A 51,005-nucleotide genomic window follows, 5' to 3' on the forward strand; every position below is an offset into this window, starting at 1 on the left:
GGCGCCCACGGCGGCGGGCGCCCGCCGCGCGGGCCCGGCCGCGGCCTCCGCCGGCTGCCCGGCCTCCTCGGCCGGCTCGGGCACCGCCCATGCCACGGCGGGCAGTTGGACGCCCCCGCCCGACGGCTGACTCTCACGTCCGTTGCGCACCTTGCCCACCCGGGCCTCCTGGCTCTCGACAACGACACCCGACAGGGACGGCCCGTCCCGGCCTCAGTGGCCGCCCGACACAGCCGTCCCCTAGGAACTCACGGACGGCGGGGCACGCGGGGTTCAGTCGGTGTCCAGGCGCCAGGCCGGCTCAGCCGGCTGCGGCGGGTGGAGGACGAAGTCGGCCGCCCGCTCCAGGGTCGCCGCGTCCGGCTGGGGCCGTGCGTCGCCCCGCTCGCGCAGGTGCGCCAGCAGCCCGGGTTCGGGAGCGATGTCGTACTCCTCCAGGTAGTAGGTGACGGTGTCGGTCCAGATCCACTCGCCGTCGGTGCGGTAGTTCAGCGGGACGGCGCCCTGCCGGGAGGTGTCGAAGATGTCGTCCATCAGCATCGGCGTCATCAGCACCTCCGCGCCGGCCCGCAGGTACCCGGCCAGCGCGGCCCGTTCCGTCGCGTCCTCGACCACCGCGCGGTCCGAGAACCCCGGCCCGGTCACCGGGTCGACCATGTCGAACACCGCCGCCAGCCGGAACTCCCCGACGTCCTCATGCTCCTGCTGCTGATCCATGTCCTGCTCCCTCGCTTGTCGGCCCCGCCCCCCGGGTGCCCCCACCCGGGGCAACGGCGCCCGGAGCGGGCGGTGTTCACCGGGTGGGGCGCGGAGCCGGTCAGCTGCTGCCCTTGATGGCCGGCCGCGGGTTGCGCTTGAACCAGAGCGGGAGGGCGGCTCGCAGTTCGGGGGTGAGCTTCCACGCCAGAAAGCCGCTCTTCATGTGCTTGTCGAGTTGCGTGACGAAGTCGTCCTCCGGACCGGTGTAGTCCTCGACGAACTTCATCACCCTCTCCGCCGATTTCGGCCTGACCGCTCCGTCGATCACGTTCAGGGCCGCGGCCTCCGCCGCCCGCCGTGCCGCGGCCGCCTCCTCGGCCGCCCTGTCCGCGAGCCTCTCGTTCCAGGCGGCCTCGCCGTCCTTCGAGGGGAAGTACTTGAAGGCGATGTCCTTCCCCTTGGGCAGGTACGCGCTGGTGGAGTTGAGCCTGGACGTCTGCTTCCAGCCGTACTCGATGGTGCCCGGTACCTCCTTACCGTCCCTCGTGTACGTGCGCTCCTGGTCCGAGGACGTCGACTTCTGCTTGGCGGCGATCGTGTACCCCACGTAGGTGCTGACCTTCGGGAACGCCTCCCGGAAGTCCTTGACGACCTCCTTGCAGCTCGCGCACGTGCCTCGGGAGGAGAGCACGGTGAGCACGCCCTCGGGCTGGGAAAGCGCTGCGGCGCCGGGCTGCCGGGCCGCCTTCTCCGGAGGCTTGCCGCGGTTCTCCGAGGGATGGGGCACCGGCGTGAAACCCCAGCCCGCCATCTGCTGGAAGGCCTTCGCCAGCCCCTTCACCTCGGCGTCGTAGCGCTGCGTCCGCAGGCCGTTCTCCTGCGCCCAGCGGTCGGCGGCCTGGAGCGACCGGCTGCCGTTGACGGACTCGTCCCTGCCGTTGGTGACGGCCTCCGTGGTCTGCCAGCTCTTGTCGCCCTTCAACTCCAGGCCGATGACGGCGTAGGTCTTGGTCACGTCGGTGCCGGCGAAGAGCGGGGCGAGGAGGGAGTCGTCCAGCACCGCCCTCGCCGCCTCCACGGTGTCGGGGTCCGGCTTCACCACGGTGTCCTCGGCGGTGTCCTCCGCCTTGTCCTTGCCCTTCCCCTCCGTCGCCTCCTCCGGCTTCCCCTCCCCCTCCGCGTCGGTCACCGTCCGCTTGCCCGACAGCGCCATTTCGACCAGGTCGGACGTGAGGGCGTCGGTGCTCCTGGATTCGCTGCTCTTGGACTCGCTGCTCTTGGTGTCGGTGCTCTTGGACTCGGTGCTCTTGGCGTCGGTGCTCTTGGCTTCGGGGTCCCCGAAGACGTGCGCGCCGTCCACCGAGGTCGGGCCCTGGCGCTTCCACCCGTCGATCTGCTGCCTGGTCGCCCCGTCGATCAGAGCAGCGGACTCGGTGTCCAGCCGGCCTTCGCGGTCCGGGGCGCCGAAGAACTCCCACGGCGCCCGGTGCGTCAGCGGCGCGCCCTGCCCGGGCATGGCGAGCACCGCCTGCCAGTCCGCCAACCGGACCGCACGGTCGGGGAAGAGCAGCGGATCGATCACCCGGCTCTCTCCCGCTGTCTCGACCAGCACCGCGACGTGGTGGTTCCACTCGTGGTCCGGGTGGAGCCGCCCGTGCTCGCTAGCGGGATAGGCCCAGACCTTGGCGAGGTGCTGGCGGCCGATCCCCGGGTCTGCCGCGGCGATGAGCTCGGACAGGGCGTGGGCCCGGAACTCGCAGTTCTGGGCGAGGTTGCCGCCCTCGGGGTCGTAGCGGCCCATCACCTCGGTGTGGAGCGCCTGGAACCGGTCGGCGGAGGGCAGTGGGACGGCGTGCTCGGCCAGGGCGTCGCGGCGGTCGGTCAGGTCTTGGCGCCGGTTCTCCGTTTCGTGATTCAGCAGCCCCAGCAGCGCGTCGGCCGCCCGCACCGAGTGCACCAGGCCGACGTTCTGGATGGCCGTCAGCACATCGCGTTCGGCCCTGATCCTGGTGAAGACCGCTTCCGAGGCATTGCCCACCTCGGCCCTCCCCCACAGGGCCGCGAGCTGGTCGGAACGCCTGTCCACGACCCGCAGGAGGTCGCGATAGTCCTCCGCCGAATCGGCGAGCTCACTGCCGGTGTCGTCGTCCGACACCATCTCCTCGTCCGAATCGGAGGCATCGTTCGGACGGATGCGCTTGCCCGCACTCGGGCCCCCGCCCTGGTCCGAGCCCGAGTCCGAACTCGAGTCCGAGTCCGCGATCCCGCCCTTGCGCCGGCGTCCGGAGAACGCCACCGCGTCGCTGTGCGACGCCAACCGGTCGCCGTTCGGCGCGGACCGGTCCGCAATCACGGTGTAGCCCTCGGGCGCCGGCTCCGAACGCGGCGGGAGGGTCCCGTTCACCGGCAGGTGGGCGCCGACGGTGCGCACCACGGGCGGGGCGTCGGGGGACGCGTCCCGCGGGCTCGTCAGGCTCACCCAGCCGCCGCCCTCCACCAGAACGGGACGGCCGGCACTGTCGAAGGCGACCTGCCGGGCGACCACCAGCGCCCCAGGACCGTGCGGGTCGCTGCGGAACGGCCCCGAGACCGGGGGCGCGAACCAGGCCAGGCCGCTGGGGGCGTAGACCTCCAGGTCCAGGCCGGGCAGACGCAGGCGCAGCTCCCGCAGCACGCCGGCGGCGAACGACGTCTCGCCCTCGCGGGCCGAGGAGCAGGCCACCAGCTGCACCGGCTTGTTCCCGTCCCAGGCCCGCTGTTCGTACAACGAGGCGAGCAGGTCGGCGACTTCGCCCTCGGTGACCCGGGTGTTCTGCCAGCGCGGCACGCCGTCGGGGCCGGTGTGCATCGCCACGGTGAGGAAGCGTTCGTCGGCCGGGAAGCGGTCCAGCGTCCCGGCCATCCGCCGGCGGGCCTGCTCGCCGACCGCCGGGTCGTCCAGCCGGTAGGCGCCCGAGGCCTCGTGGTGGACCAGCGCCTCGCGCAGCTCGCCGCGGCGGCCGGTGACCGGCGGGACCGCGGCCGGCGTGTGCTCGGGGCCCGGACCGAAGTGCCCGGCGTCGGGCACCGTCGTCAGCGCGGCCTCCGGGTGCGCGGACTCCTGCGACGCCACCTGGTCGGGTGCCGGGCGCTCGCTCCAGGGGCCGGGTCCGAACTCGGCGGGGCCCACGTAGAGGTCCGGCGCGCTGAGCTCGATCACCCGGTTGACCTCGGCCGGGTCGTCCGTGGGGCTGACGCCGAAGCTCAGCAGGCGCGGCGCGCCGTGCTCGTCCGTGCGGCCGGTGGCGACGGCGACGTGGTCGCCCCGACCGAAGACGACGATGTCGCCCGCACGCGGGAGCGGCGTGTGCGGATCGTTCGCGTCGTAGGTGGTCCTGGTGTGCGGCAGCAGGCCGGCGATCAGGTTGGCCGTCCACTGGGGGCCCGTCAGGTCGGCCGCGTAGAGGTCGTGGATCCGGTCCCAGTTGATCAGCCCGGCCGTGTGGGCGGTGAGCAGGACGGACTCCCAGCAGTTGAGCGTGGTGTCCTGCGCGAACGGCGGCGGCTGGTCCGCCGGGCCTTCCAGCGCCCAGTCCGCGAAGGCGGTGCGCTCCAGGTCCAGGGCGCCCGAGGCACGCCAGTCCAGGACGACCCCGCGCTCGGACAGGCCGTGCATGGCCTGCGCCAGCTGCCGGCCGCCCGCCGCGGCGGGCAGGTCGAAGCACCCGGCCAGGTGGTCGGCGCGCAGCGTCAGGAGGGCGTCCAGGACGGGCGGTGGCAGTGCGCCGCCGTCGGCCGGGTGGTCGAGGGCGCCGCGGTCGCTGTCGGCGAGCAGGTCCAGGTCGTGCAGCCTGCGGCCCACTGCGGTCACGTCCGCGCGGTGGTTGGCACCACCGGGGCCGACACTGGCGGAGAGCGTCAGGCCGAGCGCGCCGGCGTGCTCGGGTACCAGCGGCGAGGCGAGGTGTTCGGCCGTGGCCCGGACGAGCGGCTCGACGGTCGCCGGGGGCACCGGCAGCCTGAGCGGTGGGGCGTTGCGGTTCCTGGCCCGGGCCTCGATACGGCGCTGCAACGGCTCCGTGTCCTGCCGGACCTGTTCGGCCCGGTCCGGTGCCACGGCGCCGAGGTCCTCCAGTCGGCGGTTCAGTGCCAGGACGTCGGCCGGGCGGTTGTTGTTCCGTCCTTCGTCCCCGACGAACGCGCCGGAGGCCATCCGCAGGCCCGTCCGGGTGGCGGGGACGTCCCGGTTCGCGGCGGGGGGCAGGACGGCGGGCGGCAGGACGGCAGGCGGCAGGACGGCAGGGGGCTGGACGGCGGGGGGCTGGACGGCAGGGGGCTGGACGGCAGGTGGCAGCGGGGCGCTCTGCGGCGGAGCCTGCTCTGAGACCTGCGGCGTCTGCTCGGGAACCGGCGGAGCCTGAGCGGGCCGGCGCACCGCCGTCGTCGCGCCGGTGTTCCCCCCGGCCGGGGGTTCGGGCTGGCCGACGAGCTGCTCGGCCGTGCTGTGGACCTGGTCGTTGCTGCTGCTGGTCAGGCCGGCGCCGGCACCCGGGTGCGGCTGCGGGGCCGGGGCGGGCGCGGCGGTGGGGACCAGGACGTCCTGCGGGCGGTTGCGCTCCGGCATGGTGCCGGCCGGGCGCAGTTCCACCGTGAAGGTGTGGCCCTTCTTGGCCGCGAACGCGCGGAGCTTGTCGGCGATCTCCTCGGCCCGCTCCCTGGTCGGCAGCTGCTGGTCGCGCCGGGGGACGGGGGTGTCGCTCGGCCGCTGGTGGCTGATGACGACGTGGCGCAGGTCGCGCCAGGACAGCGGGCCGTGGATCTGCGTCTCGAAGTAGCTGTTGGTGTCCATGCCTTCGGTGAGCATCCGCGCCCCGAAGTCCGGGTCGTGCCGGAAGCCGGTCGCCTCGCCGAAGACCCGTTCGACCATCGCCGGTTCGCCCCACAGCAGCAGCGGCAGCAGGTGGGAGTCGGAGGTCACCGACAGGGCGCCCTTCTCGCGCGCCGTCCAGGAGTCGTTGGGGGTGTGGGTGACGCGGCCCCGGATGTCGTCGGACCAGTGCAGCGCGAACGCGCCGTAGCGGCGTGCCACGCCGAACGGCTGCAGGTCGGAGACCAGCGCCCCGTACTTGGGCAGCAGGCCGCGGTCGTCCTTCGCGGGCTTGAACCGGCTGTCGTCGCTGCCGGTGTCCTGGTAGAGGTGACGGGTGTCGTGGCTGCGGCGCAGAGCGGGCGCGTAGCCGAAGTGCTCCTCGACGCCGCCGCGGCGCGAGGGGACGACCGCGGCCTGCGAGGCGCCGGTCTCCCAGGCGTTGCGGAACAGCCCCTGCTTGTCGGCCATCAGCTTGTCCAGCAGGGTCTTCGACTTCGATCCCCACCCGCCCAAGCCGCGGCCGGACGCGCCGAAGGTGGTCTGGCGGTTGGCGTTGAGCGGTTGGTCGAAGTGGAAGTTGGTGGCGATGTACATCGTGTCGCGCATGTGGTTCTCGACATCGGTGATCAGCCGGTCGACCGCCTCGGGTGTGTCCCGGGGGTACTTCGCCGCCCACGCCCACTCGCCGGTTGGCGCGGTCAGCCGCTCGGTGAGCAGGGCGCGGTCGCGCTGCTCGAAGGCCATCGCCTTGCGTTCGACCATGACCAGGGCGGCCGCCTGGACCGGGTGCAGGGAGGTCCAGTCGACTCGGGCGCGGGTGAGGCGGTCCAGGAGCGCCGGCGGGTGTGCCGCTCCTTCCTCCAGCGGGTGCTTCAGCGGCTCCCGCAGGTGCGCCACCAGGGCGAGGTCCTGCGCGCTGGGGACCATCCGCTGCTTGGACTCGGCGTCCAGGACGTGGCGGTCGAGTTCGGCCTGGAGTTCGCGGACCTCCAGCTCCAGCGTGTCCAGCTGCCGGCGCCGGTGGTCCTCCTGCCAGGTCCCCGGGGTCGGCGTCTGCTTCCGCAGCCCTGCGATCTCCTCCTCGCGTCCCCGCGCGGCGGCGGCGAGGTCGCTCCCGTCGTGGTCGAGGAAGGTCGTGAAGGCGGACCGGCGCCTCTCCTGCGCCCGATCGATCTCCCGTTGCAGCTGCCGGTGTTCGGGGCTGCCCTCGGGCAGGTCGGCGAGCCGCCGGCGCAGGTCGCCCAGCTGCTCCCGCTCGGTACCGGCCCGGAACGGGTCCACGGCGTCCGGGCCGGGCATCCGCATCGGGACGTCGGACGGGTGGTCCGTCAGGCGCATCGGCCCGCCGTCGAGCGGCGGCCGGGCGTTCCCGTCCTGGGCGGCCGGGACGGTGCTCCCGCTGTGCTCCCCCAGGACGGTGATCTCGTCGTTGCTGTCGATGACGGTGCGGACGGTGGCGGTGTTCTCGTCGGTCCCGTGCGCGGCGGTGGTCTCGGTGACGGTGCGGTGAGCGGCCGTGCCCGGGTCGCCGCCGGTGTCCTTGCCGGTGGGGTGGACGGTGACGAACTCGGGGCGGTCCTGGCCGGGCCGGCGCAGCTGGACCAGCCTGGTGCTGCCGTCGGCCTCCTTGGCGACGTAGGTCTTGCCGGTCGTCGCGTGCACGGTGCGCCCGGTGGCGTCGGCGATCAGCCCCAGGTTCACGCGGGACAGGCCCGCCTCGCAGGCCAGCAGCACGACCGGCGACTCCTCCGGCCGGGCGGACAGGCTCGCCCGGCGGTTCAGCCTGCCGCCGAAGTCCCCGTACGAGACGGACTTGTAGCCCTCCTTGCCGTCCGGCGTGCGCACCGCGACCTTCAACCAGTTCTCGGCGCCGTGCAGGTTGGCGAAGTACGGCTTGCTCTTCGGATCCCACGGCACCTGGACGTCCGCGTCGTCGCCGTCGCGCTCGCCGGGCTTGTTCTCGCCCCGATGGACGGCCGCCCAGTCGAAGCCGCCGTCGGGGCGGACGTTCTGCTCCGGTGCGAAGTCCGGGTTGGCGACCTGGTTCTCGGCGGCCGTCCGCTCCGAGGGGAAGTTCAGGTGCGTCTCCCGGCGCAGGCCGAAGTCCGCCTCGGTGTGGAAGGAACGCCCGACGTTGACGCCGTCCTCGCCGACGATCGCGTGTGTCACCAACTCGCCGTCAGTGAAGGGCTGGTGGCGGTCAGCGCCGTTGTCGAGGACGCTCGGTGCGTCCTGCGCCTCGGGCACCGCGTCGAAATCGAACCAGTCGTAGGGGAGGTCGAGCGACTCGAAGCTGGCGTTCTCGGCCAGCGTCTGCGCGCGGAGGCTCCCGCTCACCTCGCCGATGCGCGCCGCGCTGTAGACCAGCGGCGTCCGCTCGTAGGGTTCGCCTCCGTCGGACGGCGTGTCGTCGCTGGACCGCCAGAGGATCGAGACCGACTCCCCCTGGTGGCGGACCGTCACCTCCAGGAACTGTCCGCTCAACTGCTCGTGCGGGTGCTCGATCCTGACGGTCTTCTGGAGGCCGTCCGCCGACCACGACTCCGTGACGCGGTGGTGGGGCTTGAGGTCGGGGTAGGCGGTTCGCAGCGAGGACTCGCTGAAGAACCGGGTGAACGCCTGGAACGCGTCCGGCATCGACATGTCGCTGGACCAGTTCTCGACCTCGGTCCGGATGTCGTCGACCGACAGGGGTTCGGCGTCCGCCGAGATGACGTGGAAGCGGCCGTCCTCCTCCCGCGCGATCACCGTCAGGCGGCTGGGTCCGAGCGTCACCTCGGACTGCTTCTCGTTCACCGGCTCCGGGTCGTCGTCGGCCCTGGAGTGGCCCGGCGGGAACGACAGCGCCAGCATGGGATGGGACTGCGGCACGTGGATCTCGAACAGCGCGTAGTTGTCGGCGCCGCCCCCGTTCGCCATCCAGTCCTGGACGAACTGCCGGTCGAAGGAGGTGGACGACGGCAGCAGTTCGGTGAAGACGTCCCGTTCGCGGCCCTGGGGGTCCATCCGTACCGCCCGGTACAGGTTCAGCGATCCCTCCGTCGCCTGCGCCCCGGCCGGGTGGATCGCCTGCGCGTGGTCGAGGAACCTCTGGACGTCTCCGAGCAGGGCCTCGTACCGCTCCCCTTCACGGATCCGGAGCATGCCCTGGTCGTCGCGCTTGCTCGTGAACGCGCCGTTCTTGATCCGCCCCATGAACTCGCGGAGCGCCGGGTTCTGGGCCGCGGCTTCGAGGTGGCGCCTGGCCAGGTCCACCGCGGCCTGGTCGGCAGAGGCAGGCGGCGCGGCGGACGGCTGCCGGAGGCTGCCGCCTGAATTCGTGTCGCCCTCCCGGGCCGACGGGTCGCCGTCGGAGGAGTGCTCATCGGCGGCCGGGGAGTCGAGCGCCAGGTCATGGAGCGCCAGATCGTCGAGTGACCAGTCCCCCACCAGGTGCTCGTCTGGGAAGCGTCCCTCCGGCGCCACCTCACTGCGCAGGTGCTGCTCGGTCAGCGGCGCGAGGAAGCGGTAGCGGTGGTAGGTGTCGTTGTAGGCGAGGTCCGTCCTGGCGAGGTTCGGATCCGCGCGCTCCTCCGGGGTGAGGCTCTCCGAGAACAGCCGGGAACCGGTCATGATCTCGTGGAAGGTGTGGTCGTCCGACTCCACCATCCAGCCGAGCAGCCCCAGCCTCAACAGCTCGAAGTCGACGGGCTCGGCCTTCATGTCGGCGAGGACCGCCCTGCCCTCCTTCGTCCTGGCGAGCTCCTTGACGGCCTGGAGCATCCCGAAGGCCGTGCCGGAGGTGCCGCTGACGACCAGTCCCCCGCTGTCATGGGCGTCCTGCTGGAACTTGGAACCGAGCTTGTAGTGGAAGCTCTTGGCACCCGGCTGCCAGCCGAGCCGGCCGTCCTTGTCCACGGCGCTGTACCACTCGCCCCGGCCCAGCGGCGGATTGACGTCGAGGGGGTTGCGGTCGGTTTCGAGAATGCTCCTGGCCCGGCGCTCCGCCGCCTTCTGCGCGCCCTCGACGACCTGCTTGCGCTGCCAGTCCCCGATCGGCTGGCTCCGGCGCTGGGCGTAGTCGTCCCGGATGCCGTCGATGACGGGTCCGTACGGCTCGTCGGTGCGGAACGATCCGAATGGCGCCTCCTGCTGGGACTCGGCGACGGGCCCCTTCAGCAGTTCCCCGTAGACCTTCTTGATCTCCGCGGTCAACGGGTTGACGACCTCGGCGCCGATGTCGTGGCGGTCCGCCCGTTCCCGCGTCAGCTGCTCCGGTCGCGGCAGCTGCCGCTGTCGGACGAGCTTGGCGAAGTGGTTGGAGGTGTAGCCGTTGTAGAGCAGGGCCATGCGCTCCCGGAGGTTGCCGCGGTCGACGACCTCCTGCAGCAGGTGCCGGTCGGTTCCGACCATGCCGGTCGTGCCCGTGCTCCTGGAGCCGAACTTGACCTTGTCCTTGTCGCCGGTGGTCATGGCCCAGGCCAGGTCCACGACCTTCTTGACCTCGCGCTGGACGTCCTCGCGCTGGAGCAGGTGAGTGGCCAGCCGCCGCTCGAAGGCCTCGGCGTGCTCGCGGTAGGCGATGCGCCTGAGGTCCCCGGGCGAGGCGGGCGGGGCGGCTTCCAGGACGGCGTTCATCGGGACCGGATCCGGCTCGCGGGCGGGGCCGGGCGCGTCCTGGCTCCGCGGGTGCTGGGCCGCCTTGTCCTGGTGCGCCTTGATCAGGTAGCCGTCGAACTCCGGGACGAAGTCCTCGGTCCGGTAGTGGTTCCAGAGCGCTTCGCCCTCCTTCACCTTCAGGCCGGCGATCCGCAGGCCGCTCTGCTTGTCCGCGGACTGCGTCCCTTCCCGGAGGAGGCCGTCGTAGAAGCGGGGGTGGAACTTGAACTGCGTCCCGTCGGTGAGGAAGTCGTACTTCGCCAGCGTCTGCGGGACTTCCTTGTCCGTCCAGTTCTGGGTGATGTTCTCCACCTTCAGGCCCGTGGCCCCGCGGGAGAGGGCGAACTCCATGACCACCGGCAGGTTGGAGAGGGTGTCGCTGTAGGCGGCGGCGTGACCGAAGTCGTGGCCGGTGTAGAGCCCGGGCCCCAGCTGGGACCACCCCTCCTTGTTCTTGACCGCGCCGATCTTGCCCTGGATGAGGTACCCCCGCAGCGTCACGGCATCGGTCACCCGGAAGACCGGCTGCCCGGGCTCCATGGTGACGACGACCATGTCCGGCTTGACGCGGCCGGCCAGCTCCTTCGCCACCTGCGGGTCGACGGGACGGGTGGTCTCCACCGCCACCGGCGCCCGGGTGTCGGGGCGCAGCGCCGAGTAGTGCGCGGCCAGGCCCTCGCCTGGATCGCGGTAGACGTGCACCTCGCGGCCCTGCGCACCGGAGTTGAACGCGGTGCGGGCGTTCCCCTGGTGGATCACGAGGTGGATGTCGAGGGCGTGGGCGATGACGGCCGGCGCCTGGTCGTAGAAGGAGGTGTTCCACAGGGACCGGTTGCGCAGCCCCATGTCGTACAGCTCGCTCATGCGCAGGTTCCCGAGGTCGTCGGCGGAGAGCGTCGACGGCTGCTCGTCCCCGGGGTTGCGGTACACCTGCCAGGTCCGGGTGCGCTCGTTCGGTTCCAGACGGTCCTGGGGCCGCTGGCCGGTGTTGTCGGCGTTGTGGCGCAGCACGGCGCCGGCGTCACTGCGGAACCACTGCGACGCCAGCTCGCGCAGCCCGTTGACGCTGAGGTCGCCGTGTGCCCAGCCGTCCACCCCGCGGGCGCCGGCGAGGACGGCGTGGAGCAGGCAGTCACCGTCGCCCGGCACGTCGACGACGTGGTACAGCCGGCCGTCGTCCAGCACGTTCACGCGTGATTCGTGCACCGGCGCCGGAGCGTTCGGCGCCCTGCTGGTGGCGACCTCGCCGGCGCGGGGGGCGCTGTCGGTCGGGGTCAGCGCACCGGGGCCCTCGGTCTCCGGGTGCCGCTGCGTCAGCGGCGCTTCGACCGTCTCCGGGTGCCGCTGCGTCGGTGGCGCGTCCACCGTCTCCGGGCGGGGGCGCTCCTGCCCGAGCGGCAGGTCACGCAGGACCGGGCCCGAGCGCAGGACGTCCTCGATCCGCTCCAGGTGCCGGGGCAGCACCGTGAAGTCGTCCCGGTGGGCCGAGGTGCCCATCACACCGTTCTCGCCGGCCCATCGGTCGCGACGGCGCAGCGCGAACACGTCGCCCGGCTTCGCCGCCGGTTCGACGTACTCGTCCGGCAGGCCGAGGTAGTGCAGCGCCTCGTGCAGCAGCACGCCGGGCGGGCTCTCGTCGGACCAGGTGAACTGGTCGCTGCGTTCGCGACCGGGAACCACGGTGACCGTCTGGTGCGCGCCGGCCGCGTCCGGCGTGCCGTCCACCCGCAGGTGCACCTGGTCCCCGCCGGGCAGGCGGAACCGCTCGTTGAAGCGTTCGTCGACCACCGACCGGACCCGGTCGAGCATCCGGGTGGCCTCGTGCGCGGGCAGCGGGCGGCCGTCCGGCCCCTGCAGGTGCAGGTTCAGCGTGAACTCGGTGACCCAGTGCCCGGGACGGACCTCGAAGCGCCGCGCGTCGTAGCTGATCGTGGTGTCGGCGCCGTGCAGCCCGCCCAGGCTCAACTGCCGGGCCTCGTACTGCTCGCGCACCCCGGGCCCGGCGATGGCGCCCGGCCCCCCCTGACCGCGCACCAGGGGGTCGAAACGCACCGTCTCCATCCGCGCGGGCGGCGCCGACGTGCGGATGTCGGCCCAGGACGAGGCGGGCAGCACCGCGCCCGGCCCCTCGGACGGCGCGACCGGCCCCGGCTCCCGCACCGGCGGGGGTACGGCGGCGGGCCCGGCCGGCGCCTGGGCGGGCTGGTGGACCGCCGTCGCCGCCCCGGTGTTCCCGCCGGCCAGGGGCTCCGGCTGGCCGAGGAGCTGTTCGACCGCGCTGCGGAACTGGTCGTTGGCGTCGGCGCTCAGGGAATCGCGCCAGGCGTCCAGGTACTCGCGCACTTCGCCGGTCGGGTCGTCCAGGTCGTGCAGGAACGTGGCCAGCTCCGTGGTGTTCCCGGTGGCGAGCGCCGCGGAGGCCTCACCGATCCGGTGGCCGCCCTGTGACTGGGTGCCGTTCGGTGCCAGCGTCCAGGGGCGGGTCTCGCCGCCCGGGCGGGCCGAGATGCCGGGGGTGGCGAGGGTGAGGATCTCCTGCCACGTGTTGGCGCCCTCGGTGACGACCAGGGTCGAGTACCGCTCGAACAGTTCCATCACCGCCGGCTCCACGCGTCCCAGCCGCAGCTGGTGGGCGCCGCCGTCGCCGGACGGCGCGTCGGAGAGGCCCCGGAGGCCGGCCAGCAGCTCCGCGGGGTTCTGTCGCTCGTTCGGCCCGGCTCCCAGCAGGACCACGACCGACGGACGGGGCGGCCCCGGGACCTCCCGCAGCGCGGCTTCCATCCGGGTGGCCATGTCCCGGTGGCGGACCGTGCCGTCGATGGAGTCTCCGTAGTAGGCGGTGGCCAGCCGGATCTCGCTGTTCTGGGCGCGCCGCAGGAGGTCGGCGACCAGGTCCGGAACCGGGTCGTCGGCACCGGTGGCCGCCGGCCAGTGGTCGCGGACGTGGCCCGGGAGGTCCTCCGGGACGGGCTGCGGGCGGAAGGGGTAGGTGACGGTGGCGCCCTGGTCGTGCCAGAGCTCCGCCAGGACGTCGTCCCCGCGGCGGATCTGCCGGGGGTGGCTGTCCCACAGGAAGGGCTGCAGGACCAGGACGTCCGGATCCTGCTCCCCCGTCATCTCCCGCAGGGACGAGGTCAGGTTCTGCTCGAAGTAGCCGGCCGTGTCCCCGCCGTGCGGAGCGTCCAGGGCGGCGAAGACGGTCAGCGTCCGGCCCTGCCCGGAGGACTGGGCGCCGGCCGTCAGGAGGTCGGGGGTCAGGTGCTGGTCGGGGCTGATCGGCCGGTCGCGGTTGTCCTCTCTCGTGACGGATTCCCGGAAGTCCTGCTGGATCTGCGGACTGTCGCCCACGTAACGGTTGCGCACGGGTGCGCTCGGCCTGCTGGAGTCCAGCCAGGCCCCCTCGGGCGTCGCCCCGGTCCAGGCGAAGTACTTCCAGTACGTCTCCACGTCGGCGGCGATCCGCCGCGCGACCGGGTTGTACGCGACGTCCAGCGGCGCTCCCGCCGGGTGTGCGGTCACCCGCATCCCCTGGTGGACGCCCGTCCACGGGCTGTGGAACAGCTCGTAGGAGCGCCGTGGGTGCGCCAGGTCGGCCGAACGGCCGAGCCGTTCGGCGTAGAACGGCGCCTTGCCGCGCGCGAACGTCAGGTGGACCTCGCCGGAATAGCCCATCCTGGCCAGGCCTTCCAGCACTCGCAGGAAGGCGACCTGGTGGCCGCTGCCGGGTGAGCCCGGGTCGACCAGGCTGATCCGCGGGTAGCGCTCGCTCAGTTGATGCCCGAGTGCGGCGTCGGCCGGGGACACGGTCGGCGTCCCACCGGTGTGCGGCGGCAGTGCGGCGAGGTGCTGCTCGTCCTCGGCGCGGTGCTGCTCCCGGACCTCCTGGACCGGCCCGTGCGAGGGCACCGGCACGAACGGCGCGGCGACGGGCTGTCCCGCACCACCCGGCACGGGAGGCGCCAACGGGCCACCCGGCGGCGGGGGCGGCGGACCACCCGGCGGCGGGGGTGCCAACGGGCCACCCGGCGGCGGCGGGGGCGGCGGCCCGCCCTGGGCCGGGGGTGCCAACGGACCGCCCGGCGGCGGGGGCGGCGGAGGCGGCGGGGCCTGCGCGGGCGTGCGCTGCGCCACCGGGTAGACGGCGTCCTCGGTGGCCTGACGCTCCTTCCCGGCCGGCACCTGGTGTGCCGGCTCCTGCACCTCACGGTGGGACCCGGTGCCCTCGTGGTCCTGCCCGGTCGTCAGGAGCGTCGGGCGTGCCCGCTCCTGCAACGGCCCGGTGGTCGCGGCCCCCTCGTCCTCGGGTGCGGGGGTGTGAGGGCGGCGGTCGCCCTGCTCGGCGAGCTCGTGACCCTCGGGGCGGACCCCGTCCCGCTTCGTGCCCGAGGACGGCTCCCGGACGCTGTCCCGGGGACGGACGAGGGGGCCGGACGGGGTGAGCGGCCCGGGTACGGGGGTCGGCTCGGGCTTGGTCTCGGGCTTCGTCTCGGCCTCGGGCTTGACCTCGGGCCGTTCCTCGGAGGGGCGGCGGCCGAAGACGTTCTCGTTGGCCGCTTCGTGGCCGCGCCAGTGCTCGCCGTTCAGGTCCTCCGGACCCCAGTGGTCCTTGTAGGCGTCGAAGAACTCGCCGCCGTAGCGGGTCTTCAGCTCCTGGACCGTCTCGTCCGACACCTTGCGGCTCTCGGCGAGGCGGTCGTAGCCGGCGGCGGCGTGCTCGCGGGCGGGCAGTACGGCGCGTTCGAAGGCGACGTGCCGGTCCAGGCCCTCGGTCAGCCGCTCGCGTTCGAGGCGCCACTGCTCCAGCCGCTCGGGCAGGCCGGCCTTGTGGTCGGCGTCCGCGTCGCGCAGCAGGGAGCGGAAGTTCTCCTCGAACGCGGCGCGGACCCGCTCGGTGTAACCCTCGCGCACGCGCCGGGCCGCGGCGGAGGCCGGCGGTTCGGAGCGGTCGGTACGGCTGCCGCGCGCCGGCCGTCCCAGGGCCGTCTCGACGGAGGCGGCCGTCGCCGTCCCGTGGCCGCTGCCGTCGGCGGTGTCGAGGCCGCCCAGGTCGTGCGGGACCTTGGTGCGGGCGGTGTCCTCGGCGACGCGCAGCGCCTCCTCGCGGGCACCGTGCAGGGCCAGCAGGCGGTTGATCTCGGCCGGGTCGGTCAGCCGGTCGAGTTCCTCCTTGAGCCGGGCCGGGTCACGGTCGGCGGCGGTGTGCTCGGTGACCGCGCGGTCGGTGAGGCGGGCGAGCTGGGCGCGGGCGGCGGCCACCGCGCCCGCGGACGGGCCGTCGGCCAGGCCCAGTTCGCGCAGCGCCTCGACGCCGAACTGCTCGGGGGCACTGGTCTTCCACGCCCCGACCGCGTCCTCCACCGCGTCGATGGAGCGTTTCAGCACGGTCTCGCGGACCGCCTGGACGGTGAAGTCGTGGGACAGGCCGCCGCGGTGGCTCTCGAAGACGTCCCGGAAGTCGGCTTCGAGCCGGTCCCTTCCCCTGCGGGTGGGGTCGGAGGGGGCGAGGTCGTCGCCGTTCTCGTCCTCGATCACCAGGAACGTGTCCTCGTCCCGGCGGCCGGTGCCCGGCCCGTTCTCGTCGGCGTCCAGGGCCGTCCGCTCCTGGTGGCGGCCGTGGGCCTCGGCGAGCCGCTCGCGCATGGCCTCGGCGACCTGGTCGCGGGCCTCCTCCGACACCCGGGCGTCCTTCGGCACGCCGACCGCGTCCAGCAGCGCGCGGTCCGACTCGGAGAGGTTCTCCCGCTTCCAGTCGGCGTGGGCGTCCTCCACCGCCCGCTCGATCCGCTCGGTCTGCGTGGCGCGGGCCTGCCGGACCTCCAGGTCCCCGGCGGCCCGGCGCAGCCGGTGTTCCAGCGCCCGGCTGGCCAGGGCGTTGCGTTCGGGGGTGAGATCGGCGCGGGTGGCGTACAGCTGGGAGATGTCGCGTTCGGCGTCGGAGCGGAAGCGCTCGGAGGCCTCCCGGCGGATCTCCGCACTCGGGTGGTCGCCGCCGGTGGCCGCCGGGTCGAGGCCGCGTTCGGTGAGCAGGTGGTCGAAGCGGGTGACGGCGACCCGCAGGGCGAGTTCGCGGGCGCCGGCCAGCTCCAGGCGGTCGGCGGCGCCGGCGAGGATCTCCTCCCGCTCGTGCGGGCGGGCCTCGATGTCGCTCTGCACGTCGGCGGCGGTGCGTCGCCACGCCTCGGTGCCCGGGCCGGTCAGGGCGCGCAGTTCCCGGGGCAGCTCGGCGTGGCCCTCGATGAGGTGTTCCTCGACCTCGCTGTGCAGGGCTTCCTTCGCCTCGGCCTCGGCGAGCACGGTGTCGTGCCGCTCGGCGAGCTCCTGCTGCTTGTCCTGCCAGGCCGTGCGCCGCTCGTCGCCGGCCGGCACCTTGGCGTGCTCGGGTGCGTCGACCCGGTGGTAGGCGTGACCGGAGGGCGTGTGGGTGGTGATGGGGACGGGCGGGCCGTCGGGGTCGTGCGGGTCGGTGGGACCGTCGGGCCTGGGGCCGCCGGGCTTGGGGTCGCGGGGCGGGGTGGCGGGCGGCACCGGCCCGTTCGGGGCGGGGCGGTTCGGGTCCGCGACCGGCACGTCCGGGGTCCTGGGCTCCGGGCCCTTGGGGTCCGTCGTCCTGGGGTCCGGGGTCTTCGAACCCTCGGCCGGTACGTCCGGCCGGTTCGGGTCGAGGCGGCCGGGCGGGGTCGGCGCGGTGGCGTCGCCGGGGCCGTCGGTGCTGGTGCGCAGGGGCGGCGGCACCGGGGCCGTGCTCCGGTCACCGTTCGTGGGCGCCTGCGGTTGCGGCTGCGGGCCGTTGTCCGTCCCCGCTCGCCCGCCCGCTCCCCCGGGCCCGCCCGCCGTGTTCCTGGGCTCGCTCAGGGGCGGTTCGGCGTGCTCGTCGACGACCGTGGTGCGGCGTGCCGGGTCGGGCGCGGGCGCCTGCGGCTGGGGCTTCGCGCTGCCCTGGCCGTTGGCGTCCGCGGACGCCGTCGCGGTCCTGCCGCGCTCCCCGGCGCCGGCGTTCTCGGACCTGGGGCTGTCGGACTTGGAGCTGTCGGACCTGGGGCTGTCGGACCTGGGACTCTCGGGCCTCGGGTTCTCGGGGCTCGCGGGCCCGCCACCCGTACGGGTCCTGGGTGCGGGTGAGGGGGCGGCGGTGTCCCGGTTGCCGGACGCCGTCGTGGACTTCGGCGGACCGGCGGCGGACGTCCGATCGTCGCCCCGGGACTGGGTCTCGACCGGTCGCGCAGGGGCCTTCGGGTCCCACCCGCCGTCGACCGAGGAGGTGTGGCTGGTCTTGCCCTTGGGGTCGGCGAGGACACCCTCGCCGTTCTCCGCGGGGTGGTGGCTGCCGGACCCGAGGACGGACGGCAGCGAGCCGGCGCCCGACTTGAGCGAGGCACCGTCGCCGCCCGACAGCCGCGTCCCGGCGATCTGGTCGATGTGCCCGGGCCGGGGCACCGGGAGCGGCGCCGAGTACCCGCCCATGTTGCTGATCACCGAGAGGAAGGTCAGCGGGTGGAGGTATCCGTAGTTGTCGCCGCTCTCCGGGGTGATGCGCGAGCTCTCCAGGCCGCGGACGAAGTCGGCGTACCGCAGGGTCAGCGGCGAGGCCAGCCCCATGATCATGTGCCGCATGCCGCCCATCATGAAGCCGCCGACGAAGCTCATCCCGCTGGCTTGCCACTCGCCGTTGTAGATCGTGTTGTAGATGCCCTCGGTGAGGTACTGGTTGATGCCCGACTCGATCTGGCTGCCCAGCACGTGCCCGAGGTAGAACATCTTGTTCATCTTGTTGACGCCGCCGGCGAGTTCGGGAATCTTCTCGACCAGCAGCTTGAGTTCGGGCGTGAGGGCGACCTTGCCGGCGTCCTTGGCGAGGTTCTCCAGGGTCTCCTTCAGCGCTTCCTGACTGCCCTCCTTCATCACCGTCTTGAGCGAGTGCTGGACGAACTGCTTGCCGATGTGCTCGCCCATCTCCCGGGCGAGCTTCTTGCCCAGTTCCTGCCCGAGTTCCTTCTCGAAGAGCTCCCCGAGCTGGCGCACGAACTTCTCGCCGCTCGCGGCGCCCACCTTGCGCCCGGCCTTGAAGCCCTTGGACAGGTACTGGGCGTTCTCCTTCAGCAGCGTGCTGATGCCCCTGGCGAACCGCTCGGCCGCCTCGTTCCCGAGCAGGTGGCCCAGGCCCTGACCGGCCTCCTTGCCCGCGCCCTTGAGGGCACCGGCCGCCGCGCCCTCGCCGAGCTCCTTGCCGACCCCCTTGAGGGCTCCGGCCGCCGCGCCCTCACCGAGTCCCTTGCCGATCCCCTTGAGGGCTCCGGCCGCCGCGCCCTCGCCGAGTTCCTTGCCCGCTCCCTTGAGGGCACCCCCGGCCAGCCCCTTGATCACGTCGTTGAGGGCGCTCTCCACGAACAGCTTGGCCAGGCGGGGGCCGAGCAGCTTGCCCAGGCCCAGGCCCAGCAGGTTCAGCGGCCCGCCGATCGCACCGCTGAGAGCGCCGAAGATCGCCGCCTGCTTGGTGAGCTCCGTGTCCCACTCGTGCCGGTCACCGCGCTTGAACTGGATGCCCTGGATGATCGAGTCCAGGATCAGGCCGCCGACGATGCCGCCGAAGGCGTGCAGGGCGATCAGCTGCACGAGCTTCTTCAACAGCTGGATGAGGAACTGCCTCGTCAGGATCTTCTTCCACTCCAGCGCCACGAGGGAGGCGCCGCCGGTGAAGATGGACCAGGCGATGGCGAAGGCGATCTCGATGATCAGCTGGACGAGCTGGCCGATCGCCATCCACTTGGTGTACTCGACGGTGTTGGCGACCTTGCCGGCCAGTTCGGCCAGCTGGGTGCAGAGACCGGCGGCGTTGCGCAGGGGGTCGGTGGCCGGGTCCGAGCTGGTGAACCGCCCCCACTCCTTCTGGAAGGCCTTGGCGGCCTCGCCCTCGATCCTCGTGTTGCAGGTCTGGACCGCGGCGAGGATGTACTCGCTCAGCTTCGGCAGGTCCTGGGCCAGCGCGAGGTAGTCGTCCCGGACGTCCCGCAGCAGCCCCTCGTCACTCTCCGGCCAGGGCATGCCGGTGATGATGTGGAAGAACTGCGCCACACCCGGGGAGACGTGAATGGACGAGTGGGACATGGCGCAGGGCCTCCGGGGGCGGGACTGGCGGTACGAAGGTGCGGGGCGGGCGAACTCAGGCCCTAGCGGAAGCCGTTCACACCATGCCGGCGCCGTGTTCGTCGGTGGCGTCGAAGAGGTCGGCGGTGCCCTGGCCGTGCGCGGACATCGCCTTCAGCTTGTTGCGGATCTGCGAGGTCAGGTTGTACAGGTCGGCGGTGGGCTTGTCGATCTTCTCGTGGTACTGCTTGCCGATCTCGTCGCCGCCGCCGGCCTTGACGTTCTTCTGGTTGATGTCCTCCATCTCCGTGTTGATCTTCTCGACCAGGGCCGCCACGTCGTCGAAGTTGGCGAACGCCGCTTTGAGGCCCTCTTCCTTGCGCAGCGTCTTAGCCATTGAACTCCTCCTGGTTGCGGGAAGGCTTGACCGTCCGGTCGGCGCCGGGGCGCATCGCGGTGAGCGGGGCCAGCAGCGCGTCCAGGTCCAGTCCGCCGCCGATCCCGAACAGGCCCTCCTCGTCGCCGCGCTCACCGGTGAAGTCCATCCGCAGCGTCTCGCCGACACCCTCGAAGCTGCGCATCTCGGCGGTGATCTGGTCACCCATCCGGGCCTTGGCCTCGTTGAGCACGTCCTTCAGCACGGTGCTCAGCTGGGCCGGGGCCATGGACTGGTAGGCGGTGGTGTGGAAGCTCAACGCGAGCAGCTCGCCCTGGGGGCCGACCTTCGCGGTGACCATCCGGTCCTTGCTGGTCGCCGAGGCGGTCATCGCCTGCATCTTGCGCGTCGACTCGGCCAGCCTCTCCTTCTGCTCCTCCAACGAGGCCATGGCCTGGTTCAGTTGGTCCTCGAACGAGTGCGACATGCCTTCTCCGTTTCCTTGTCCGGGGGCGGCGCCCCTCCCGGGACGCCGCCCCTTCCTACTGGTGCGCCGTGCGCTCAGCGGCCGATCACACCGTCGACCGCGCCGGTCTCGGTGCCCCAGACCTCTTCGTCCTCGGCCAGCCAGGTGGTGCGCTGACGGTCCTTCTCGCCCTGGCCCGCGCCCATGCCGCCGCCCATGCCGCCCATCGGCGGCATCATCGGCATTCCGCCGCCGCTGGTGGACACCGACCGGCCGCGCATCGCGGCCTGCTCCTCGGCGGCCATCGCGGCGGCCTTCTGTGTCGCGGCCTTCTCCGCGGCCGCGGCCTCGGCGGCCGCCACGGCTGCCGTCTTGCCGCCCGGAGCCAGCCCGCCGCTGTTCTCGATGGCCTGCGGACTCAGCCCGCCGCCGGAGCTGACCAGCCGGGGCATCGAGCCGCCGCCCGACGAGAGGCCGCCCGACGAGAGGCCGCCCGACGAGAGGCCGGTTCCCCCGGCGCCGCCGAAGAGGCCGGCGTAGGATCCGAGGCCGCCGGAGGCGGAGGTCGAGCTCCCGCCGGAGCCGTAGTCGCCGAAGGAGGAGCCGAGGTCCAGATTCCAGTCGGACCCGGTGGACGGCGGACGGATGCCGCCACCACCACCGGTCCCACCCCCGCTGCTGCCGCTGCCGCTGCCGACCATCGCGTCGATGGCGTGCTGCCGGTCGGTGTAGCGCTGGGAGATGTCGGAGATCGGACGACCGGTCGAGTCGAGCAGCGTGCCGTCACCGGCGATGGATCCGCCCTTGGGCAGCACCACCGGGTTGCCGTCGCGGTCCAGCACCTCCTTGTCGTCGGGCCCGATGACCGTCCCGTCGTCGCGGACCTTCGAGCCCTTGGGCACCTTGGCGTTCTGCCCGTAGATGCCACCGCCGGTGCCCGGCGGAACGTCCGAACCCGGGGGGACGACGACGGGCTTGCCGTCCTTGCCGGTCACCTTCTGGCCGTTGGCGTCGTACACCTGGCCGTCCTTGCCGATGTAGCCGCCCGGGGGCAGCATCACCGGCTTCTTGTCGGCGCCCAGGACGGGCTTGTGGTCCTTGTCGAGGATCGGCGTGCCGGCGCCGTCGCCCCCGAGGCCGGCGCCACCGCCGCCACCGCCACCGCCGCCGGGGCTGATGACCGGGGGCGGCGGCGGAAGGTGGGTGTTGTTGCCGCCGCCCTTGCCGTCGCCGCCGCCACCTCCGCCGGCACCCAGGTCCAACTTGCTGTTGCCGCCACCCCCACCGCCCGCACCGCCGCCCAGGTCGGGGTTTCCCGGGCCGCCCTTGCCGTCACCGCCGGCCCCGTCTCCCGCGCCCGGGCCGGGGGGCGCCTGGGTGGGCAGGTCCAGGGTGGCGTTGACGTACCCGCGGCCGAAGTCCGTGACCAGTTTTTGGTAGGCGGTGTTCAGGGCGTCCGTCGGATCCGCCCCGCCGGCCGCCTGCCGCTTGTCGAGGTACTTGACGACGTTGTCCAGCCACTTCTGCTTCGCCTTCTGCTCCAGCTTGACGTAGAAGGCGTCCTGGGTGGCGTCGCCGAGCGAGGCGGAGGGGATGGACGTCACTTGGCCGTTCTGGTCGAACTCGGGCTTCTTGCCCGTCATCTCCTCTTCCAGCGCCTTGTAGATGGCGTGGGAGGGCCACAGATCCCCGGAGTCCCACCACCCCTTGTGGACGGTAAAGAGGCCCGTGACCGTCTTCGGGATCTGGTCGGCTGCCGCCTCCAGGTCCTGCGGGTGCTTCACCGTGTCGAGCTGGAGGCGGATGGTTTCGATCTCCAGCGCGTACCGCTTGAGCAGCATCTTGAACTCGCCGGCCGCGTCACCCTGCCAGTTGCTGTCCGGGCCGTCGATCAGTTCGGCCCATTTCCTCACCCTCGGGTACCAGGTTTCCAGCCACTTGCCCACGTCCCGCAGACCCTGCGCGGCGTCCCTCAGGCTCCGGGGGTCGACCGTGCCGTTACCGCCGCCGGACGCCAGCGGCCCGAGGATCCCCTCGTGCTGGTGGATGAACTGGGACAGCGGCTTGTCGGTGTCGTTGCCCCAGTCCGTGTAGTTGACCGGGATGCCGATCACGACGTGGTGGTTGACCTTGTTGAAAGTGTAGTTCCACGCCCACCACACATCAGGCCTGGCCTCGCCCGTCTTGGCCATGTCCGTGTGCCCGGTATCGACTGCTGTGCCGTAATAGAAGTTGGCGCCCGACGTGCCCTTCTGGACCGACTCCGGCCTGATCCAGGATTTGCTCCCCGCGGGCAGTTCCGCGATCTTGGTCCTGTCGACGATCTTCTGATCCGCGCCCCCGAAGAACGCGAGCACCTGCTCCCAGGTCCCGGCCATCAGTCCACCCACCTGCCTTGTACGGTCAACTCTTCTGCGGTCAGCGCTTCTACGGTGAGCTGGTCTTGGGCGGGGCGGCGGTCGACACTTTGGTGAGGACCTCCATCATCTCGGCGGCCGTCATGGCCTCCTCGTGGGCCTCTTCCATGATGGTCAGCGTGAGCTGGATCTTCACCTGGGCCTGGCGCATCTGGGCCTTGAGGGTGCCGAGGTCGGTGGCCAGGCCGGTGGCCAGGTTCTTGAAGTCGCGGACGATCGAGTCCGCGAAGAACAGCTTGTTGCCCACCAGCAGCGAGTTGCCCGCGCTGTCCAGCATCCCGGCGTACCGCTGCATCACGTTGTAACCGGGGTTCTGGTTCAGGTCGTCCAGGAGGCCGCCGATCTCCGTGTTCGCGAAGTATTGGAGGTCGTCCTTGTTGACGCTGAGGGTGTGCTCGTAGTTCGGCTCGGGCGTCGCCATCAGCCGATGCCTCCCGCGGCGCGCTTGTCGGCGTCGCGCAGTAGGCCGTGCATGGTGCGCAGGACGTCGGCGCCCTGGATGATGTCGTTGTTCATGGCGCCGTTCTGGGTGGCGAGCGCCTGGTAGAAGGTGTGGGCGGCGGTGGCGAGGTCACCGCTGAGCTGGGCCTCGGCGGCCTTGATGGCGGCCTCGCAGTCGTCCATCGCGCTGTGCATGCCCTGGCCGGCCTGGGTCAGGGCATCGGCGGCCTCGTCGATGTTGGCGTGGTTGAGCAGGATGGCGGCCATGGGGGGTCCTCTCGGTCGGGTCGAGTCGTCGGGGCGGTCTGAGGCGGCTTGGGTCAGCGGGGGTTGAGGCCGTTGCGGACCTCGTCGGAGGCGCCGCCGCCCCAGCCGCTCCCGGTCTCCAAGGCCTCGTCGTGGGCGGTGTTGACCTGCCCGTGGCCGCTGGAGAAGTTGGCGTGGAAGGTCTGGTAGGCGTTCTTGAGCTGCTGGTAGCGGCTCTGCCAGTCCTCGATCTTCTGCTGGTAGGCGGTGCTGCAGGCCGCCTTGAAGTGGTCCTGGACCTCTCGGTTGACGGCCTCGACCTGCGAGGCGGCGCGCATCATCGTGTCGATGTGGGTCTCCAGGGTCGCCAGGACGCTCCGGACAACCGCGTCGTCCGTCTGCAGGTTGGGTGCCACCATCGGGGGTTCCTTCCTTCGGGCCCGGCTTCGGCTGCCGGGCTCACTCGACTCAACGGAACTGCGGGGGGCGGCGGTTCACCGCAGGCAGGTGGGGCCGGCCGGGCTCGGTGCGGCGGCGGCGCCGGTGAGCGCGGCCGGGTCGAGGCTGGGGCCGGTGGGCAGCAGGGTCAGCAGCGCCTCGGGCAGGCCCGGGGGGGCGACCTCGCCGTAGCCGAGCTGTTTGGCGACCTCGGGCGAGGGCAGCGGGTACTTCACCCCGGTGTCGGTGACCAGGTAGAGGGTGGTGCCGGTGCCGGCGGTGGACAGCGCGCGCACCAGGGCGCCGCCGCCGGGGCGCACCGCGATGGTGTCGGCGGTGGCGCAGGCCGCCTCGACGCCGGGCTGGGCGGCGGGGGCGGGGCCCTGGAGGGCGGTGTCGTCGAGGAGGGTGACGGCGGTGGTGGGCGCGGGGTCGCCCGGGCGCAGCTCGGCGCAGACGTCGCGGCCCTGGGGGGCGGTCAGGAGCTCGGGCGGGGTGGTGGGCAGGGCGGTGGTGGGGGTGGCGGCCGTCGCGGGGGGCGCGCTGTGGGCGGCGAGGTCGGCGGGGCGCAGGGCGGCGGGGGTGACGGCGGCGCCCTGGTAGGCGATTTGCTGGGTGCGGGAGTCGTTGCGCAGCAGTTCGAAGGCCATCGTGGTGAGCGGGGTGAGTCCGGCGGAGGTGAGCAGGTAGGGGTCGCCACCGGGGCCGGTGAAGAGTTGTCCGATGCGGGTGGGGCGGGTGGCGAGGTCGGGGCCGGGGGTGCCGCGCTGGTCGATGTCGGGGGCGGCGAGGTCGGGGCCGGCGGGCAGGGCGTTGAGGAAGGCCTGGGGGACGGGCTGGGCGGTGGCGGTGCTCTGGCCGAGGGCCAGGCGGGCGCCGTTGTGGGTGTCCAGGCGCAGGCGGCGGCCGTGCCACAGCAGGTGGGTGGTGCCGTCGGGGGCGGTGACCAGGAGGGCCTGGTTGTCGGTGAGGGCGGTGCCGCGGGTGGTGGGGTCGACGGCGACGGCCAGTTGGGGCCGGCGGGCGCCGGAGGGGCCGGGGCGCAGGGCGGCGCAGGCGAGCCAGGGGGCGGTGGCGAGGCGGTCGGGTGCGGGCAGGCCGTCGGGGGCGCCGAGGATGCCGAGCGGGGTGCCGCGGGGGGTGCCGGCCAGGGAACGGACGCTGACCTGGTCGACGGTGAGCTGCTCGCCGGCGATCAGACGGGCGGTCGTCTCGTTGAGCAGGGGGTGGAGGGTGCCGTCGAGGTAGAGGTAGCGGGCGCCGCTCTCCTTGACCAGGACGAGGGTGCCGGGTTTCTTCCAGCCGGTGGCGCCACCGGGGACGAGGACGCCGTAGACGGCGGCGATCAGGCAGGCGAGGACGGCGATGACGATGCCGGTGACGATGCCGCGGGAGGTGCGCCCGGTGGGGGCGTCGGGGGCGTCGGGTTCGCCGCGGAGCATGCCGGTGGCGAGGCGGCCCATCACGAACAGGTGGGCCTGCACCTGGTCGCGCTTCGACTGCATGGCGTGGTTCTCCTCGGTGGCGGGGCGCGGGTTGCTCGCGTGGGCGGTGGCGGGGCGCGGGTTGCTCGCGTGGGCGGGGGCCGGGCGTGGGGTGTGCCGCCGGTGCGGGTTTCAGCCGGCGATGGCGCGTAGTGCCTGATAGGCGCCGGCGGCGGAGAGGGCGAGCGGGAGCACGGTGATGGCGGCGAGGGTGTGCAGCAGGTCGGCGGCGCGGCCCCAGTAGGGCAGCAGGCGTCGGCCCGGGACGGTCCACGAGACGGCGGCCAGGACGGCGCCGGTGGCGAGCAGGGCGGCGAGCAGGACCAGACGGGCGGACGGGGACTGGCCGACGGCGAGGTGGGCGGTGAGCACGGCGGGGCCCAGGGCGCCGGGGACGAGGACGGCCAGGCGCTGGGGGATGGCGCCGATGCCGCGGGCGTGCAGCAGGAGCAGCAGGGACAGCGCGCAGGCCAGGGCGGTGGGGGCCCAGCCGTCCTGACCGGCGAGGGCGGTCAGGCACCCGGCGAGGACGGGGGCGAGGGCGAGGTGGAAGGCCGTGAGGAAGCCGTCGGCGACGACGCTGCGGGAGCGGACGGAGGCGGCGGGGACGGCCTCGATGCCTTCCTGGAGTTCCTCGGCGTTGCGGGGCAGGGCGGGCAGGCGCAGCCCGGACAGGCGGAAGCAGAGGCCGGGCAGGAAGCCGGCGGTGGCGACCGGGAGGACGGCGAGGACGGCGGCGGTGGCGGGTGCGGTCAGCCCGGTGAGCAGCAGGGCGCCGGTGGCGGTGACGTGCAGGGCGAACAGGACCAGGCCGAGGAAGAGCGGGGCGGAGCAGCCGACGGCGGCCATCGCGAGGACGGCTGCTCCGGCGCCGGCGCAGCCGCCGGCGAGCAGGCGGGCTCCGGTGGCGGAGGGTCCGGTGTCGGTGGTGAGGAGGGCGCCGGCCAGGGCGAGGTAGGGCACGGCGGTGGCGCCGAGGGCGGTGCCGGCGGCGGCGTCGCCGACGGCCCGGGAGGCGCTGAGGGCGCCCAGGAGCAGGAACAGGCCGGTGATGGCGGCCGCGCCGGCGCGCAGCTGCGGCGGGCCGGGCAGGAGGAGGAGGGCGATGCCGCCGGCCAGGGCGGTGACGGCCAGGACGAGGGCGGTGTGGTGGGTGAGCGCCGGGCGCCAGGTGTCGGGGCGTTCGCGCATGCCGGTGGCGACGCCGTCGGCGAGGTCGTCGTAGTGGACCTCGGGCAGGGCGTCGCGGCGTGGGCGCAGGTAGAGGTCCTCGCCGTCGCGCAGGTCGAGGGCGTCGGCGCCGAGTTCCTCGTCCAGGGGCGGGTGGCCGAGGCGTTGGAGGACCCAGCCGTCGTGTTCGAGGCCCTGTTCGTCGAGACCCGGTTCGGCGGGGTCGAGGTCGGCGTGGGCGAGGACGGCGGGCAGCAGGTCGGCCAGGGGGATGTCGGCGGGGACGGCGAGTTCGAACACCGCCCGGGGGGCGTGGAACCTCAGTCGGCACAGTGCGGCGACGGCGGCCCCGTTGGCGCTCCCGTTCACGGTTCTCCCTCGTGGTCCGCGGCCCCGGCCGGGCCGGGGGGCCTGGGAGCGGGGCCGGCTCGGCGGTGGCTGGTCCTCGGAAGAGGGCGCGGCCGCCTGGGGCTGTCCGGGGGTGGCGGGTCGGGCGGCCACTCCCCGCCCGGTGGCACGGATGGCGGGGGGTGGTTGGTTCACCGCGGGCGGGAGCGGGCCGGGCGCGAGCGGGCCGGGCGGGGTGAACCGGGGGCGGGGTGGTGGCCGTGGTCCGGGTGGACGGTGTGCGTCCCGGGCGACGGCGCGCGGTGCGGGCCGTCCCCTGGTGCGAGGAGCGCTTTCGTTGAGTGTGGTGCTGGTCGACCGTCCGCCGCGGCGTCCCGGTCCGGCGATGCCCGACGGCGAGATCCAGTTGCAGGAGCCGCCGGTCCTGCCGGAGTCGCAGAGCGGCATGTCGAGCGTGATCTCGATGGCGCCGATGGCGCTGAGTTCGCTGTCGATGGTGTTCGTGTTCCTGCGCCCGGGTGAGGGCGGCGGGGTGCTCGGCTACGTGGCGATGGGCATGATGGGCCTGTCGGCGGTGGGCATGCTGGTGACGCAGCTGATCCGCGGTTCCAGCGACCGCAAGCGGGAGCTGCGGGCCGAGCGGCGGGACTACCTGCGGTACCTGTCACAGATGCGCAGGCAGGTGCGCGGGCACACCGTGCGTCAGCAGGAGGCGGCGGCCTGGCGGCACCCGGCGCCGGGGGCGGTGGCGTCGCTGATCCGCACCTCGCGGCTGTGGGAGCGGCGCGGCACGCACCCGGACTTCGGTGACGTGCGGGTCGGGGTGGGGCACCAGCGGCTGGCGGTGCGGCTGGCGCCGCTGTCGACCAAGCCGGTGGAGGACCTGGAGCCGTTGTGCGCGCACGCGCTGCGGCGGTTCATCCACGCCTACGGCACGGTCGCGGACCAGCCGATCGCGGTGTACGTGCGCGGGTACGCCCAGGTGCTGCTGCGCGGTGACGACCGGGCGGCGGCGCGGGCACTGGCGCGGGCGATGCTGGCGCAGCTGGCACTGTTCCACGCGCCGGACGAGCTGCGGATCGCGGTGGTGGCGGACGCGGAGCACCGGGAGCAGTGGGAGTGGGCGAAGTGGCTGCCGCACGCGCTGCACCCGGTGGACACCGACGCGCTGGGGCCGGTGCGGCTGGTGGCGGGGTCGGTCGCGGAGCTGGAGCAGGTCATGGGCGAGGAGTTCGCGGCGCGCGGGCCGTGGGAGCCGGAGGCGCAGCCGGGCCGGGACGAGCCGTTCACGGTGATCGTGCTGGACGGTGTGCCGGCCGGTCCCGGCAGCCGGGCGGCGCTGGCGGGGTGGCGCAACGCGGTGCTGCTGGACCTGGGTGAGGCGCTGGAGTGGAAGCCACTGCGGCACCGGCTGCGGCTGCGGATCGAGGAGGGGCGGCTGGCGATGGTCGGCGCGGACCGCAACCACCGTGACGAGGTGACCGAGCTGGGCCGGCCCGACGCGTTGTCGTTGCCGGCGGCGCGGCGGCTGGCCGCGCTGATGGCGCCCTACCGGCTCGGGGACCAGCTGGAGGCCGGGGAGCCGTTGGCGGGTGACTTCGACCTGGCGTCGCTGCTGGGCATCCGGAACCTGCACCGGCACGACGTGGCGCAGAACTGGGCGCGGCGCGGGATCGCCGACCGGTTGCGGGTGCCGCTGGGGATCGCCGCGGACGGCACGCCGGTGGAGCTGGACATCAAGGAGTCGGCGCAGGGCGGCATGGGCCCGCACGGGATGCTGATCGGGGCCACCGGGTCGGGCAAGTCGGAGCTGCTGCGCACGCTGGTGCTGGCGTTGGCCCTGACGCACTCCTCGGAGGTGCTGAACTTCGTGCTGGTCGACTTCAAGGGCGGCGCGACGTTCCTGGGTCTGGACCGGCTGCCGCACACCTCGGCGGTGATCACCAACCTGGCCGACGAGGCGGCGCTGGTGGACCGGATGCGCGACGCGCTGCACGGGGAGCTGGTGCGCCGCCAGGAGCTGCTGCGGGCGGCGGGCAACTACAGTTCCCTGCTGGATTACGAGACCGCGCGGGCGGGCGGGGCCGATCTGGAGCCGCTGCCGACGCTGTTCGTCGTGGTCGATGAGTTCAGTGAACTGCTGGCCGCGCACCGCGACTTCATGGATCTGTTCGTGATGATCGGCCGCCTGGGCCGCTCGCTGGGCGTGCACCTGCTGCTGGCCTCGCAGCGTCTGGACGAGGGCCGGATGCACGCGCTGGAGTCGCACCTGTCGTACCGGGTCGGACTGCGGACGTTCTCGGCGATGGAGAGCCGGGGCGTGCTGGGGGTGCCGGACGCCTACCACCTGCCCTCCCAGCCCGGCAACGGGTTCCTGCGCAGCGACATCGCCACCCTGACCCGGTTCAAGGCCGCGTACGTCTCCGGCCCGTACCGGGCGCCGCGCCCCGCGGCCGCGCGCCAGCAGGCCGCGGCCGGGCAGGTCGCCGTCTACGGCACCGGGTACGTGGCGCCGCGTCAGCCCGTCGCGGTGCCGGAGGAGCCGCAGGTGGAGGAGGCGCAGGACGGTGGCACCCTGCTCGCCATCGCGGCCGACAAGCTGCTGGACGCGGGACCGCCGGCGCACCAGGTGTGGCTGCCGCCGCTGGGGGTGCCGCCCACCCTGGACGAGTTGCTGCCGCCGCTGGCGCCGCACCCGGAGTACGGGCTGACCACCGAGGGCGGTACGGGCCGCGGCACCCTGAGCGTGCCGGTCGGCGTCGTCGACCGGCCCTTCCACCAGGTGCGCGACCTGCTCACCGCCGACCTCTCGGGGGCCGACGGCCACGTGGGGATCGCGGGTGGTCCGCAGAGCGGCAAGTCCACCCTGCTGCGGGCCCTGATGACGGCGCTCGCCCTCACCCACACCCCGCGCGAAGTGCAGTTCTACTGCCTGGACTTCGGCGGCGGCACGCTCTCCGCGCTGCGCGGTCTGCCGCACGTGGGCGGGGTCACCGGTCGGCACGACCCCGAGCGGGTGGTGCGCACGGTCGCGGAGGTCAACGCGATCCTCGCGCGGCGCGAGCTGCGCTTCGCCGAGCTCGGCATCGACTCGGTGGCGGCCTTCCGCCGGATGCTGGCGGCGGGTCAGCTGCCGCAGGAGGCGCACGGCGACGTCTTCCTGGTGATCGACGGCTGGAACACCGTGCGCCAGGAGTTCCCCGACCTCGCGCCGGCGCTGACCCTGATCGCCCAGCGCGGCCTCAACTACGGCATCCACCTGATCGTGGGCACCACCCGCTGGGGCGAGGTCACCGGCGCGCTGCGCGACCTGCTGGGCACCCGGTTCGAGCTGCGGCTCGGTGACCCCGTCGACTCCGCGATCGGCATGCGGGTCGCCGCGACGGTCCCCAAGCTCCCCGGCCGCGGTCTGACCGCCGAGGAACTGCACTTCCTCACCGCGCTGCCCCGGATGGACGGCACCGGCAGCACCGACGACCTCGGCGACGGGGTGGCGGACCTGGTCGACGCCGTGGCGGAGCACTGGACGGGGGCGCGCGCGCCCGAGGTCCGGATGCTGCCGCTGCAGCTGCCCGCCGCCGCGCTGCCCGCCCCCGAGGGCCGACTGCGCGTCCCGCTGGGGCTCCAGGACGTCTCGATGGACACGCTGTGGCACGACTTCGAGGAGACGCCGCACCTGGTGGTGGTCGGTGACAGCGAGTCGGGCAAGACGAACCTCCTGAAACTGGTGGCGGCCGGCATCACCAGCGCCTACCGCCCCGACCAGGCGCGGATCATGCTGGTCGACTACCGCCGGGTGCTGCAGGGCGCGGTACCGCAGGAGTACCGGCTCGGGCACGCGGTCGCCGTGGACGCGCTGCGTCAGATCGTCGACGGCGCGGCGCGGGCGATGGCCAACCGGCTTCCCGGCGTGGACATCCCGCCGGAACGGCTGCGGCTGCGGGACTGGTGGGAGGGCCCGGAGCTGTTCATCCTGGTCGACGACTACGAGCTGGTCGCCGGCTCCCCCGGCGGGATGTCCGCCCACCCGTTCGCACCGCTGCTGGACTACCTGGCGCAGGGTGTCGAGCTGGGCCTGCACCTGATCGTGGCGCGCAGCGCCAACGGCATCGGACGGGCCTCCTCGGACCAGCTCCTGCGCAAACTGGAGGAGGTCAACACCCCGGTGGCGCTGCTGTCCTGCCCGCCGAGCGAGGGCTTCCTGTTCGGCAACACCAAGCCCCGCGCCCTCCCGCCCGGGCGGGCCCTGCACATCACCCGGCGCCGCACGGTGCAGGTGCAGACCGCCGCCGTCGACGAGGACGCAGGGGCGCAGCGGTGAGCGCCGCGCCGGTGCGGCGCTGGCTGACCCGTCACCGCGACGCCCCGGCCCCCGCGGTGCTGCACGAGGCGGGTCCGCACTTCGTCATCGCACCCGGCGCGGCGCACGGGTCCGCGCACGGGGCCGGGGCGGCACCAGCGCTGCCCGCCGAACTCGCCGCCGCGCTCGCCGCACTGCCGTCCGTGGTGGGGACCGTGACGGTGCTGGCGGCGGCCGCCGACGCGCAGCCCGTCCTGCTCGCGAGCCTGGCGGAGCTGGCGCGCACCGCGGCCGTCCGGCGGGCCGGGATCCTGGTCCTGGCGGCCTCCGGCCTGGCCACCGCCCAGCCGGACGGCAGACGGCCCGCCCAGCGGATCGCCGAACTGGCCGCCACCGGCATCGTCGCCCCGGACGGCGTCGTCACCCTGCGGCCCGACGGGACCCTGCTGGCCGACGGGGCCGGCCCGGGATCGCCGGCATCCTGGTGGCTGTTCACTCCGGCCGGCCCGGCCCGCCGGCTCGGGCCGGTGTGGCCGCTGCCGGAGACGGCGGACGTGACGGCCGCCCGGGTGCGGGCGGCAGACCCGGCGGAGCCTCGGACACCGCGGCCCGGGAGCGCCGGGCCGGCCCCTCGGGCGGCGTCCGCCCCCGCCGTACCGGTACCCGGCACACCCGTACCGGCCGCGACGGGCCCGACGGCCCCTCAGGCACTTCCGCCCGCCCCGGCGCCGGTGGCGGGCGACGAGCGCGACCCGCTCGGCGGGGGCCCGCTGGTGACCGAGCTGCCGGGCGGCTACTGGCTCCACGGCGAGTCCGCCCCCGATGTCCGTTCCGGCCCGTTGGACCTCGCCACGGCGGCGCCGGGCACCCTGGTCCTGGTCGTCGGCCACCCTGGCGCGCCCCTGCCCGCGGCCGCCGGGGTCGCCGAACGGCTGGCCCGGGTCCGGCCCGTTCCGGCCGAGCTGCTGGTGAGCGCGCCCTGGGCGGCCACCGCGGCGCTGGTCGCGCTGACCGCCGCCCTCGCGGCCGAGCTGGGCCGCGACGTCCGGGCCGCCGTCGGCCTGCCGATGCGCACCGCGGACGGCTGCTCCGCCCGCGTCCTGGCCGCCGACGGCACGCCCGGCTGGGAGCCGTGGCTGACCGAGCTGACCGCTTCACCCGGGCGGGGCCGCGTGGTCGCCTCCGCCTGGCGCCCCCTGCCCGACGGCACCCCGCCCGACGGCCCCGCGCTCTACCGCGCGCCGGTGGCGGGCTGGCGCCTGGAGGCGGTGCCGGCCGGCCTGTGGCTGCGCCCCGACGACCCGCCGCCGGACCACGGCCCGCGGCTGCTCGACCCCGGGCCGGACCGCCCCCTGCTCATCGTCGGCTCGGCCGGCCGGACGGTGCCGGCGGAGGTGCTCGCCGTCGTGGACGGCCTGCTGACGGCCCTCACCGTCCCGGGCGCGGCGGTACCGGGACTGCTCCTGAACGGCCCCACCCGCGCGCCCGCCCCCTTGACCACACCCGCGACCGAACCCGCCACCGATGCCGGCCTCCCGGCCCTGCCGACGCCGACCGCCACGTCCACCGGCCCCTCCCCCGCACCCGGGCCCGGCCCCGCCGGGCAGGACCCGGACGGCACGGACGCCCCCGGCCCGGAGGCCGGACCGGCGCACGCGCCCGGGGAGACGGGCCCGGAGTCCACCGGCTCCCCCGGGCCGGACACCGAACCCACCGTCATCCTGCCCACCACCACCGACCACGCCGCCGAGCCCACGACCGCACCGGGCGGCGCGGGCGACGGCGACGGCGAGGACACGGCCGAGGTCCCCGCCGTGCCCCGGCTCATCGCGCCGGACGGCGCCTTCAGCTCGGGGCGGCCGTCCACCGCCGCCGAACGGGCCGCCTTCCGGGCCCTGCTCGGCCCGCACTTCCACCGCTACGCCAGCCAGGCCGAGCAGGTCGCCCTGCGGCTGCCGGCGCTGCGGTCACAGCCCCGCGACGACCTGAAGGACGACCTCGCGGCCGTGTACCTGCACCACGCCGACACCGGGATCCCCGCGTCCCGCACCGAGTTGGTGGCCGCGGCGCGCCGGCCCGGCGGACCGGGACCGCTGGAGCTGTACCTGGCGTGCCTGGGTTCCGGGCTGCGCCGGCTGCCCAACCACCGGGGCGCCGTGCTGCTGGGCTCGGACGCGGGCGAGGAGGTGCTGCGCCACTACGTGCTGGGGGCGCTGCTGACCGAGCCCGCTCCGGTCGTCGGCACTCCGGAGGCCGACCTCGCCCCGGGGACGTCGACGGAGTTCCTCGTCTGGTCGGCCACCGGCCGCCGGACGTCCGTGATCGCCGACGACGGCGACCCGGAGGTGGTCTTCCCGCCCGGCTCGCGCTTCCGTGTCCTGGACGTCCTGCCCGGCGGCGAGGACCGCCCGGTCCGGGTGCTGCTGCGCGAGGCGGCCCCCGGCCCTGCCGCGACCGGCCCCACCGCGGACGCGGCGGCCGAGGAGCACGACGCGCAGGCCCGGACCCGGCTGCTGGCGTGGCAGGACCGCCGCGATCTGCTGCCGCCCGCGCGGCTGCGCCCGCCGGCCCGCCCGGAGCGGCTCCGCCTGACGCCGGGAGTCGCCGCCGGGTGAGGCGCGCGGGGCGGCAGTCGCGTCCGCGAGACGGTTCGGATGCCCCCGCCCTCGCGCGTCGCGCGCGTGGAGGGGGCGGCCCTCACTCCTTCGGAGCCTCCGGTTCCTCGACGAAGTCGACGCGCTTGAACTGCTTGTTCATCGACTTGACCAGGAACCAGGTGGCGACGCCGAGGGCGGCGAAGACGACGAAGCCCAGCAGTCCGGGGGTCACCTTGGTCTCGTCGAGGGCGAGCTCGGCGGCGAGGTGGGTGAGGTTCACGGGGGCACTCATATCTCTATGGTGGCCCGGCTCACGGGGAGCCGGGCCATCGGGGGGTGGTTCAGTCGCGCGTGTCGGTGGCCTCGGCGGCCAGGGTGGGGGTGCGCAGGCCGGCGAACAGGTCGTCCTCCGGCAGGTCGACGTCGATCAGGGTCCGGGCCAGCTCGTAGTCCTCGGTCGGCCAGACCTCGCGCTGGACCTCCAGCGGGACGCGGAACCACGGCCCGTCCGGGTCGATCTGGGTGGCGTGCGCGATCAGCGCGCGGTCCCTGGTCTCGAACCAGTCGTCGCAGCGGACCCGGGTGGTGATCTCGCGCTCCTTGCGGCCGCTCTTCTCCCAGCCCTCGATCCACTCGCCGTACGGCGACTCGTGGCCGTGCTCGGTGAGGTACGCGTGCAGCTCGCGGATCCGGCCCATCGGGAAGCCGTGGTTGTAGTAGACCTTCAGCGGCTGCCAGGGCTCACCGGACTCCGGGTAGGCGTCCGGGTCACCGGCGGCGTCGAAGGCCAGCATGGTGATCTTGTGGGTCATGATGTGGTCCGGGTGCGGGTAGCCGCCGTTCTCGTCGTAGGTCGTGATGACCTGCGGCTTGAACTCGCGGATCAGCCGGACCAGCGGCTCGGCCGCCTCCGCGACGTCCTTCAGGGCGAAGCACCCCTCGGGCAGCGGCGGCAGCGGGTCGCCCTCGGGCAGGCCCGAGTCGACGAAGCCCAGCCAGGCCTGCCGGACCCCGAGGATCCGGCGCGCCTCGTCCATCTCCTTGCGCCGGACCTCGTGGATGTTCTCCTCGATCTCCGGCTTGCCCTGCAGCTTCGGATTGAGGACCGACCCGCGTTCCCCCCCGGTGCAGGTGGCCACCAGCACATCCACCCCCTGGTCGACGTACATGGCCATGGTGGCAGCGCCCTTGCTGGACTCGTCGTCCGGGTGGGCGTGCACCGCCATCAGTCGCAACTGCTCAGTCAACGCGTGCGTTCCTTCCACAATGTCTGGGCCTTCCGCGAAGTCCGGTCTGCCCACCGTCCGAGCCGCTCGGTTCGGGCCGCGTCACCGCGGGCCCGCCGCCGGGAGCGCCGCGGCAGGACCTCACCACGCCGCCGGCACGACGCCGACACGGCCGAGCAGCGCCCCCGCCGGACCGGCCGCGGGCGTGCCCCTCCTATAGTGACGGACTGGAGGAGCGTCGCATTCCCCCGGCACCACCGCGGGGGGTACCTCCCGGAGAGGACTGAGCCCGATGAGCGCAGGCACCACCACCCCGCAGCTGCCCGAGGGGCGCTACGGCCGGCGCGGCGACCGCGAGTCCGACCGCCGTCTCAAGGTGGCGGGTGCGGTCTGCGGCGTGCTGGGGCTGGGCCTGGTGGCCTGGCTGGGCAGCTCGTACCTGATCCGCGAGACCACCATCAACGGCAGCGTCCCCTCCTTCCAGGCCGTCTCGGACACCGAGGTGCAGCTGCACCTGGCGGTGCGCAAGAGCGACGGCACGGCGGGCAGCTGCACCGTCCGCTCGCAGGGCGAGAACGGCGCGGTGGTCGGGGTGGCCGACTTCCCCGTGCCGGCCGCCGGCGGCGACTACGACGCCGTGGTCAGCCTGCGGACCACCGCCCGCGGCACCACCGCCGAGCTGCTGGGATGCACGCCGGCGAAGTAGCGGCCGTCGATCGCGACCCGCCCGGGCGCATATTCGATCGGAAGAGCGGGAATCCGTCAGGATGTCCCGCACACCGGTCCTGTACATCTCGGCGCAATGCTGTCGTCAATGACGCGCCGACGACTCTCCCGCTTGTCGGCCGGAGTTGTTAGGCTCGTGGTTTCGCCCCTTCCGCACCGAGAGGTACGGGAGCGGGCGTTGCTTTGTAGTTACGACCGATATCTCCACCGCCACCCTGCTGACGACTCACACCCTCAGCACAGCCCCAGCACCTACGAGGAGCACCCGTGACCCAGACCAGCGAGAACGTGACCTGGCTCACTCAGTCCGGCTATGACCAGCTCAAGGCCGAGCTGGAGCATCTGAGCGGCCCCTGGCGCATCGAGATCGCCCAGAAGATCGAGGCGGCGCGCGAGGAGGGTGACCTCAAGGAGAACGCCGGTTACCACGCGGCCAAGGAGGAGCAGGGCAAGTACGAGCTGCGGATCCGCCAGCTCACCCAGCTCTTGGAGCGCGCCAAGGTCGGCGAGGCCCCCGCGGACTCCGGCGTGGTGGCCCCCGGCATGGTCGTCACGGTCGCCTTCGACGGCGACGAGGACGACACCATGACCTTCCTGCTCGGCTCGCGCGAGATGGCCGGCAGCGACGACCTCGACGTGTACTCCCCGCAGTCGCCGCTGGGCCGCGCCATCGACGGCAAGAAGGTCGGCGACGAGGCGACGTACGAGCTGCCGAACGGCAAGGCCGCCTCGGTCACCGTCACCGACGCCAAGCCGCACAACGGCTGATCCCCCGCACCTGACGCCGAGGGCGGCCGTGGACGAGGTCCACGGCCGCCCTCGCGGCATCCCGGCGGCCGGCCGCCGGGCCGGGCTCAGCCCGAGGCCGAGCGGTACTTGCGCACCGACAGCCAGGAGAAGACGGCGGTGATCAGCACCGACCAGAGCACCGACATCAGCTCCGCGTGCTGCATCGGCCAGGCGCTGTCCACCGGCCCGACCTGGTTGCCGAAGAGGTTGCGGCAGGCCTGCACGGTGGCGCTGAACGGGTTCCAGTAGGCGATCCCCTGCAACCAGCCCGGCATCGAGCTGATCGGCACGAAGGCGTTGGAGATGAAGGTCAGCGGGAAGAGCCAGATCAGCCCGGCCGAGGTGGCCGCCTCGGGACTGCGGACCGAGAGGCCGATCAGCGCGCCGATCCAGGAGAACGCGTAGCCGAGCAGGAGCAGCAGCCCGAACGCGGCGAGCGCCTTCGGCACCCCCTCGTGGATCCGCCAGCCGACCAGCAGCGCCACCACCGCCAGCACCACCAGGGTGAAGGCGGTCTGGCAGAGGTCGGCCAGGGTGCGGCCGACCAGCACCGCCGAGCGGGCCATCGGCAGCGAGCGGAAGCGGTCGACCAGCCCCTTGGTCATGTCCTCCGCGATGCCGGCGGAGGCACCGGCCGTCGCGAAGGTGACCGTCTGGGCGAAGATGCCGGCCATCAGGAACTGGATGTACGAGTCGGAGCTGGCCTGCGTCCCGGGGATCTGGATCGCCCCGCCCATGACGTAGGAGAACAGCAGCACGAACATCACGGGCTGCATCAGTCCGAAGACCACGATCTCGGGGATCCGGGTCATCCGGCGCAGGTTGCGCCGGGCGACCACCCAGGAGTCGTGCAGGGTGGCCGCCGCGCCCCGGCGCTGCTTCGGTACCGCCCCGCCGATGGCGTGCTCGGTGGCAGTGGTCATCTCACCGTTCCTTTCCGGCGGGGACGGCCTGCTGGTCCGGGCCCTGGCCGTCCTCGCCGGCCCGTCCCCCGCCGTGCCCGCCGTGCCCCTTGCCCCGGACCCTGCCGGCGGCGCCGCCCTCCTCGTCCTCGGCCGCCGTGACGTGGCCGGTGAGCGAGAGGAAGACGTCGTCCAGGGTCGGGCGGCGCAGGCCGATGTCGTCGATCTCGATGGAGCGGGCGTCCAGCTCGCGGATGGCGTCGGCGAGCACTCGCGCGCCACCGCTGACCGGCACGGTGATCCGGCGGGTGTTCTTCTCCACCGCCGGATCGCCCTTGGCGTACTCGGACAGCGCCTCGACGGCCTCGGCGACGAGGTCGGCGCGGTGCACCACGACCTCGATCCGCTCGCCGCCGATCTGCGCCTTGAGCTGGTCGGCCGTGCCGCGGGCGATCACCCGGCCGTGGTCGACCACGGCGATGTCGTGGGCGAGGCGGTCCGCCTCCTCCAGGTACTGGGTGGTGAGCAGCAGGGTGGTGCCCTGCTCCACCAGGGTCTCGATGACCTCCCAGAGGGCCAGCCGGTTGCGCGGGTCGAGTCCGGTGGTCGGCTCGTCCAGGAACATCACCGGCGGCCGGACGACCAGCGCGGCGGCCAGGTCGAGCCGGCGCCGCATGCCGCCGGAGTAGGTCTTGGCGGTGCGGTCCCTGGCCTCGGAGAGGTTGAACCACTCCAGCAACTCCAGCGCCCGGGCCTTCGCCGCCCGGCCGGTCATCTGGTACAGCTCGCCGACCATCTGCAGGTTCTCGAACCCGGTGAGGTACTCGTCGACGGCGGCGTACTGGCCGGAGAGGCCGATCAGGCTGCGCACCTGGTTGGGGTGTTTGAGGACCTCGACCCCGGCGACCACCGCACGGCCGGAATCGGGCCGGAGCAGGGTCGTGAGGACGCGCACGGTGGTGGTCTTGCCGGCTCCGTTCGGGCCGAGCAGCCCCAGCACCGTGCCCTCGGGGACGTCGAGGCTGACGCCGTCCAGGGCTCGTACGTCACCGAAGGTCTTCACCAGGTTCTCGGCTTGGATGGCTGGCGCCATGGCCTGCCTCATCTCCTCGGACGACAGGGGCGCTGTCGCTTGGGCGAATTCCAGTGGTCTGTCCCACTCTGCCCCGAATGCGGGCAGGCGGGCGACTCGGTCCTCGCCGGGCGGGCGACTCGGCCGCCGCTCCGAGGGGCCGGAGGCATCCGGCGCCGGGCGCGCGCGCTCAGTGCGAGACGACGTACCCGGCTTCGCGCAGCTCCCCGACCACCACCGCGCAGTGCTCGGGCCCCTTGGTCTCCAGATGGAGGTCCACCTCGACCTCGGTCAGCCCGAGCTGCGGGTCGATCCGCACGTGCGCCACGTCCAGCACGTTCGCGTCCACCCGGGTGAGCACCCCGAGCAGGTCCGCCAGCGCGCCCGGCCGGTCCGCCAGCCGCACCCGCAGCGACAGGTAGCGCCCGGCCGCCGCCAGACCGTGCCGCAGCACCCGCTGCATCAGCTGCGGGTCGATGTTGCCGCCCGAGAGCACCGCCACCACCGGGCCCTCGAAGGACTCCGGCTGCTCCAGCAGGGCCGCCACCGGGCTCGCCCCGGCCGGCTCCACCACCAGCTTCAGCCGCTCCAGGCCGAGCAGCAGGGCCCGCGAGAGGGAGTCCTCGGAGACCGTCCGCACACCGTCCGCCAGAGCGTTGATCACCTCGAACGGGATGTCCCCGGGCCGGCCGACCATGATCCCGTCCGCCATGGTGGCGTAGCGCTCCAGCGTCACCGGCCGGCCCGCCGCCAGCGAGGGCGGGTACGCGGCCGCGGCGGCCGCCTGCACCCCGATCACCCGCACGTCCGGGCGGATCGGCTTCACCGCCGCCGCGATCCCGGCCAGCAGCCCGCCGCCGCCCACCCCGACCAGGATGGTGCGCACCTCCGGGCACTGCTCCAGGATCTCCAGGCCGACGGTGGCCTGCCCGGTGACCACGTCCCAGTGGTCGAAGGGGTGGATGAAGACCGCGCCGGTCGCCTCCGAGTAGCGCTGCGCGGCCCGCAGCGCCTCGTCCACCGTGGCACCGGACAGCCGGACCTCGGCGCCGTACTCGCGGGTCGCCGCGACCTTGGGCAGCGGCGCGGCCACCGGCATGAAGACCGTCGAGCGGACCCCGAGCAGCGCGGCCGCCAGCGCCACGCCCTGGGCGTGGTTCCCGGCGCTCGCCGCGACCACCCCGCCGGCCCGCTGCACCGGCGAGAGCCCCGCGATCCGCACGTACGCCCCGCGCAGCTTGAACGAACCGGTGCGCTGGAGGTTCTCGCACTTCAGGTGGACCGGCGCGCCGATCAGCGCGGACAGGTGCCGGCTGCCCTCCATCGGTGTCACCCGGGCGACCCCGGCGAGCATCTTCTGGGCGCCGCGGACATCGTCGATGGTGATCGGCCAGCTGTGCATGGCGCCAGCCTACGGCGGGCGGGAGTGCCAACCCGGGATGTCGGCACTGTTCCCGGGCCCGCCCGGCCCGCGTACGCTGCTGGTCCTGAGCCTCCCTCACCGCACGACGATCGTGAGCCGCGATGACGACGACCTCGCCCCAGGCCACCGACCGCACCGACCCCCTGCACGCCCAACTCCAGTACCAGCTGGCGGTGTTCGCCCGGCGCATGGAACAGGTCCGCAGCTCCGACGGGGTGGGCGTCCTGGACCGGGCCGCCTATCTGCTGCTCGACCGGCTGGAGCGGCACGGACCCGCCAACGTCAAGGCGCTGGCCGACGCCCTGGGCGTCGACTCCTCCACCGTCACCCGGCAGGTCGCCCCGCTGGTCGCGGCCGGGCTGGTCGGCCGGGTCCAGGACCCGGCCGACCGCCGGGCCGTACGGCTCGCCCTCTCCCCGATCGGTGCCCGCCGGCTGGCCGAAGTCCGTGCCGGGCGGGCCGAGTTGGCCCGCCGGCTGGTGGCCGACTGGCCGCCCGAGGAACAGCGCGCGTTCTGCGCCCTGCTGGCCCGCTTCAACCACTCCATGGAGTCGTACACGGCGGGCCGGCAGGGCGGCTAGGCACCGTCAGCCGAGGGCCTGCTGGAGGTCGGCCAGCAGGTCGTCGATCGACTCGATGCCGACCGAGACGCGTACCAGGTCGGCGGGCACCTCCAGGGCCGAACCGGCCACCGAGGCGTGGGTCATCCGGCCCGGGTGCTCGATCAGCGACTCGACGCCGCCCAGCGACTCGCCGAGGGTGAAGAGCTGCGTGCGGTTGCAGACCTCGACCGCCGCCTCCTCGCCGCCGTTGACGCGGAACGAGACCATGCCGCCGAACGCCTTCATCTGCTTGGCGGCGATGTCGTGGCCGGGGTGCTCGGGCAGGCCCGGGTAGAGCACCTGGCTCACCTTGGGGTGGCCCGCCAGCAGCTCGGCGACCTTCTCCGCGTTCGAGCTGTGCCGGTCCATCCGGACGCCGAGCGTCTTGATGCCGCGCAGCACCAGCCAGGCGTCGAACGGGCCGGAGACGGCGCCCATCGCGTTCTGGTGGTAGGCGACCTCCTCGCCGAGGCCGGCCTCGGCCAGCACCAGCGCACCGCCCACGACGTCCGAGTGGCCGCCCATGTACTTGGTGGTGGAGTGCACGACGGCGTCCGCGCCGAGCGCGATCGGCTGCTGCAGGTACGGGCTGGCGAAGGTGTTGTCGACCACCAGCAGCGCGCCGGCGCCGTGCGCGACCTCGGCCAGCGCGGTCAGGTCGGTGATGCCCAGCAGCGGGTTGGACGGGGTCTCCACCCAGACCGCGCGGGTGTTGGGGCGCAGCGCCTCGCGGACGGTCGCCAGGTCCTGGAAGTTCGCGACGGAGAACTCGACGCCCCAGCGGGTCAGGACCTTGGCGAAGAGCCGGAAGGTGCCGCCGTAGGCGTCGTTGGGGATCACGATGTGGTCGCCCGGCTTGAGGATGGTGCGCAGCAGGGTGTCCTCGGCGGCCAGGCCGGAGGCGAAGGCCAGGCCGCGGGAGCCGCCCTCCAGTGCCGCGAGGCACTCCTCCAGCGCGGTCCGGGTCGGGTTGGCGCTACGGCTGTACTCGTAGCCGCCCCGGAGGCCGCCCACCCCGTCCTGCTTGTAGGTGGACACCTGGTAGATCGGCGTGACGACGGCCCCGGTCTGGGGGTCTGCTTCCTGACCCGCGTGGATGGCGAGGGTCTCGAAGCCCTGGGGAAGCTGGTGCTCGGTCATGACAACGAGCGTAGTGGGCGAATGCCGGTGCGCCTCCCGGAAGGGTCGCCGCCGTCCGGAAAGCGCCGGGGCTGCCCGGAATCCGGCGGCGGCCGTGAGCGTTGAAAGCTGCACAACGGTTCCCGACCCAGCTGGAGCAGGCCGTGCTGTTCAACCGCGACAAGACCTCGCTCGTCCCCGCCGACCAGGCGCTGCCCGGCCGGGAGACGCCGGGCTTCACCCTGCGCGAGCCGCACACCGTGCTCGGCACCCCGCTCACCGGCCCGTACCCGGCCGGGCTGGAGGTGGCCGACTTCGGGCTGGGCTGCTTCTGGGGCGCCGAGCGCACGTTCTGGCGACTGCCCGGCGTCTGGACGACCCTGGTCGGCTACCAGGGCGGGCACACCCCCAACCCCACGTACGAGGAGGTGTGCAGCGGCCGGACGGGGCACACCGAGGCGGTCCGGGTGGTCTTCGACCCGGCGGTCGTCTCGTACGAGCGGCTGCTGAAGACCTTCTGGGAGGCGCACGACCCGACCCAGGGCAACCGGCAGGGCAATGACGTCGGCACCCAGTACCGGTCCGCCGTCTACACCCACTCCCCGGCCCAGGCCGCGACGGTGGCCGCGAGCCGCGAGGCGTTCCAGCCGGCGCTGACGGCGATCGGCCTGGGGCCGATCACCACCGAGATCGCCCCGGCGGGCCCGTTCTACCCGGCCGAGCCGTACCACCAGCAGTACCTGTCCGACGCCAAGAACCCGAACGGCTACTGCGGCCTCGGCGGCACCGGCGCCAGCTGCCCGATCGGCGTGGCCCGCACCGGCGACTGACCCGCCGGCGCCGGGCCTCAGGCCCGGCGGACTTCGTGCTGGAAGCAGCCGAACTCCACGGCGCGGACGTGCACCACGGCCACCTCCGGGTCGGCGAGCAGCTCCGCGGCGGCCGCCTCGGCGGTGTCGGGGGTGACGGGCACCCCGCCCAGGATGTGGCCGTGCCGGTCGTAGGCCCGCAGCACCCGCGCGCCCAGGTGGTACCCGGCCGGCCAGGCCGGGCCCGCTCCGGCGCAGGCGTGGTCGTGCAGGAAGACCGGGCCGACCTCGTCGTACGGGCCCGGGTCGGCGCCGGTCTCGGCGGCCCAGCGGCGCAGCGGCGCGTAGCCGACCAGCGCGATCCGGTCGCCGGGCAGCGCCCGGGTGAGGCAGCAGCGCAGCGGGGCCCCGCCGGTCCGGTCCACCGACCGGACCGGCGGGCGCCCCGCGTCGTCGCGTTCCAGCAGGGCGCGGTGGACGGCCGGCTCGATCGGGCGGACGGCCGGGACGGGTGCGGTGGGATCGCTCATGCCGCCCAGCCTGCCGCCCGGACCGCCCGGTGTCCGGCGGGTTTCGGCCGTCGCGTTCGACGGGCCCGGACCGCCCCGCCGGCGCCCGCGGCGGCCCGCCCGGGGCCTCAGACCGCGCTGCCGGCCTTCCAGGCGGCCCAGCCCAGGTTCCAGCCGTTCAGGCCGTTGGAGGGCTCGACGGTCTTGTCGCCGGAGTTCACGACCTCGACGACGTCGCCGATCATCGAGCTCTTGTAGAACTTGTAGCCGTCCAGGCCCTGGTCCTGGCCGCCCTTGGCGTCCTTCAGGCCGACGCAGCCGTGGCTGGTGTTCTGGCTGCCGAAGATCGACGCCGGGGACCAGTAGTTCCCGTGGATGAAGGTGCCGGAGGTGGTCAGGCGCTGGGCGTGCGGCACGTCGGCGATGTCGTACTCGCTGCCGAGGCCGACGGTCTGCGAGTTCATCCGGGTCTGCTGGTACTGCTCCGAGATGACCATCTTGCCGCCCCAGGTGCGGTACTCCGGCGAGCCGCCGGAGATCGGGTAGACGGCGCTGACCTGGCCGTCGGTGGTGACGGTGAGCTTCTTGGCGGCGAGGTCGGCGACGCTGGTCTGCGCGCGGCCGATGGTGAAGCGGACGTCCTTGGACTGGGTGCCGTAGACGCCCTTGGCGGCCTGGACGTCCTTGAGCCGGAGCTGCACGGTGACCTTGGTGCCCTTGGCCCAGTACTCCTGCGGCCGGAAGTCCAGGCGGGTGCTGGAGAACCAGTGCCCGACGATCTCGACGCCGGGCTCGGCTGTCACGGTGATCGCCTGCTGGACGGCCTTGCGGTCGGTCACCGGCTTGCTGAAGTTGATCGAGACCGGCATGCCGACGCCGACGACCGAGCCGTCCTCGGGGGTGAAGTAGCCGACGAAGGTGTTGGCCGGGGTCGCCGTGGTGAAGACGGCGTTGGCGTCCGCCTCCAGCTTGTCCTTGTCGGTGGCCGAGGCGGTGACGGTGTACTTGGTCCCGCTGGCGGGCGCGGCGGCGGACGTCCAGCCGGTGCCGTCCGAGGAGAGCTCCCCGGCCAGCGCCTTGCCGGTCGAGTCGGTGACCTTGACCGAGCCGAGGGTGCCGCCCGTGACGGTGACCCGGACCGGCTCGCTGAAGCTGGCGGCGGTGGAGCCGTCGGCGGGGGTGACGGTGATGACGGCCACCGAGGTCTTCGGCGCGCTGCTCGCGCTCGCGGGGCCGCTGCCCGTGGCGCCGCCGCCCGAGGATCCGCTGCCCGGGCCGGCGGCGCTCCCGCCGTCGCCCTTGCTGTCGTTGCACGCCGCCAGCAGCAGGACCGGCGCGCCGATCAGACCCGCCAGCACACCGCGCCGGCTCCAGTTCCCGCCGGCCGCCCGACCCTGCCCGTCCCGTGCCGTCACGTCGCCTTCTCCCTGCTGATCATCCCGGGCATTACGGATAGAGAAACGCAATCCGCCCTTTCACGGTTCCATCACCGACGAGTGGCGATCGTATGAGACTACTCAACTTCCTGCCAAATATGGACAAAATGCCCGGTCTGCGAAAGCAGACCGGGCACTCGCGGGCCGTGACGAAAAGTCGGTCAGGACTACTCGGCGGGCTCGTCCACCGTGTACTCGTCCCAGCCCTCCCCCTCGGCGTCGAACTCGGTCTGCGCGGACTCCCAGGTCGCCGAGGCGAGCTCGACGCCCGGGACGTCGCCGAGCAGGGCGACCGGGTCGATGAAGTGCGCGAGCGAACCCGACGGGTCCACCTCGATGGCCTCGACGGACTGGGCGCGCTCCTCGTCGTCGAGGTACTCGTCGTCCGCCACCTGCTGCAGGGCCGCCGCCTTGAGGGCCCCCTCGTCGGTGATCTCGGCGATGAGCTCGATGCTGAGCCGGACGTAGCGCGGTTCGTCCTGGCCGGTCGTGTCAGTGCTGGTCATGCGTGCGAGCGTACGGGAAACCGCTCCGGCCCGAAGGCACGCCGGGTCCGAGGGGCGGAGGGCGGCGGTTCCCGGCCGGGGCGCCCGCGGGCACGGCCGGCGAGCGGCCCACGGGACGGGCGGACGCACGGGAAGGGCCGGCCCCTCCGAGGAGGGACCGGCCCTGCCGTCTCCGCCGGGGCTCCCCCACCCGGGAGCCGCGGAGACGCGCCGAAACGGCGCGGTGACGACCGCGGGAGCCGTCGCACCCTGATGACCGGCCGGAGCCGGACAGGGGCGGGACGACGACGCCCCCCGCGGTGGGCCCCTCCGCACCCGCAACCGGGCACGAAGGGCAGGACACGGCCGGCCGGGTCAGGGCCGTCCGACGTGTCCGGAGACGACCACGACCACCGGGGAGCCGCTCCCGGACGGTTGTCGTCGCCTCGTTCGGCGTCTTGCCGTTGACCTCAACGATGCCCGACGCGTGTTAAGCGCGTGCTGCGCGCAGGTGACGCCGGTGTACCACTTCGCCCCCGGACGAGCCCTCAGCCGCTTGGGCGGGCGGCCTCGATGAGCCGCCGTCAGTGCGAGCTGCGGGCGGCCAGGAAGCCCAGCAGGTCCTGGCGGGTGACGATGCCCTGCGGCTTGCCCTCCACCAGCACCACGGCCGCGTCGGCCTTCTCCAGCACCGTCATCAGGTTGGTGACGGTCTCGCCCGAACCGACCACGGGCAGCGGCTTGGACATCACCTTGTCCAGTGTGTCGTCCAGCTGGATCTCGTTCGCGAAGACGCCCTCCAGGAGCAGCTTCTCGGCGACCGAGCCGATCACCTCACCGGCCATGATGTCGGGGTGGCCGGCCCCCGGGGAGACCACCGGCATCTGCGAGACGCCGTACTCGCGCAGCACCCGGACCGCCTCGGCGACGGTCTCGTTGGGGTGCATGTGGACGAACTGCGGGATGCCCTCGTGCTCGATGGCGTCCTTGCGGGCCAGCACCTCGGCGATGTGCGCCTCGTCGGTGGCCGAGGGCAGGAAGCCGTAGTCGGCCATCCAGTCGTCGTTGAAGATCTTCGACAGGTAGCCGCGGCCGCCGTCCGGCAGCAGCACCACCACGACGTCGTCCGGGCCCAGCCGCTCGGCCACCTCCAGCGCGGCCACCACGGCCATCCCGCAGGAGCCGCCGACCAGCAGGCCCTCCTCCTTGGCCAGCCGGCGGGTCATCTGGAACGAGTCCTTGTCGGACACGGCGACGATCTCGTCCGCGACGCCACGGTCGTAGGCGGTCGGCCAGAAGTCCTCACCGACCCCCTCGACCAGGTACGGCCGGCCGGTGCCGCCCGAGTAGACCGAACCCTCCGGGTCGGCGCCGACGACCTTGACCTTGCCGCCGGAGACCTCCTTCAGGTAGTTGCCGGTGCCGGAGATGGTGCCGCCGGTGCCGACGCCGGCCACGAAGTGGGTGATCCGCCCCTCGGTCTGCTCCCACAGCTCCGGACCGGTGGAGTGGTAGTGCGAGGCCGGGTTGTCCGGGTTGGAGTACTGGTCCGGCTTCCAGGCGTTCGGCGTCTCACGGACCAGCCGGTCCGAGACGTTGTAGTAGGAGTCCGGGTGCTCCGGGGCGACGGCGGTCGGACAGACGACCACCTCGGCGCCGTACGCGCGCAGCGTGTTGATCTTGTCGGTGGACACCTTGTCCGGACAGACGAAGATGCACTTGTAGCCCTTCTGCTGGGCCACGATCGCCAGGCCGACACCGGTGTTGCCGGAGGTCGGCTCCACGATCGTGCCGCCGGGCTTCAGCGCGCCCGAGGCCTCGGCGGCCTCGATCATGCGCATCGCGATCCGGTCCTTCACGGAACCGCCGGGGTTGAAGTACTCGACCTTCGCCAGCACTGTCGCGCTGATGCCGTCGGTGACCTTGTTGAGCTTGACCAAGGGCGTATTGCCGACCAGGTCGATGATCGAGTTGTGGTACCGCACGGGGGTCCTCCCGGTCTGTGGGCATGCGAGTGCTTTCGGTACTGCAAAGCCTAGGCCGTGCCACCGGCCCCGGCCCTCCCCTGCGTCACACCTGCGCCCCGCCCCCACGCGGCCCCCTTCCGGACCGCCGCCCGACCGCCGCTCGCGCGGTGCGCCCACGGATGGCCCAGTCCCGTCGATAGCGCACGGCCGAGGACGGGTAGGAGGTGTACAGGCAACGCGAGTGGCGGCTCCGACTGGGGGCGGCACGAGGACGCGAAGGGGGCACCGGATGCCAGGGGCACAGGAGTCGCGGGCCCGGGTGGCCCGCCGCATCGCCACCGCGGCGGCGTACGGCGGCGGCGGGCTCGGCCTGCTGGGCGTCGGCCTGGTCGGCGTGCTGCTGACCGAGAGCAAGCTGGCCGTGCAGGCCATCGGCATCCTGGAGGGCGACCCGCCCCGGGCCGACGGCGTCTACGGCGAGGCCTTCGCCGACGCCGGCAGCACCGGCCAGCCGCCCCTCGTGCTCGCCTTCCTCGGCGACTCCACCGCCGCCGGCCTCGGGGTGCTGCGCGCCCGCGACACCCCGGGCGCGCTGCTGGCCGCCGGCCTGGCGTCGGTGGCCGAGCGGCCGGTCCGGCTGGTCAACGTGGCCCGCTCCGGCGGACGCTCCGCCGACCTCTCCGGCCAGCTGGAGCTCGCCCTGCCGCACCGCCCCGACATCGCCGTGATCATGGTGGGCGCCAACGACGTGACCCGGCACAGCCCGGCCCAGCTCGCGGTGCGCCACCTCGGCGAGGCGGTCGCCGCGCTGCGCGCCAACGGCTGCGAGGTGGTGGTCGGCACCTGCCCGGACCTCGGCACCATCAAGCCGGTCCGGCCGCCGCTGCGCTGGGTGGCCCGGCGGGTCAGCCGGCAGCTGGCGGCGGCGCAGACCATCGCCGTGGTGGAGGCCGGCGGCCGGACGGTCTCGCTGGGCTCACTGCTCGGGCCGGAGTTCGCGGCCCGGCCGGAGATGTTCGCCGCCGACCGCTACCACCCGTCGGCCCAGGGGTACGCGACGGCCGCGATGGCCGTGCTGCCCTCGCTCTGCGCGGTGCTGGGCCTCTGGCCCGAGGACGAGCGGCCGGCCGGAGCCGTGCCGGGCGAGACGGTGCTGCCGGTGGCGGTGGCCGCGGCCGCCGCGGCGGACCGCTCCGGCACCGAGGTGGCCGCCGTCGGCGCGGAGGGCGCGGGCCGGCGCTGGGCCCTGCTGCGCCACCGGCTGCGCGTCGGCCTGCCGGGCACCTGGGCCGCCGAGGGGCCCGCCGGGCGGTCGGCCCCGGCCGCCGGGCCCGACCGCGGGAACACGTCGGCCAGCTCACACGCCGGGGCGGGTGACGCCTGATCTACCAGACGGTAACTTTCCTCCCGGGCGTCCCCCGCGCACCCGGTCGTTCCCGTCGGACCGCCACCCGGACACCCCACCGCCCGAAGGTCACTCAGCGAGGAGCCCGTCATGCCCGAAGCCGTCATCGTCAGCGCCACCCGTTCGCCGATCGGCCGGGCTTTCAAGGGCTCCCTCAAGGACGTCCGCCCCGACGACCTGACCGCCCACATCATCGCCACCGCCCTCGCCAAGGTCCCCCAGCTCGACCCCCGCGACATCGACGACCTGATGCTCGGCTGCGGCCTGCCCGGCGGCGAGCAGGGCCACAACCTCGCCCGGATCGTCGCCGTCCAGATGGGCATGGACTACCTCCCCGGCACCACCGTCACCCGGTACTGCTCCTCCTCGCTGCAGACCACCCGGATGGCACTGCACGCCATCAAGGCCGGCGAGGGCGACGTCTTCATCTCCGCCGGCGTCGAGACCGTCTCCCGCAGCGTCAACGGCACCTCCGACGGCATGCCCGGCACCATGAACCCGCTCTTCGACGACGCCCAGGCCCGTACCGCCCAGCGCGCCGAGCAGGGCGGTGGGGAGTGGCACGACCCCCGCGAGGACGGCCTCGTCCCCGACGCCTACATCGCGATGGGCCAGACCGCCGAGAACCTCGCCGCCCTCAAGGGCATCACCCGCGCCGACCAGGACGCCTTCGGCGTCCGCTCCCAGAACCTCGCCGAGGCCGCCATCAAGTCCGGCTTCTGGGAGCGCGAGATCACCCCCGTCACCCCCCCCGACGGCACCGTCGTCTCCACCGACGACGGCCCCCGCGCCGGCGTCACCCTCGAAGCCGTCTCCGGCCTCAAGCCCGTCTTCCGCCCCGACGGCACCGTGACCGCCGGTAACTGCTGCCCCCTCAACGACGGCGCCGCCGCCCTCGTCATCATGTCCGACACCAAGGCCCGCGAACTCGGCATCACCCCCCTCGCCCGCGTCGTCTCCACCGGCGTCAGCGCCCTCTCCCCCGAGATCATGGGCTACGGCCCCGTCGAGGCCTCCAAGCAGGCGCTGCGCCGGGCCGGCCTCACCATCGGCGACATCGACCTCGTCGAGATCAACGAGGCCTTCGCCGCCCAGGTCATCCCCTCCTACCGGGACCTGGGCGTCGACCTCGACCGCCTGAACGTCAACGGCGGCGCCATCGCCGTCGGCCACCCCTTCGGCATGACCGGCGCCCGCATCACCACCACCCTGATCAACTCCCTCCAGTGGCACGACAAGCAGTTCGGGCTGGAGACCATGTGCGTCGGTGGCGGCCAGGGCATGGCGATGGTCGTCGAGCGGCTCAGCTGAACCTCCCGGCGTCAACCCCGAAGGGTCCAGACCACCCATTTGGAGTGACGCACAGTAATTGAGGGCCGGATCACACCGCGAGGTCGATCCGGCCCTCTTTTCTTTCGAATCGGGCCCGGAAATCGACAGTGCGGAGCGGATCAACTCCGCTGCGTAGAACGGTGTTACCTAACAATTTGGGGACAAGAGCGAAAGTCCCGGGCAAATTAGACATTCGCCACTGCGGTAACAGCCCCGTATGGGGCAATGTGGAGAGGTAACCCCGTTCCACTCCTCCCTAGGAGTACGTTCCGTGAGCGCCGTCTACACCCTCCTCCTGCTGATACTGATCGCCGTGACGACCGCCGTGCTGGTCCACCTCCGCGGGCTCTCCCGCCGGCTGGACGCCCGGGCCGCGGCCACCGCCACGCCCGCACCGGTCGACGAGGCCGCGATCCGCCGCGCCGTCGCCGAGGCTCTCGCCGCCGACCGCGAGCGGGAGATCACCGAGGCCCGCGCCTTCTGGGCCGAGCAGGAGGCCCGCGCGGCCGAGGACGCGCCACTGTTCGACTCCCCCTTCGCCGGCGTGCTCGGCTCCACCGACGAGTGGCCGCTCTTCTTCCCCCGGCCGACCGGTCCGCAGGAGGCCGCCGACAACGCGGGCACCATGGACCCGGAGTTCGGTGAGGCGCTGCGGTCGGCGCTGGAGGACCTGATCAACGAGGGCGGCGCCGAGCCCGACGCGCCCGGGACCGACGGCGGCGCCCCGCTGCGCCCGGGGCACCCCGCGGGGGTCCCGGTCGCCGAGGGCGGCGGCGACGCCCGGGCCCGCCGCGAGGCCGACCTGCTGGCCACCGGCCTGGAGGCCGGACTGCTGGACGCCGAGCCGATGGTCGAGGACGCGCCCGCGCCCGCCCCCGACCCGCGCCGCCACCCCTCGCACCCGGACTTCGTGCCCAGCCAGGCGCCGTCCCGAGAGTGGACCGACACCCGGCTGGCCACCCTCGCCGAGGAGGGCGTGGCGCTGACGGACGTCCGCCCGGGCCCGCTCGGCACGCTGGACGTGTACGCCTTCGCCGACGGCACCACGCTCTGCGTCGCCCCCGGCGACCGGGAGGCCGCGTACCGGCTGATCGACGCCGTCCGGGCCGGCGAGGACGTCCGGCTGCTCGGGGGCTCGCGGTTCTCCGGCTCGTACTCGCTGACCTTCTCCACCGACGACGACGCCGTCTACGTGCTCGCCGACCGGGTGGTGGCCAGCATCTGACACCACGCGCGCGGACGCGGCCGCGACAGCCGCGGCCGACGTTCACCCGAGGGCCGACCGGATCAAGGGGTTACCGATCCGGTCGGCCCTCGGCGTTCCCGTCCACCGTTTCCCGCCGGCGGCCCGCACCGGCCGCCCACCGGGCCCTCGTACCGGGCCCACGTACCAGGCCCACGTACCGGGCCCTCGTACCGGGCCGTTCCGCTCCGGCCGTCCACCGGGCCGCTGCCGCCGGGCCCGGGCTCAGCCGCAGAGCGCGGCTGTGGCGGCCACCTCGGCCAGGGCCCGGGCGAGCACCGCCGGGGCCGCCGCGGGCCCGCCCAGCGGCTCCGGGAGCGGCACCAGCGCCTGGGCCGGCAGGGCCGTCAGGGCGGCCGCCAGGTCGTGCCCGGCGACGGCCAGCTGGTCGCCGGCCGCGAAGGCACCGG

At 73.6% G+C, this 51,005-nt stretch carries 29 protein-coding genes and 1 pseudogene; 9 read left to right on the forward strand and 21 right to left on the reverse strand.

Features of this window, described 5'->3' with window-relative positions; genetic code table 11:
* Positions 1 to 273: 273 nt before the first annotated feature.
* The 10 genes from ACFWA9_RS15690 to eccD all read right to left on the reverse strand — a co-directional run bounded on the left by ACFWA9_RS15690 (position 274) and on the right by eccD (position 26,674).
* Positions 274 to 717 carry a hypothetical protein gene (locus ACFWA9_RS15690; protein WP_380387469.1) on the reverse strand — a complete coding sequence of 148 codons (444 nt, stop codon included), beginning with the start codon at positions 715 to 717 and terminating at the stop codon, positions 274 to 276.
* A 100-nt stretch (positions 718 to 817) separates the two neighbouring features.
* Positions 818 to 19,288 (reverse strand): protein-glutamine glutaminase family protein, encoded by an 18,471-nt coding sequence (locus tag ACFWA9_RS15695; protein ID WP_380387472.1) that lies wholly within the window; start codon positions 19,286 to 19,288, stop codon positions 818 to 820.
* Positions 19,289 to 19,364: 76 nt separating this feature from the next.
* The gene (locus tag ACFWA9_RS15700; RefSeq protein WP_380387475.1) at positions 19,365 to 19,664 is read right to left on the reverse strand and encodes a hypothetical protein; all 300 of its coding nucleotides are present in this window, start codon (positions 19,662 to 19,664) and stop codon (positions 19,365 to 19,367) included.
* On the reverse strand, positions 19,657 to 20,130 hold the full coding sequence (locus ACFWA9_RS15705) for a YbaB/EbfC family nucleoid-associated protein (RefSeq protein ID WP_329489376.1): 474 nt from the start codon (positions 20,128 to 20,130) through the stop codon (positions 19,657 to 19,659). Before ACFWA9_RS15705 ends, ACFWA9_RS15700 begins: the two co-directional genes overlap by 8 nt.
* A 74-nt stretch (positions 20,131 to 20,204) precedes the next feature.
* Positions 20,205 to 22,487, reverse strand: a complete 2,283-nt coding sequence (locus ACFWA9_RS15710) for a hypothetical protein (protein ID WP_380387478.1) — start codon at positions 22,485 to 22,487, stop codon at positions 20,205 to 20,207.
* 49 nt (positions 22,488 to 22,536) lie between these two features.
* Entirely contained in the window at positions 22,537 to 22,947 is a 411-nt protein-coding gene (locus ACFWA9_RS15715; protein ID WP_380387481.1) for a hypothetical protein, read from the reverse strand.
* Positions 22,947 to 23,234 carry a hypothetical protein gene (locus tag ACFWA9_RS15720; RefSeq protein WP_380387484.1) on the reverse strand — a complete coding sequence of 96 codons (288 nt, stop codon included), beginning with the start codon at positions 23,232 to 23,234 and terminating at the stop codon, positions 22,947 to 22,949. Before ACFWA9_RS15720 ends, ACFWA9_RS15715 begins: the two co-directional genes overlap by 1 nt.
* Before the next feature lie 53 nt (positions 23,235 to 23,287).
* A complete protein-coding gene (locus tag ACFWA9_RS15725; RefSeq protein WP_380387487.1) occupies positions 23,288 to 23,632 on the reverse strand; it encodes a hypothetical protein in 345 nt (114 codons plus the stop codon).
* A gap of 75 nt (positions 23,633 to 23,707) precedes the next feature.
* Positions 23,708 to 25,156: a type VII secretion protein EccB gene (gene eccB / locus ACFWA9_RS15730; protein ID WP_380387490.1), complete on the reverse strand. Its 1,449-nt coding sequence runs from the start codon at positions 25,154 to 25,156 to the stop codon at positions 23,708 to 23,710.
* Positions 25,157 to 25,267: 111 nt separating this feature from the next.
* The gene (gene eccD / locus ACFWA9_RS15735; RefSeq protein ID WP_380387493.1) at positions 25,268 to 26,674 is read right to left on the reverse strand and encodes a type VII secretion integral membrane protein EccD; all 1,407 of its coding nucleotides are present in this window, start codon (positions 26,672 to 26,674) and stop codon (positions 25,268 to 25,270) included.
* Between the two features lie 364 nt (positions 26,675 to 27,038).
* Between eccD and eccCa the strand changes: the two genes are divergently transcribed.
* On the forward strand, positions 27,039 to 30,974 hold the full coding sequence (gene eccCa, locus ACFWA9_RS15740) for a type VII secretion protein EccCa (protein ID WP_380387516.1): 3,936 nt from the start codon (positions 27,039 to 27,041) through the stop codon (positions 30,972 to 30,974).
* Positions 30,971 to 33,568, forward strand: coding sequence for a hypothetical protein (locus tag ACFWA9_RS15745; RefSeq protein WP_380387496.1), 2,598 nt, complete (start codon positions 30,971 to 30,973; stop codon positions 33,566 to 33,568). The genes eccCa and ACFWA9_RS15745 overlap by 4 nt, the downstream gene beginning before the upstream one ends.
* 82 nt (positions 33,569 to 33,650) lie before the next feature.
* On the opposite strand, the gene ACFWA9_RS15750 is transcribed toward ACFWA9_RS15745, so the two are convergent.
* Positions 33,651 to 33,842 (reverse strand): hypothetical protein, encoded by a 192-nt coding sequence (locus ACFWA9_RS15750; RefSeq protein ID WP_329489368.1) that lies wholly within the window; start codon positions 33,840 to 33,842, stop codon positions 33,651 to 33,653.
* Between the two features lie 49 nt (positions 33,843 to 33,891).
* Positions 33,892 to 34,797: a mycothiol conjugate amidase Mca gene (gene mca, locus ACFWA9_RS15755; RefSeq protein ID WP_329489367.1), complete on the reverse strand. Its 906-nt coding sequence runs from the start codon at positions 34,795 to 34,797 to the stop codon at positions 33,892 to 33,894.
* A gap of 271 nt (positions 34,798 to 35,068) precedes the next feature.
* On the opposite strand from mca, the gene ACFWA9_RS15760 reads away from it, so the two are divergent.
* Complete coding sequence (locus ACFWA9_RS15760; RefSeq protein WP_380387499.1) at positions 35,069 to 35,482, forward strand: DUF4307 domain-containing protein; 414 nt, start codon at positions 35,069 to 35,071, stop codon at positions 35,480 to 35,482.
* A 287-nt stretch (positions 35,483 to 35,769) separates the two neighbouring features.
* Positions 35,770 to 36,270: a transcription elongation factor GreA gene (greA, locus tag ACFWA9_RS15765; protein ID WP_329489364.1), complete on the forward strand. Its 501-nt coding sequence runs from the start codon at positions 35,770 to 35,772 to the stop codon at positions 36,268 to 36,270.
* An 86-nt stretch (positions 36,271 to 36,356) separates the two neighbouring features.
* On the opposite strand, the gene ACFWA9_RS15770 is transcribed toward greA, so the two are convergent.
* The 3 genes from ACFWA9_RS15770 to ilvA all read right to left on the reverse strand — a co-directional run bounded on the left by ACFWA9_RS15770 (position 36,357) and on the right by ilvA (position 39,667).
* Positions 36,357 to 37,214, reverse strand: coding sequence for an ABC transporter permease (locus tag ACFWA9_RS15770; protein ID WP_329489363.1), 858 nt, complete (start codon positions 37,212 to 37,214; stop codon positions 36,357 to 36,359).
* Position 37,215: 1 nt separating this feature from the next.
* On the reverse strand, positions 37,216 to 38,286 hold the full coding sequence (locus ACFWA9_RS15775) for an ATP-binding cassette domain-containing protein (RefSeq protein ID WP_380387503.1): 1,071 nt from the start codon (positions 38,284 to 38,286) through the stop codon (positions 37,216 to 37,218).
* Between the two features lie 169 nt (positions 38,287 to 38,455).
* Positions 38,456 to 39,667 carry a threonine ammonia-lyase gene (gene ilvA / locus ACFWA9_RS15780; protein WP_359806131.1) on the reverse strand — a complete coding sequence of 404 codons (1,212 nt, stop codon included), beginning with the start codon at positions 39,665 to 39,667 and terminating at the stop codon, positions 38,456 to 38,458.
* Positions 39,668 to 39,789: 122 nt separating this feature from the next.
* On the opposite strand from ilvA, the gene ACFWA9_RS15785 reads away from it, so the two are divergent.
* A complete protein-coding gene (locus ACFWA9_RS15785) occupies positions 39,790 to 40,269 on the forward strand; it encodes a MarR family transcriptional regulator (protein ID WP_329489360.1) in 480 nt (159 codons plus the stop codon).
* Between the two features lie 6 nt (positions 40,270 to 40,275).
* Here ACFWA9_RS15785 and ACFWA9_RS15790 read toward each other — a convergent pair whose 3' ends face one another.
* Positions 40,276 to 41,430 carry a cystathionine gamma-synthase gene (locus tag ACFWA9_RS15790; RefSeq protein ID WP_329489359.1) on the reverse strand — a complete coding sequence of 385 codons (1,155 nt, stop codon included), beginning with the start codon at positions 41,428 to 41,430 and terminating at the stop codon, positions 40,276 to 40,278.
* Between the two features lie 143 nt (positions 41,431 to 41,573).
* On the opposite strand from ACFWA9_RS15790, the gene msrA reads away from it, so the two are divergent.
* Complete coding sequence (gene msrA, locus ACFWA9_RS15795; RefSeq protein ID WP_352290033.1) at positions 41,574 to 42,239, forward strand: peptide-methionine (S)-S-oxide reductase MsrA; 666 nt, start codon at positions 41,574 to 41,576, stop codon at positions 42,237 to 42,239.
* A 17-nt stretch (positions 42,240 to 42,256) separates the two neighbouring features.
* Here msrA and ACFWA9_RS15800 read toward each other — a convergent pair whose 3' ends face one another.
* The 4 genes from ACFWA9_RS15800 to ACFWA9_RS15815 all read right to left on the reverse strand — a co-directional run bounded on the left by ACFWA9_RS15800 (position 42,257) and on the right by ACFWA9_RS15815 (position 46,633).
* Positions 42,257 to 42,748 carry a DUF1203 domain-containing protein gene (locus ACFWA9_RS15800; protein WP_352289872.1) on the reverse strand — a complete coding sequence of 164 codons (492 nt, stop codon included), beginning with the start codon at positions 42,746 to 42,748 and terminating at the stop codon, positions 42,257 to 42,259.
* Positions 42,749 to 42,855: 107 nt separating this feature from the next.
* Entirely contained in the window at positions 42,856 to 44,142 is a 1,287-nt protein-coding gene (locus tag ACFWA9_RS15805) for an Ig-like domain-containing protein (RefSeq protein ID WP_329489357.1), read from the reverse strand.
* Between the two features lie 188 nt (positions 44,143 to 44,330).
* The gene (locus ACFWA9_RS15810; RefSeq protein ID WP_329489356.1) at positions 44,331 to 44,669 is read right to left on the reverse strand and encodes a hypothetical protein; all 339 of its coding nucleotides are present in this window, start codon (positions 44,667 to 44,669) and stop codon (positions 44,331 to 44,333) included.
* Between the two features lie 563 nt (positions 44,670 to 45,232).
* The gene (locus tag ACFWA9_RS15815; RefSeq protein WP_329489355.1) at positions 45,233 to 46,633 is read right to left on the reverse strand and encodes a cystathionine beta-synthase; all 1,401 of its coding nucleotides are present in this window, start codon (positions 46,631 to 46,633) and stop codon (positions 45,233 to 45,235) included.
* Positions 46,634 to 46,904: 271 nt separating this feature from the next.
* On the opposite strand from ACFWA9_RS15815, the gene ACFWA9_RS15820 reads away from it, so the two are divergent.
* The 3 genes from ACFWA9_RS15820 to ACFWA9_RS15830 all read left to right on the forward strand — a co-directional run bounded on the left by ACFWA9_RS15820 (position 46,905) and on the right by ACFWA9_RS15830 (position 50,577).
* Positions 46,905 to 47,999 carry an SGNH/GDSL hydrolase family protein gene (locus ACFWA9_RS15820; RefSeq protein ID WP_380387510.1) on the forward strand — a complete coding sequence of 365 codons (1,095 nt, stop codon included), beginning with the start codon at positions 46,905 to 46,907 and terminating at the stop codon, positions 47,997 to 47,999.
* 111 nt (positions 48,000 to 48,110) lie between these two features.
* Positions 48,111 to 49,331 (forward strand): acetyl-CoA C-acetyltransferase, encoded by a 1,221-nt coding sequence (locus ACFWA9_RS15825; protein ID WP_380387513.1) that lies wholly within the window; start codon positions 48,111 to 48,113, stop codon positions 49,329 to 49,331.
* Between the two features lie 292 nt (positions 49,332 to 49,623).
* The gene (locus tag ACFWA9_RS15830; RefSeq protein ID WP_329489352.1) at positions 49,624 to 50,577 is read left to right on the forward strand and encodes a hypothetical protein; all 954 of its coding nucleotides are present in this window, start codon (positions 49,624 to 49,626) and stop codon (positions 50,575 to 50,577) included.
* A 243-nt stretch (positions 50,578 to 50,820) separates the two neighbouring features.
* On the opposite strand, the pseudogene ACFWA9_RS15835 reads toward ACFWA9_RS15830, so the two are convergent.
* Positions 50,821 to 51,005 (reverse strand): annotated as a pseudogene (locus tag ACFWA9_RS15835) (hypothetical protein); the annotation flags it as partial.

Source organism: Kitasatospora sp. NPDC059973 (assembly GCF_042737525.1).
GTDB lineage: Bacteria > Actinomycetota > Actinomycetes > Streptomycetales > Streptomycetaceae > Kitasatospora.

Bases quoted from the DNA above. Each gene is read 5' to 3' on its own strand.
- ACFWA9_RS15690 (WP_380387469.1), bottom strand. From the start codon at position 717: ATGGATCAGCAGCAGGAGCATGAGGACGTCGGGGAGTTCCGGCTGGCG.
- ACFWA9_RS15695 (WP_380387472.1), bottom strand. From the start codon at position 19,288: ATGTCCCACTCGTCCATTCACGTCTCCCCGGGTGTGGCGCAGTTCTTC.
- ACFWA9_RS15700 (WP_380387475.1), bottom strand. From the start codon at position 19,664: ATGGCTAAGACGCTGCGCAAGGAAGAGGGCCTCAAAGCGGCGTTCGCC.
- ACFWA9_RS15705 (WP_329489376.1), bottom strand. From the start codon at position 20,130: ATGTCGCACTCGTTCGAGGACCAACTGAACCAGGCCATGGCCTCGTTG.
- ACFWA9_RS15710 (WP_380387478.1), bottom strand. From the start codon at position 22,487: ATGGCCGGGACCTGGGAGCAGGTGCTCGCGTTCTTCGGGGGCGCGGAT.
- ACFWA9_RS15715 (WP_380387481.1), bottom strand. From the start codon at position 22,947: ATGGCGACGCCCGAGCCGAACTACGAGCACACCCTCAGCGTCAACAAG.
- ACFWA9_RS15720 (WP_380387484.1), bottom strand. From the start codon at position 23,234: ATGGCCGCCATCCTGCTCAACCACGCCAACATCGACGAGGCCGCCGAT.
- ACFWA9_RS15725 (WP_380387487.1), bottom strand. From the start codon at position 23,632: ATGGTGGCACCCAACCTGCAGACGGACGACGCGGTTGTCCGGAGCGTC.
- eccB (WP_380387490.1), bottom strand. From the start codon at position 25,156: ATGCAGTCGAAGCGCGACCAGGTGCAGGCCCACCTGTTCGTGATGGGC.
- eccCa (WP_380387516.1), top strand. From the start codon at position 27,039: ATGCCCGACGGCGAGATCCAGTTGCAGGAGCCGCCGGTCCTGCCGGAG.
- ACFWA9_RS15750 (WP_329489368.1), bottom strand. From the start codon at position 33,842: ATGAGTGCCCCCGTGAACCTCACCCACCTCGCCGCCGAGCTCGCCCTC.
- ACFWA9_RS15760 (WP_380387499.1), top strand. From the start codon at position 35,069: ATGAGCGCAGGCACCACCACCCCGCAGCTGCCCGAGGGGCGCTACGGC.
- ACFWA9_RS15770 (WP_329489363.1), bottom strand. From the start codon at position 37,214: ATGACCACTGCCACCGAGCACGCCATCGGCGGGGCGGTACCGAAGCAG.
- ACFWA9_RS15775 (WP_380387503.1), bottom strand. From the start codon at position 38,286: ATGGCGCCAGCCATCCAAGCCGAGAACCTGGTGAAGACCTTCGGTGAC.
- ilvA (WP_359806131.1), bottom strand. From the start codon at position 39,667: ATGCACAGCTGGCCGATCACCATCGACGATGTCCGCGGCGCCCAGAAG.
- ACFWA9_RS15785 (WP_329489360.1), top strand. From the start codon at position 39,790: ATGACGACGACCTCGCCCCAGGCCACCGACCGCACCGACCCCCTGCAC.
- ACFWA9_RS15790 (WP_329489359.1), bottom strand. From the start codon at position 41,430: ATGACCGAGCACCAGCTTCCCCAGGGCTTCGAGACCCTCGCCATCCAC.
- ACFWA9_RS15800 (WP_352289872.1), bottom strand. From the start codon at position 42,748: ATGAGCGATCCCACCGCACCCGTCCCGGCCGTCCGCCCGATCGAGCCG.
- ACFWA9_RS15810 (WP_329489356.1), bottom strand. From the start codon at position 44,669: ATGACCAGCACTGACACGACCGGCCAGGACGAACCGCGCTACGTCCGG.
- ACFWA9_RS15820 (WP_380387510.1), top strand. From the start codon at position 46,905: ATGCCAGGGGCACAGGAGTCGCGGGCCCGGGTGGCCCGCCGCATCGCC.
- ACFWA9_RS15825 (WP_380387513.1), top strand. From the start codon at position 48,111: ATGCCCGAAGCCGTCATCGTCAGCGCCACCCGTTCGCCGATCGGCCGG.